49 protein-coding genes (1 of these 49 running past the window's edge) are annotated in these 44,547 nt (G+C 50.1%); 33 read left to right on the forward strand and 16 right to left on the reverse strand.

Translation table 11 applies throughout. From position 1 onward, the window contains the following. On the forward strand, positions 1 to 122 hold the final stretch of the coding sequence (locus QOX44_RS10015) for an FUSC family protein (protein WP_283682981.1). The gene continues 958 nt to the left of window position 1, outside the view; only the last 122 of its 1,080 coding nucleotides appear in the window; its start codon lies beyond the left edge, outside the window; its stop codon occupies positions 120 to 122. Next, positions 100 to 1,737 carry an amidohydrolase gene (locus QOX44_RS10020; protein ID WP_283682982.1) on the forward strand — a complete coding sequence of 546 codons (1,638 nt, stop codon included), beginning with the start codon at positions 100 to 102 and terminating at the stop codon, positions 1,735 to 1,737. The genes QOX44_RS10015 and QOX44_RS10020 overlap by 23 nt, the downstream gene beginning before the upstream one ends. A 75-nt stretch (positions 1,738 to 1,812) precedes the next feature. On the opposite strand, the gene QOX44_RS10025 is transcribed toward QOX44_RS10020, so the two are convergent. Together QOX44_RS10025 and QOX44_RS10030 are read right to left on the reverse strand one after the other, a co-directional pair. After that, positions 1,813 to 2,838 carry a branched-chain amino acid aminotransferase gene (locus QOX44_RS10025; RefSeq protein ID WP_283682984.1) on the reverse strand — a complete coding sequence of 342 codons (1,026 nt, stop codon included), beginning with the start codon at positions 2,836 to 2,838 and terminating at the stop codon, positions 1,813 to 1,815. 85 nt (positions 2,839 to 2,923) lie between these two features. Beyond that, positions 2,924 to 4,186 carry a DNA polymerase Y family protein gene (locus tag QOX44_RS10030; protein ID WP_283682985.1) on the reverse strand — a complete coding sequence of 421 codons (1,263 nt, stop codon included), beginning with the start codon at positions 4,184 to 4,186 and terminating at the stop codon, positions 2,924 to 2,926. A gap of 237 nt (positions 4,187 to 4,423) precedes the next feature. On the opposite strand from QOX44_RS10030, the gene QOX44_RS10035 reads away from it, so the two are divergent. After that, positions 4,424 to 4,744 carry an MGMT family protein gene (locus tag QOX44_RS10035; RefSeq protein WP_283682986.1) on the forward strand — a complete coding sequence of 107 codons (321 nt, stop codon included), beginning with the start codon at positions 4,424 to 4,426 and terminating at the stop codon, positions 4,742 to 4,744. Between the two features lie 27 nt (positions 4,745 to 4,771). Beyond that, a complete protein-coding gene (locus QOX44_RS10040; RefSeq protein ID WP_283682987.1) occupies positions 4,772 to 6,130 on the forward strand; it encodes an MATE family efflux transporter in 1,359 nt (452 codons plus the stop codon). Here the strand turns inward: QOX44_RS10040 and QOX44_RS10045 are convergent. Both QOX44_RS10045 and QOX44_RS10050 read right to left on the reverse strand, forming a co-directional pair. Next, entirely contained in the window at positions 6,087 to 6,608 is a 522-nt protein-coding gene (locus tag QOX44_RS10045) for a shikimate kinase (protein ID WP_283682988.1), read from the reverse strand. The two genes, QOX44_RS10040 and QOX44_RS10045, sit on opposite strands and share 44 nt — an antisense overlap. A 13-nt stretch (positions 6,609 to 6,621) precedes the next feature. Then, complete coding sequence (locus QOX44_RS10050; RefSeq protein WP_283682989.1) at positions 6,622 to 7,098, reverse strand: COG2426 family protein; 477 nt, start codon at positions 7,096 to 7,098, stop codon at positions 6,622 to 6,624. 259 nt (positions 7,099 to 7,357) lie between these two features. On the opposite strand from QOX44_RS10050, the gene QOX44_RS10055 reads away from it, so the two are divergent. The 5 genes from QOX44_RS10055 (at position 7,358) to QOX44_RS10075 (ending at position 11,496) form a co-directional block, all read left to right on the forward strand. Then, positions 7,358 to 8,218, forward strand: coding sequence for a YitT family protein (locus QOX44_RS10055; RefSeq protein WP_283682990.1), 861 nt, complete (start codon positions 7,358 to 7,360; stop codon positions 8,216 to 8,218). Positions 8,219 to 8,631: 413 nt separating this feature from the next. Beyond that, a complete protein-coding gene (gene spo0A / locus QOX44_RS10060; protein ID WP_283682991.1) occupies positions 8,632 to 9,432 on the forward strand; it encodes a sporulation transcription factor Spo0A in 801 nt (266 codons plus the stop codon). Between the two features lie 101 nt (positions 9,433 to 9,533). Then, positions 9,534 to 10,970 carry a glycogen synthase GlgA gene (gene glgA, locus QOX44_RS10065; protein WP_283682992.1) on the forward strand — a complete coding sequence of 479 codons (1,437 nt, stop codon included), beginning with the start codon at positions 9,534 to 9,536 and terminating at the stop codon, positions 10,968 to 10,970. Between the two features lie 79 nt (positions 10,971 to 11,049). Continuing rightward, entirely contained in the window at positions 11,050 to 11,235 is a 186-nt protein-coding gene (locus QOX44_RS10070) for a hypothetical protein (protein WP_283682993.1), read from the forward strand. 12 nt (positions 11,236 to 11,247) lie between these two features. After that, positions 11,248 to 11,496, forward strand: a complete 249-nt coding sequence (locus QOX44_RS10075; RefSeq protein WP_283682994.1) for a spore coat protein — start codon at positions 11,248 to 11,250, stop codon at positions 11,494 to 11,496. Positions 11,497 to 11,537: 41 nt separating this feature from the next. On the opposite strand, the gene QOX44_RS10080 is transcribed toward QOX44_RS10075, so the two are convergent. Then, positions 11,538 to 13,103 (reverse strand): polysaccharide biosynthesis protein, encoded by a 1,566-nt coding sequence (locus QOX44_RS10080; RefSeq protein ID WP_283682996.1) that lies wholly within the window; start codon positions 13,101 to 13,103, stop codon positions 11,538 to 11,540. 159 nt (positions 13,104 to 13,262) lie between these two features. On the opposite strand from QOX44_RS10080, the gene QOX44_RS10085 reads away from it, so the two are divergent. The 5 genes from QOX44_RS10085 to QOX44_RS10105 all read left to right on the forward strand — a co-directional run bounded on the left by QOX44_RS10085 (position 13,263) and on the right by QOX44_RS10105 (position 18,134). Beyond that, entirely contained in the window at positions 13,263 to 13,724 is a 462-nt protein-coding gene (locus QOX44_RS10085) for an RrF2 family transcriptional regulator (protein ID WP_283682997.1), read from the forward strand. Positions 13,725 to 13,727: 3 nt separating this feature from the next. Next, positions 13,728 to 14,912: a cysteine desulfurase NifS gene (nifS, locus tag QOX44_RS10090; RefSeq protein ID WP_283682998.1), complete on the forward strand. Its 1,185-nt coding sequence runs from the start codon at positions 13,728 to 13,730 to the stop codon at positions 14,910 to 14,912. Positions 14,913 to 15,047: 135 nt separating this feature from the next. Then, the gene (nifU, locus tag QOX44_RS10095) at positions 15,048 to 15,491 is read left to right on the forward strand and encodes a Fe-S cluster assembly scaffold protein NifU (protein WP_283682999.1); all 444 of its coding nucleotides are present in this window, start codon (positions 15,048 to 15,050) and stop codon (positions 15,489 to 15,491) included. Between the two features lie 5 nt (positions 15,492 to 15,496). Beyond that, the gene (gene mnmA, locus QOX44_RS10100) at positions 15,497 to 16,582 is read left to right on the forward strand and encodes a tRNA 2-thiouridine(34) synthase MnmA (RefSeq protein ID WP_283683000.1); all 1,086 of its coding nucleotides are present in this window, start codon (positions 15,497 to 15,499) and stop codon (positions 16,580 to 16,582) included. 127 nt (positions 16,583 to 16,709) lie between these two features. Further along, a complete protein-coding gene (locus tag QOX44_RS10105) occupies positions 16,710 to 18,134 on the forward strand; it encodes a hypothetical protein (protein ID WP_283683001.1) in 1,425 nt (474 codons plus the stop codon). Positions 18,135 to 18,156: 22 nt separating this feature from the next. Here QOX44_RS10105 and QOX44_RS10110 read toward each other — a convergent pair whose 3' ends face one another. Then, positions 18,157 to 18,969, reverse strand: a complete 813-nt coding sequence (locus tag QOX44_RS10110) for a histidinol-phosphatase HisJ family protein (RefSeq protein ID WP_283683003.1) — start codon at positions 18,967 to 18,969, stop codon at positions 18,157 to 18,159. Between the two features lie 238 nt (positions 18,970 to 19,207). Between QOX44_RS10110 and gap the strand changes: the two genes are divergently transcribed. Next, a complete protein-coding gene (gap, locus tag QOX44_RS10115) occupies positions 19,208 to 20,221 on the forward strand; it encodes a type I glyceraldehyde-3-phosphate dehydrogenase (RefSeq protein WP_283683004.1) in 1,014 nt (337 codons plus the stop codon). Between the two features lie 127 nt (positions 20,222 to 20,348). On the opposite strand, the gene QOX44_RS10120 is transcribed toward gap, so the two are convergent. After that, the gene (locus tag QOX44_RS10120) at positions 20,349 to 21,179 is read right to left on the reverse strand and encodes a pyridoxamine kinase (RefSeq protein WP_283683005.1); all 831 of its coding nucleotides are present in this window, start codon (positions 21,177 to 21,179) and stop codon (positions 20,349 to 20,351) included. A gap of 298 nt (positions 21,180 to 21,477) precedes the next feature. On the opposite strand from QOX44_RS10120, the gene QOX44_RS10125 reads away from it, so the two are divergent. From QOX44_RS10125 to QOX44_RS10150, 6 genes are all read left to right on the forward strand, one after another. Next, complete coding sequence (locus tag QOX44_RS10125) at positions 21,478 to 22,701, forward strand: phosphoglycerate kinase (protein ID WP_283683006.1); 1,224 nt, start codon at positions 21,478 to 21,480, stop codon at positions 22,699 to 22,701. A gap of 86 nt (positions 22,702 to 22,787) precedes the next feature. Continuing rightward, positions 22,788 to 23,537 (forward strand): triose-phosphate isomerase, encoded by a 750-nt coding sequence (tpiA, locus tag QOX44_RS10130; protein WP_283683007.1) that lies wholly within the window; start codon positions 22,788 to 22,790, stop codon positions 23,535 to 23,537. 244 nt (positions 23,538 to 23,781) lie between these two features. Beyond that, positions 23,782 to 24,252: an LURP-one-related/scramblase family protein gene (locus tag QOX44_RS10135; protein WP_283683008.1), complete on the forward strand. Its 471-nt coding sequence runs from the start codon at positions 23,782 to 23,784 to the stop codon at positions 24,250 to 24,252. Between the two features lie 24 nt (positions 24,253 to 24,276). After that, positions 24,277 to 25,134 (forward strand): YitT family protein, encoded by an 858-nt coding sequence (locus tag QOX44_RS10140; protein WP_283683010.1) that lies wholly within the window; start codon positions 24,277 to 24,279, stop codon positions 25,132 to 25,134. A 66-nt stretch (positions 25,135 to 25,200) separates the two neighbouring features. After that, positions 25,201 to 25,647, forward strand: a complete 447-nt coding sequence (gene dtd, locus QOX44_RS10145; protein ID WP_283683011.1) for a D-aminoacyl-tRNA deacylase — start codon at positions 25,201 to 25,203, stop codon at positions 25,645 to 25,647. A 77-nt stretch (positions 25,648 to 25,724) separates the two neighbouring features. Then, positions 25,725 to 27,113, forward strand: a complete 1,389-nt coding sequence (locus tag QOX44_RS10150) for an MATE family efflux transporter (protein ID WP_283683038.1) — start codon at positions 25,725 to 25,727, stop codon at positions 27,111 to 27,113. 47 nt (positions 27,114 to 27,160) lie between these two features. Here QOX44_RS10150 and QOX44_RS10155 read toward each other — a convergent pair whose 3' ends face one another. Further along, a complete protein-coding gene (locus QOX44_RS10155; protein WP_283683013.1) occupies positions 27,161 to 28,903 on the reverse strand; it encodes an Rqc2 family fibronectin-binding protein in 1,743 nt (580 codons plus the stop codon). 185 nt (positions 28,904 to 29,088) lie between these two features. Between QOX44_RS10155 and QOX44_RS10160 the strand changes: the two genes are divergently transcribed. From QOX44_RS10160 to QOX44_RS10195, 8 genes are read left to right on the forward strand one after another with little or no spacing between them, the layout of a single operon-like run. After that, the gene (locus tag QOX44_RS10160) at positions 29,089 to 29,967 is read left to right on the forward strand and encodes a YicC/YloC family endoribonuclease (protein WP_283683014.1); all 879 of its coding nucleotides are present in this window, start codon (positions 29,089 to 29,091) and stop codon (positions 29,965 to 29,967) included. Between the two features lie 27 nt (positions 29,968 to 29,994). Beyond that, the gene (locus QOX44_RS10165) at positions 29,995 to 30,270 is read left to right on the forward strand and encodes a DUF370 domain-containing protein (protein WP_283683015.1); all 276 of its coding nucleotides are present in this window, start codon (positions 29,995 to 29,997) and stop codon (positions 30,268 to 30,270) included. Next, positions 30,267 to 30,899, forward strand: a complete 633-nt coding sequence (gmk, locus tag QOX44_RS10170; protein WP_283683016.1) for a guanylate kinase — start codon at positions 30,267 to 30,269, stop codon at positions 30,897 to 30,899. Before QOX44_RS10165 ends, gmk begins: the two co-directional genes overlap by 4 nt. A gap of 4 nt (positions 30,900 to 30,903) precedes the next feature. Further along, positions 30,904 to 31,233 (forward strand): DNA-directed RNA polymerase subunit omega, encoded by a 330-nt coding sequence (gene rpoZ / locus QOX44_RS10175; RefSeq protein ID WP_283683017.1) that lies wholly within the window; start codon positions 30,904 to 30,906, stop codon positions 31,231 to 31,233. Between the two features lie 22 nt (positions 31,234 to 31,255). Then, positions 31,256 to 31,930: an HdeD family acid-resistance protein gene (locus QOX44_RS10180; protein WP_283683018.1), complete on the forward strand. Its 675-nt coding sequence runs from the start codon at positions 31,256 to 31,258 to the stop codon at positions 31,928 to 31,930. Between the two features lie 3 nt (positions 31,931 to 31,933). Beyond that, the gene (gene rimO / locus QOX44_RS10185) at positions 31,934 to 33,271 is read left to right on the forward strand and encodes a 30S ribosomal protein S12 methylthiotransferase RimO (protein ID WP_283683019.1); all 1,338 of its coding nucleotides are present in this window, start codon (positions 31,934 to 31,936) and stop codon (positions 33,269 to 33,271) included. Further along, positions 33,255 to 33,794 (forward strand): CDP-diacylglycerol--glycerol-3-phosphate 3-phosphatidyltransferase, encoded by a 540-nt coding sequence (pgsA, locus tag QOX44_RS10190; protein WP_283683020.1) that lies wholly within the window; start codon positions 33,255 to 33,257, stop codon positions 33,792 to 33,794. Before rimO ends, pgsA begins: the two co-directional genes overlap by 17 nt. A 25-nt stretch (positions 33,795 to 33,819) precedes the next feature. Next, positions 33,820 to 34,362 carry a CinA family protein gene (locus QOX44_RS10195; RefSeq protein ID WP_283683021.1) on the forward strand — a complete coding sequence of 181 codons (543 nt, stop codon included), beginning with the start codon at positions 33,820 to 33,822 and terminating at the stop codon, positions 34,360 to 34,362. A 119-nt stretch (positions 34,363 to 34,481) separates the two neighbouring features. Here the strand turns inward: QOX44_RS10195 and QOX44_RS10200 are convergent, their stop codons facing one another. Then, complete coding sequence (locus QOX44_RS10200) at positions 34,482 to 34,760, reverse strand: hypothetical protein (RefSeq protein ID WP_283683023.1); 279 nt, start codon at positions 34,758 to 34,760, stop codon at positions 34,482 to 34,484. A gap of 20 nt (positions 34,761 to 34,780) precedes the next feature. Next, positions 34,781 to 35,122 (reverse strand): hypothetical protein, encoded by a 342-nt coding sequence (locus QOX44_RS10205; RefSeq protein ID WP_283683024.1) that lies wholly within the window; start codon positions 35,120 to 35,122, stop codon positions 34,781 to 34,783. A 52-nt stretch (positions 35,123 to 35,174) separates the two neighbouring features. Here QOX44_RS10205 and QOX44_RS10210 point away from each other — a divergent pair, with 52 nt between their 5' ends. Then, positions 35,175 to 35,417, forward strand: a complete 243-nt coding sequence (locus QOX44_RS10210; RefSeq protein WP_283683025.1) for a hypothetical protein — start codon at positions 35,175 to 35,177, stop codon at positions 35,415 to 35,417. Between the two features lie 39 nt (positions 35,418 to 35,456). Here the strand turns inward: QOX44_RS10210 and QOX44_RS10215 are convergent, their stop codons facing one another. The 3 genes from QOX44_RS10215 to QOX44_RS10225 form a co-directional block, all read right to left on the reverse strand. Further along, on the reverse strand, positions 35,457 to 35,690 hold the full coding sequence (locus tag QOX44_RS10215; RefSeq protein ID WP_283683026.1) for a chorion class high-cysteine HCB protein 13: 234 nt from the start codon (positions 35,688 to 35,690) through the stop codon (positions 35,457 to 35,459). Between the two features lie 71 nt (positions 35,691 to 35,761). Beyond that, positions 35,762 to 37,486 (reverse strand): S8 family peptidase, encoded by a 1,725-nt coding sequence (locus QOX44_RS10220; RefSeq protein ID WP_283683027.1) that lies wholly within the window; start codon positions 37,484 to 37,486, stop codon positions 35,762 to 35,764. Between the two features lie 94 nt (positions 37,487 to 37,580). Continuing rightward, a complete protein-coding gene (locus tag QOX44_RS10225; RefSeq protein WP_283683028.1) occupies positions 37,581 to 37,949 on the reverse strand; it encodes a metal-dependent transcriptional regulator in 369 nt (122 codons plus the stop codon). Between the two features lie 229 nt (positions 37,950 to 38,178). Here QOX44_RS10225 and QOX44_RS10230 point away from each other — a divergent pair, with 229 nt between their 5' ends. The 3 genes from QOX44_RS10230 to feoB are packed head-to-tail and all read left to right on the forward strand — an operon-like array spanning position 38,179 to position 40,954. Continuing rightward, a complete protein-coding gene (locus tag QOX44_RS10230) occupies positions 38,179 to 38,391 on the forward strand; it encodes a FeoA family protein (protein ID WP_283683029.1) in 213 nt (70 codons plus the stop codon). Between the two features lie 11 nt (positions 38,392 to 38,402). Continuing rightward, positions 38,403 to 38,624 carry a FeoA family protein gene (locus QOX44_RS10235; protein WP_283683030.1) on the forward strand — a complete coding sequence of 74 codons (222 nt, stop codon included), beginning with the start codon at positions 38,403 to 38,405 and terminating at the stop codon, positions 38,622 to 38,624. Positions 38,625 to 38,677: 53 nt separating this feature from the next. Further along, entirely contained in the window at positions 38,678 to 40,954 is a 2,277-nt protein-coding gene (feoB, locus tag QOX44_RS10240; RefSeq protein ID WP_283683031.1) for a ferrous iron transport protein B, read from the forward strand. A gap of 372 nt (positions 40,955 to 41,326) precedes the next feature. Here the strand turns inward: feoB and QOX44_RS10245 are convergent, their stop codons facing one another. From QOX44_RS10245 to QOX44_RS10255, 3 genes are all read right to left on the reverse strand, one after another. After that, a complete protein-coding gene (locus tag QOX44_RS10245; RefSeq protein ID WP_283683032.1) occupies positions 41,327 to 42,634 on the reverse strand; it encodes a sensor histidine kinase in 1,308 nt (435 codons plus the stop codon). 68 nt (positions 42,635 to 42,702) lie between these two features. Beyond that, positions 42,703 to 43,374 carry a response regulator transcription factor gene (locus QOX44_RS10250; protein ID WP_283683033.1) on the reverse strand — a complete coding sequence of 224 codons (672 nt, stop codon included), beginning with the start codon at positions 43,372 to 43,374 and terminating at the stop codon, positions 42,703 to 42,705. A gap of 15 nt (positions 43,375 to 43,389) precedes the next feature. After that, positions 43,390 to 44,280 carry a TraX family protein gene (locus QOX44_RS10255; RefSeq protein ID WP_283683034.1) on the reverse strand — a complete coding sequence of 297 codons (891 nt, stop codon included), beginning with the start codon at positions 44,278 to 44,280 and terminating at the stop codon, positions 43,390 to 43,392. Positions 44,281 to 44,547: the final 267 nt, after the last annotated feature.

Raw genomic sequence — 44,547 nt, forward strand, 5'->3', positions numbered from 1 at the left:
TCATACAGAATGTGTTCGGAGTGCTGTTTGCGCTGGCGTTTTGTGTGATATGCAACTGGATCATTTCGAAGAGAGCAGAAATGGTAAAGGAGAAATCAGATGGAGAAGCAATCTGTATGTAGCAAAATAGCGGGTGGTCCTTCCACCCTGTATTACAATGGAACGATCCTGACTATGGATGATGAATGTCCCGCAGTGCAGGCGGTTTTGGTAAGCGGCGGGAGGATCCGGGCAAGGGGCTCCGAAGAGGAGCTGATGGCGCAAAAGGATGAGGATACGATCTGCATTGACCTTGCCGGAAGGACGATGCTGCCGGGATTTATCGACGGGCACAGCCACTTTTCGGGACTTGCCACCTCGCTGTCTCAGTGCGATCTGTCGGGAGCTTCTGATTTTGAGGATATTGTGGCGCTGCTTCGCGCATTTATCCGGGAAAACAGCGTCCCCAAGGGTCAGTGGGTGGTCGGAGTGAATTATGACCACAATTTTCTTTCCGAGAAGCGTCATCCAGATAAGACGGTGCTTGACCGGGTATCGGGTGTACATCCTGTCGTGATCGTCCATGCCTCCTCGCATATGGGCGTGGCGAATTCTGCCGGGCTGGCTGTACAGGGGATCGCGCAGGAGACGGCAGATCCGCAGGGAGGCCGGTATGGGCGAACAGAAAGCGGAGAGCCGGACGGCTATATGGAAGAAAATGCGTTTGTACAGTTTCGCAGCCGTATGCCGATGCCCGATATCGACGAGATCATGAAGCTGTTTCTCCGGGCACAGGAGGTCTATGCGTCATATGGCATCACAACGGTGCAGGAAGGAATGGTGACGCCTCCTCTGTATCAGCTGCTGCAGTATGCCAGACAGAAGGACCTTTTCTATCTGGATCTGGCAGGCTATGCAGATCTGGAGCACTGCGATCAGATGCCGGGGCTGCAGCAGGAAAACCCTGCGTGCTACCGCGGGCATTTAAAAATCGGAGGCTATAAGATCTTTCTGGACGGCTCGCCGCAGGGGCGGACCGCGTGGATGCTGGAGCCGTATAAAGGAGCACAGGACGGCTACCGCGGTTATCCGGTCAAGACGGATGAGCAGGTGTATGCACTGATCCTGCGGGCGCTGGAGGACAACAGACAGATTCTGGCACACTGCAATGGAGATGCAGCCGCGCAGCAGTATATCACACAGTTTGAGAAGGTATGCCGTGAGCATCCGGAATATGCGCCAAACCGTCCGGTTATGGTCCATGCGCAGCTCGTAAGGGAAGAGCAGCTGGAGCGGATGAAAGCGCTTTTTATGATGCCAAGCTTCTTTGTTGCCCACACCTATTACTGGGGCGATATCCACATACAGAACTTTGGCATGGAGCGTGCCGGGCGGATCTCACCGGCGGGCACGACACTTCGGCTCGGTATTCCGTTTACCTTCCATCAGGACAGTCCGGTCCTGCCGCCGGATGTGTTCCAGACAATCTGGTGCGCCGCAAAGCGCGTGACAAAAAATGGAGTGCAGCTGGCAGAGGGTGAGCAGATCAGTGTGTACGATGCGCTCAGGGCAATGACCGTCTATGGCGCTTATCAGTATGGAGAAGAATGTGATAAGGGAATGATCCGGGAAGGAAAGCTGGCAGACCTGATCATCACAGACCGCAATCCGCTTGAGGTGCCTGCAGATGAGGTGAAGCAGATCAGGGTGCTGGAGACGATCAAGGAAGGATGCAGCATATATAAAAGAGAGGCATAAAAAGAGAAGCATGAAAAGAGAGGCATAGGGGAGAGACTGCATAAGGAAGCAGCTTCTCCCTTATGCTTTTTCTCTTTATCTGATCACCCGCAGCCATCCTTCCGGCGCTTCGATGCGTCCCATCTGGATGCCGGTCAGTGTATCATACAGCTTCTTTGTGACAGGTCCCATCTCGTTCATGCCGCTTGGCAGGCAGATCTCCTTTCCGTGGTCAACGATCTTGCCGACCGGGGAAATGACAGCGGCGGTACCGCACAGCCCGCATTCTGCAAAGTCTGCGACCTCGGAAAATGCAACGGGACGCTCCTCGACTGGCAGTCCGAGATAATCTCTGGCAACGGTCAGCAGGGAACGGCGTGTGATAGAGGGCAGGATACTGTCAGATTTCGGTGTGACAACCTTGTTGTCTTTCGTTATGAAGAGGAAGTTGGCTCCGCCGGTCTCCTCCACATACGTCCTTGTGGCAGCGTCGAGGTACATATTTTCATCGAAGCCCTGACGGTGCGCATCCATGATGGCGTAAAGGCTCATTGCATAATTCAGTCCGGCCTTGATGTGACCTGTTCCGTGCGGAGCTGCGCGGTCAAAATCGCAGACACGGATCGTCAGTGGTTTTACGCCGCCCTTAAAGTACGGTCCTACAGGAGTGACGAATACACGGAACTGGTATTCATTAGCCGGCTTGACGCCGATGACAGCGTCGCTTCCGAACATATATGGACGGATATAGAGTGTGGCTCCGGAGCCGTATGGCGGTACGTACGCTTCGTTGGCTTCTACCGTCCTGACAACAGCATCTACAAAACGCTCCTGCGGGAATACCGGCATTTCGAGGCGTTTGCAGGATGCTTCCATGCGCGCCGCGTTCAGATCCGGACGGAAGGTCACGATGCGCCCGTCCTGTGTGGTATACGCCTTCATTCCCTCAAAGCATGTCTGTGCATACTGCAGCACGCCTGCGCACTCTGTGATCGTGACAGTTGCGTCGGAGGTGAGCTGACCGTCTTCCCATGCTCCGTTTTTATAATTTGCGACGAAGCGCTTTTCTGTCGGGATATAGCCAAATCCCAGATTCGCCCAGTCGATATGTTTCTTTTCCATAATAGATATTCCTCCCTTTTCTTTTCAGGTCTTTCCGATATCTGAAATTTAATTAGTTGTAGTTTACGCCTGCTTTCTCACTGTGTCAAGTTAAATCATTGCTGTTTTTCTGACCGTCAGACGGATGGGCCGGATGCTCCATCTGTAAAAGAGAGCCGCGCACGACTGCCTGATCGCCGAAGCGCCTGCGGATCTCATCCATTGCCTGCTCCAGCTTTTTCTGCTTTGCAGGGTCTGTATGGCGGGGCGTACCGGATGATGCGGGCAGATCGAACAGGGAAAGCTGGATGGGGGCATCCTCTGAGAGCAGTCTGGAGGTGCGGATCCCAAGCAGACGGATCGGGCTGCCGTTCCACAGTTCATCAAACAGGCGGCAGGCGTATTCGTAGAGGAGGCCGGAGGTCGCACCCGGCGACAGGAGCTGTGTCTGGCGGGAACAGGCCTGAAAGGTGCTGTATTTGATCTCTACGGTGACGGTCTGTGCGATCTGATGGGATCTGCGCAGACGAAGGGCAACCTGCTCGGATAAAGCGAGCAGGACCTTTTTTGCTTCCTCTGCGGTCGTGGCGTCAGAGGCGAGGGTGGTAGAATTGCCGATCCCTTTTAATTCATGGGTGTCAGGGTTTAAGGGTGAGTTATCTATGCCGTTTGCATATTCCCACATCAGTTTTCCGTGGCTTTTAAAATGCTGCTGCAAAAAGGCAGGACTGCATCCGGCAAGCTCACCGATCGTGCGGATGCCAAGCTGTGTGAGGCGGCCGGCGCTGCTGTGCCCGACCATGAACAGCTCACTGACCGGGAGCGGCCACATTTTTTTCGGGATCTCTTCGGGAAAAAGTGTGTGTACCTTATCCGGCTTTTCAAAATCGCTCGCCATTTTGGCGAGCAGCTTGTTCGGGGCGATCCCGATATTTACCGTAAAGCCAAGTGTGTGTCTGATGTGATCCGCTATCGTGCGGGCCCCCTCCACCGGCGAGGAGAAGCGGCGCGCGATAGGAGAGTATGCCATATAGCACTCATCGATCGATACCTGCTCGATATCTGAGGTATAGGTATGGAGCAGATCCATAAGCTCGCCGCTGCGTCTTTTGTACAGTCTGTGGTCAGGCGGCTCGATCAGGAGCGTGGGGCACTTGCGAAGCGCGGCTGCGACCGGCTCACCGGTGCGCACACCGTATTTTTTTGCCGGGATCGATTTCGCCAGCACGACTCCATGGCGGGTGTGCTCGTCTCCTCCGATGATCGCCGGGACCGTGCGCAGATCGAGGGTGGGATCCTTTTTCAGCCGCTCCATTGCACTCCAGCTTAAATATGCAGAATTTACATCAATGTGAAAAATCACGTTCATAGCGCCACCTCAAAATAGTCTCTGTCCCTTTGCAGGACGGTTTCTCTGTCTGTTAGTGTATCATGCGGGGAAAGAATTGTCACGGCAAAGAGAAGAGATCTGCGAGTGTTTTGCCTGTATAGAAGGATTGTTTTTTGTCTGCAGAAGGGGTAAGATAATAGCGTCAGGGCGCAGGTGCGTTTTGTTCCTGCCGCGCGGACGCCAGATCAGAAAAAAGGTCAGGAGGAGGGAGTCTCCATGAAAGAAAAAAATACATTTGAGGTGATATACGATATTGTATGTCAGATCCCGTACGGGCAGGTGGCAACGTACGGACAGATCGCGCAGCTGGCAGGAAATAAGCGGCTGGCGCGGGTGGTAGGGTATGCGCTGCATGTCAATCCGGATCCGCAGAGGATCCCGTGCTACCGTGTGGTCAACCGGTTCGGAGAGGTGTCAGATGCGTTTGCCTTTGGCGGAGGAAACCGGCAGATCGAGCTGCTGGAAGCAGAGGGAGTGCGTTTTTGCGATGGAAAGGTGGATATGGACGGATATCAGTGGAAAAAACAGCGGTTCTAAAGAAAAGCAGAAAAGAGGGCATCATATATGGAGCATGATTTTTCAAAGGGAAGTGTGAGCAGACATATTATGGCGCAGGCGGTACCGCTTATGATCGCGCAGGTGCTGCAGCTTCTCTACAATGTAGTGGATCGGATTTATATCGGCCATCTGCCCGGAGAGAACGGGCTGGCCCTTACCGGGATTGGTCTGGTCTTTCCGATCATATCAGTGATCAGTGCGTTTACGAACCTGTTTGGAATGGGAGGGGCCCCGCTGTGTTCCATTGCAAGAGGAGCGGGACAGACAGAGAAGGCAGAGAAAATAATGGGGCATTCTGCAGTACTGCTGTTTGGGAGTTCCTTTTTTCTGATGGCAGCGTGCTACCTGTTTGGGCGTCCGCCGCTGTATCTGCTGGGGGCGAGCGATGCGACATACGTGTATGCAAATACGTATCTTACGATCTATCTGCTTGGCACAGTGTTTTTCATGCTTGGTAATGGGATGAACTGCTTTATCACCTCTCAGGGCTTCCCAAAGACTGCCATGTGCACAACGATGCTTGGTGCAGTGATCAATCTGATTCTCGATCCGGTACTGATCTTTGGCTTTGATATGGGGATTGAAGGCGCAGCGATCGCGACGGTAGTTTCGCAGGTTATCTCCTGTGTATGGGTGTTAAAATTCCTGACCGGGAAAAAAGCGATCCTGCGCCTGCAAAAACGGTATTTCCGGCTGGAATGGGCACTGGTACGGGAAATCACAGGGCTTGGTATGTCCGGGTTTATCATGCAGGCTACAAACAGTGTAGCGCAGATTGTCTGCAATGCGATGCTTGGCATATATGGAGGGGATCTTTACATAGGGATTATGACAATACTCAATTCTGTGCGAGAGGTGCTCAGCATGCCGGTAAGCGGGATCACGAACGGAGCTCAGCCGGTGCTTGGCTTTAATTACGGGGCAAAGCAATATGGAAGGATAAAAAAGGGAATCTGCTTTATGACAGCAGCGGGGAGTCTGTATACGATTGTAGCGTGGGCAGCACTGGTATTTTTCCCAGAGCCGTTTCTCGCATTGTTTACGGGAAATAGTGAAATGATAGAGAAAGGAGTACGTGCGGTACATCTGTATTTTGCGGGTTTTGTATTTATGCTGTTCCAGTTTTCAGGACAGTCCGTATTTGTTGCGTTGGGAAAATCAAAAAGAGCGGTGTTTTTTTCTCTGTTCCGCAAGGTAGTCATTGTCCTGCCGCTTACGGTTCTGCTGCCGCGTATCATGGAGGATAGCGTGGCGGGGATATTCCTTGCAGAACCGATCTCGAATGTTATCGGCGGACTGGCCTGCTTTTTCACGATGTATTTCACAGTGTACCGGAAGCTTGGGACGAAGCCAGAGCATCCGTGATCGCAGCTACTGCATTCGCTACGGATCTGTGACCGACATTCACTGTGATATGTGCATATTTTTCGTAGAGAGGTATACGCTGCTGATACAGATCAAAAAGGGTCTGCCCCGGCTCAAGGACGACGCCGCGTTTCTGGAGATCTCCAAGACGGCGTTCCAGGACTCTGTGGCTGACCTTCAGATAGACGACGGTGCTGATGCTGCGCAGATGCTTCATTGCCTTTTCACCGTAGATCACGCTGCCTCCGGTGGCGATCACACAGTGATCTGCCGCGATGTGGCTGTTGACGCGCTCCTCAATCTGGTTGAAACCGTCATTTCCGCAGTCGCGCATGATCTCCCAGAGAAGTTTTCCCTCTTCTTTTTGGATCAGCAGATCCGAATCAATAAAATCATATCCGAGTACTTTTGCGAGCACGATTCCAATCGTGCTCTTTCCAGCTCCCGGCATACCGATCAGGGTCACATTGTGTTTCATCTGATACTCCTTTTCAGGCAAAAAGTGCGCCTGCGGCACCAAACACTCCGGCGCTGGCAATGCCCATGATGATTCCTGCGAGGATGACGCCGAGCATGACAGCGATCACGCTTGATTTGAAATCCATATCAAGCAGGCTGGCAGCCAGAGTACCGGTCCACGCTCCTGTGCCCGGGAGCGGGATGCCAACGAACAGAAGAAGTGCAAGGAAGAGTCCTCGGCCTGCTTTTTCCTGGAGCTTCTTTCCTCCCTTTTCTCCTTTCTCAAGGCAGAAGGTGAAAAACTTTCCGATACATGGTTTATCCTTTCCCCAGATGAGTACCTTGCGGGCAAAAAGATAGATGATCGGTACGGGAAGCATATTTCCAATGATCGCAATGATGTAGGATGGGACGATTGGAAGTCCCATGCCGATTGCATATGGGATCGCGCCGCGCAACTCGATCAGCGGCACCATGGAAATAAAAAATACGATAAGATAATTAAGCATTCATATCCTCCTTTTTATACGGGTCTGATAGTTCAGGTATTTCCGGTTTAGTTTATGAAAAGCTGCAGGCTTTTATGAGAAACCGGAAAACGCGCGGCATGAGAGCCCACGCTTTCAACAGTATACATGAAAAACCGGGATACGAACACCCCCAAATTGAAAATAATTCGACAAATCAGAGGCATTGTGCTATATTAAATTCAAAATGAGCTCTTTTTGCGGCTGCAAAAAAATCCGGAAGGACAGTGGAGGAGAGGACATGAGCTTTGACTTGAAAAAAGATGGAAAACGGCTGCTGGTGATCTGCGTGGCGGCGGTGATCATGGCGGGCAACATCAAGACCTTTGTGCGGGCCGGAGATCTCTATCCGGGAGGGGCGACCGGACTGACGATCCTGCTCCAGAGGATCTTTGAAATGTTTCTGCATATAGAGGTTCCGTATTCTCTGATCAATATCGTGCTCAATGCGATTCCGATCTATATCGGCTTTCGCTATATAGGAAAAAAATTTACGCTGTATTCCTGTATCATGATCCTGCTTACGGGCTTTTTGACAGATATTATGCCAAGCTACGTGGTGACGTATGATACGCTGCTGATCAGTATTTTCGGCGGGATGATCAATGGATTTGCGATCAGCGCCTGCCTTCTGGCGAACGCGACGACGGGCGGTACGGATTTTATTGCGATCTATTTCTCAGACAAGAAGGGCGTTGATTCCTTTAATCTGATCCTGGGATTAAATATCGTGATCCTGGCTGTGGCAGGCATCCTTTTTGGCTGGGACAAGGCGCTGTACTCGATCATTTTTCAGTATTCTTCTACGCAGGTGCTGCACATACTTTATAAGAAGTATCAGAAAAAGACGCTGTTTATTGTCACAAACCGTCCGCAGGAGGTCTGTCAGATCATCACAGAGGTGAGCCACCACGGCGCGACGATCCTGGACGGAGAGGGCTATTATGAGGGCAAGGAGCGCAGCATCGTGTATTCTGTTGTATCAAGCGCAGAGTGCAAGGAGGTGATCCGGTCCGTGAAAACGGTGGATGAGGGGGCGTTTATCAATGCTGTGCGCACCGAGGAGCTGACAGGAAGGTTTTATCAGAAACCGGCAGAATAGGAAGAGCAGGACGGCAAAAAAGAGGAAAGAAAATATAAAAGAGCAGACATTATGCTGTGAAGCTGAGGCAGAAGGACAGAAGATCCTGACGTCGGTTTCACAGCATTTTTGTTGCCGGGTGGGAAACTTCGTCTTCTATTGCAAAAAAAGTGTTCGAGTTTCTTCAACAAAATGGCAGAGATTCCGCCACTTTTTTTGCGGTATCAGACGCAATATGCAGGAAAAAGCGGGATTCTGTGCCTTCCTTTGTCGGGAAGTGTCGTCTGGTGCCGCTTTTACGGGAGAAGATATTCTTGCTAATATTTGGGATTATTATATAATACAGATAGTTTGTACGTGACAATTTTTGGTAGGCCTTCAAAAAATGCGTTGTGCAATGACAAAAAATCTACAGGACAAAAGGAGTGCAGAAAATGGAGAAGCTGAATATCGCAATTGCAGATGACAACGCGAGGATGGTGGAGCTGCTCGATCATATCGTAAGCAGCGATAAAGAACTGGAGGTCGTGGGAAAGGCAGGAAATGGTGAGGAGCTCATTGAGATCATCCGGGACAAGAAGCCGGATGTTGTGCTGCTTGACATTATCATGCCAAAGCTTGACGGTCTGACGGTGATGGACCGGATCAACCGCGATCCGGATCTGAAAAAGCCGGCGTTTATTGTCATCTCTGCGGTCAGTCAGGAAAAAATGACAGAGGACGCTTTTGACCTGGGTGCGGATTATTATATCCTGAAGCCGTTTGATAATGAGACAGTCGTAAACCGCATCAAGCGTGTACATTCTCGCAGCCAGCGCAGCTTTGCAAAGACGAAGAAGGTAAGTGCGTACGAGAATACAAATGACTGTATGGAACACAATCTGGAAACAGATGTCACGAATATCATCCATGAGGTAGGCGTGCCTGCCCATATCAAGGGCTATCAGTATTTAAGAGATGCGATCATTATGTCAGTGGGCGATATGGAAATGCTCAATTCGATCACAAAGATCCTGTATCCGACGATCGCAAAGCGCCATCAGACTACGCCAAGCCGTGTGGAGAGGGCGATCCGCCATGCGATCGAGGTGGCGTGGAGCAGAGGCAAGATGGATACGATCGAGGAGCTGTTTGGCTATACGGTGAGCAACGGAAAAGGAAAGCCGACAAACTCAGAGTTTATCGCACTGATCGCAGATAAGATCCGTTTGGAATACAAAAACAGAAGGTCGTGAAATTTTTCAGAAATATTGTAAAACTGTTTGAATAAACACTTTTCATTACGGAGAAAATGCGGTATAATTTTAATAACTTGTATTGAGCGGAGGTTTCGTATATGAAAAGAATATTATATGTTGCATCTGAGGCAGTGCCTTTTATCAAAACAGGAGGGCTTGCAGATGTGGTCGGATCGCTTCCAAAGTATTTCAACAAAGAAGAGTACGACGTTCGCGTGATCCTTCCGAAGTATATGTGCATGAGCGAAGAGTGGAAGAGCAAGATGAATTACGTGACGCACTTCTACATGGATCTTGCGTGGCGCTCTCAGTATGTCGGCGTGCTGGAGATGCAGTATGATGGGGTACAGTTTTATTTTATTGACAATGAATACTATTTTGCAGGGGCAAAACCGTACGGAAATATCTATCAGGATATCGAGAAGTTTGCCTTCTTTTCAAAGGCGGCGCTTTCCGCGCTTCCGCTGATCGGCTTTCGGCCTGATATTGTACACTGCCACGACTGGCAGACAGGTCTTATCCCGGTACTTCTCAAGGATAAGTTCCATGAGGGCGAGTTTTTCCGCGATATGAAGTCGGTGATCACGATCCACAACCTGAAATTCCAGGGCGTGTGGGATGTAAAGACCGTGCGTGATATCACAGGGCTTCCGGCGTATTATTTTACACCGGACAAGCTGGAGGCATACGGAGACGCGAACTACCTGAAGGGCGGTATCGTATACGCGGACGCGATCACAACGGTCAGCGACACGTACGCAGAAGAGATCAAGATGCCATTTTACGGGGAAGGGCTTGACGGTCTGATGCGCGCGCGCTCGAACAGTCTGCGCGGGATCGTAAACGGCATTGACTACGAGGTATTCAACCCAGAGACAGATCCCTGCATCGAGTATCATTACAATGTCCGCAACTTCCGCAAGGAAAAGATCAAAAATAAGAGAGCGCTGCAAAGTGAGCTTGGGCTCAACCAGAATGATTCTACCTTTATGGTCGGTATCGTTTCACGCCTGACAGACCAGAAAGGCTTTGATCTGATCGCGTGCATGATGGATGAAATGTGCCAGAACGATATCCAGTTCGTTGTGCTTGGCACGGGCGAGGAAAAGTATGAAAATATGTTCCGCCATTTTGCATGGAAGTATCAGGGAAAGGTTTCCGCGAACATCTTTTATTCCGAGGCGCTTTCTCATAAGGTATATGCGGCGTGCGACGCCTTTTTGATGCCGTCCCTGTTTGAGCCGTGCGGTTTGTCTCAGCTGATGAGCCTGCGCTATGGAACCGTTCCGATCGTCCGTGAGACGGGAGGACTCAAGGATACCGTCATTCCGTATAATGAATACGAAGGTACAGGTACGGGATTCAGCTTTGCAAATTACAATGCACATGAGATGTACCATACGCTGCAGTATGCGATGCACATTTATTATGATAAGAAACGTGAGTGGAATAAGCTGATCGACCGCGGCATGGCGGCAGACTTTTCCTGGAATAATTCTGCACAAAAGTACAAAGAGCTGTATGACTGGCTGTAAAATTTCAATGAAGTGAATAAGATCCCTCCTTTCAGGCGATACTGGAATCGTAACCAGTACCCGGAAGGAGGGATTTTTAATGAACGAAATTTCAGAACTGGATCTTCAGAACCTCCGCCATCTGATCGGCGGCTTTACCACAACACACTGCAAAATGCAGGCGTATGCACAGCAGGCAGCAGACCCTGGTGTAAAACAGTTTTTCCAGAAGTCCGCGCAGTCCGCAATGGAAAGCAAACAGCAGCTTATGCAGTTCTTGCAGTAGGAGGGAAAAGACATGGATGAGAAAACAATGGTATCCGATACGCTTGCCGGGATCAACGGCGAGCTCGTGCGCTACGGGGAAATGATCCCGCAGACGGAAAATATGCAGCTGAAGCAGGTATTAAAGCAGTTTCGCAATCAGTGTGAGCAGTCTCAGGAGGAGATTTATCAGATCGCGAGAACGAAGCAGTATTACGTGCCGGCAGCTAAGGCGACAAGGGAAGAGATCGCACACGTAAGATCTGTACTGATGCAGGGCTGAGTCTGCACAGACAGATCAGATACAGAAAAGGGAGCATACGATCAGGTCGTATGCTTCCTGGATCTGTGCAGCGCACAGGTTGTGCGTATGTCTGCCGGAACGCATACATACCAGGCCGGGAGTGCAAAGGCAGTAAGGAAGATACATACAGCGGCTCCAAGTCCTGCCGGAGACGTTACGCAGGCTTTTTTGCAAACAGAAAGAAAAAGCAGGGCAGCTCCTGTGCCCGTAAAGCAGGGCAATACAGCCCGAAGAACGGTTTTCATGACGCCAACGGTCAGATACTGATGGCGGTACAGCAGGATCAGAGCGCAGACGCACAGGAAGATCTGGCTGAGGATCATGCCTGCGAAATAAGCGTCCATCCCCATATCCGGGACAAACAGGATGACAGCACAGATGCGGATCGCGAAGCCGATGATGTTCCATATAAAAACAGACGCTGTTTTTCCAAGACCATGCAGGATACCGGTAAAGGCAGTGTTCAGGTAGAGGAATGGGCACAGCAGGGACAGTCGGCGCAAAAAGACGCCGGAGAGCTCGCTGCAAAAGAGGAGTGTCCCGGCCTCCTGCCCGAACAGCAGGAAGCCGGACAGAAAGAAAGCGCCCAGCAGAACGCCCGCCTGAAATCCGGTGTTGACAGTGGTGCGGATCTGGCTGCTGTGGTGCAGGGCATGGGCTTCTGAGACGGCAGGCAGCAGCAGCGTGCTGACCGCTCCTGTGACGGCCGTAGGAAAAAGCAGCAGGGGCATAGTCATCCCGGTCAGTGTGCCGTAGACATGCAGCGCCTCATAGCTGCCAAGCCCAAAATACTGAAGCTGCTGCGGTAAGAGCGCAGCCTCTATGCCCTGGAGTACGCACAGCAGTGTACGGTTCAGGCCAAGCGGAGCAGCGATCGAGAGGATCCTCCGGTATTCCTGCATGATCGCGCCGGCGGATCTTCCGGGATGCCGGGAGCTGTCGTCTGTATCCGGTGAGCGCGACAGAAAGTGGTACAGGCAGAAAAGGGAGGAGGCTGCTTCACCGGCGATCTGGCCAAGAGCCATGACAGAAGCATCCATGGTCCGGCTGCTTTTGCTAAACAGCACAAAAAACAGGAGGACAGAGCCGATGCGTATGAGCTGCTCCAGCACCTGGGACCAGGCAGAGACGGAGACATTTTTACAGCCGATAAAGTAACCGGAAATACATGCGTGAATGGCAGCAAACGGAAGCGACACGGCAATGATACGAAGGATCGGGGCACACAGGGGCTCCAGCAGAAAGCTGCGTGCGATCCAGGGCGCGAAGGAAAAGAGAAAACCGGCGCACAGACAGGAGGAGCACAGACAGAGGATAAGACCCAGTACGAGACAGAAACGGGCGTTCTGCGGCTGCTTTTTCGCACGGTATTCGGCTGTGAACCGGGAAAGAGCAGTCTGGATGCCGCCGATACAGACGGCCATACACAGCGCGCAGACAGGCATGGTGAGCTGAAACAGACCGATCTCGCCCGCACCGATCGTGCGCGACAGGAATATTTTATAAAAGAAGCCTGCTATTCTTGTAAGGAGCCCGGCGCCTGTCAGAAAGAAGGTTCCTTTTAAAAGGTAATGCTGCTGGTTCATATGTGTGCACCTGACGGTATCGTTTGGTTCAGTATATGCAGGAAAAAATAAGGATACCACTTGACAGGAGGAAAAAGCAGTGGTATTCTTTTTTTGAAATCCGAGTAGAATACTCGGAAATAAAAGCCTTTATCATAAAGCTAAAAGATGGAGGTGTGTATGAAGCTGTCAACGAAGGGCAGATACGGACTGCGTGCTCTGATCGATCTGGCGCAGCACAGTGAGAAGGATGCCGTCTCGATCAGCAGCATCGCACTGAGACAGAATATATCAGAAAGCTATCTGGAGCAGCTTGTCGCAAAGCTGAAAAAGGCCGGGCTTGTGGTGAGCATTCGCGGCGCACAGGGCGGATACCGGCTGGCAAAGCCGGCGCAGACGATCTCAGTCGGAGACATCCTGCGGGCGCTGGAGGGAGACCTAAGAGCTGTAGAGTGCCCTGCGCTCACGCCGCAGGGGTGTCAGGAATCGCAGCTGTGCGTGGCAAAGTATGTCTGGCAGAAGATCAATGAAAGCATTGCGATAACTGTAGATGAGATCATGCTGGATCAGCTTGTGGAGGAGAGCAGGAAAGTACAGCAAAAAAGAACAGAACAGTCGGAGGACTGCGGCGAAGGAGAATAGATCATGAAGAAGATTATTTATCTGGATAATGCGGCAACAACACGGACATCACCTGCTGTAGTGGAGGCGATGCTTCCGTACTTTTCAGAAAACTATGGAAATGCTTCCAGCATTTACAGCATCGGTGCAAAGAGTAAAGAAGCGATCACAGAAAGCAGAGAGACGATCGCGTCTGTGCTCGGAGCCAGACCGGAGGAAATCTATTTTACAGCAGGGGGTACGGAGGCGGATAACTGGGCGTTAAAGGCGACAGCAGACGCCTATCGGACAAAGGGAAATCATATCATCACCTCAAAAATCGAGCATCATGCGATCCTGCATACCTGTGAATTTCTGGAGAAGCACGGCTTTGAGGTGACGTATATAGACGTAGACGAGAACGGCATCATCCGGCTGGATCAGCTGGAAAAAGCTATCCGTCCGGAGACAATACTGATCTCTGTGATGTTCGCAAATAATGAGATCGGTACGATCCAGCCGATCCGGGAGATCGGGCAGATCGCAAAAAAACACGGGATCCTGTTCCACACAGATGCGGTGCAGGCATTCGGCCAGCTGCCGATCCAGGTGGATGAGCTGAATATTGACATGTTAAGCTCCAGCGCGCACAAGATCTGCGGACCAAAGGGAATCGGATTTTTATATATCCGAAAGGGAGTTAAGATCCGTTCGTTTGTACATGGCGGAGCGCAGGAGAGGAGACGCCGCGCGGGTACAGAGAATGTGCCGGGGATCGTCGGCTATGCGAAGGCAGCGCAGCAGGCGGCCGATACGATGGAGCAGCGGACACAGAGAGAACGGGAGCTTCGGGATTACCTGATCGACCGCATGCTCTCTGAGATCCCATATACCAGACTGAACGGTCACAGGACCAGAAGGCTTCCCAATAATGCGAATTTTAGTTTCCAGTTTATAGAAGGAGAATCCCTGCTTATTATGCTTGATATGGAAGGGATCTGCGGATCCAGCGGATCTGCCTGTACGTCAGGCTCGCTCGATCCGTCGCATGTGCTTCTGGCGATCGGGCTTCCGCATGAGATCGCACACGGATCCCTGCGCCTGACCCTGGGGGAGGAAACCACAAAGGAAGAGATCGACTTCGTAGTAGAAAAAACGAAGCAGATCGTGGAGCGGCTGCGCAGCATGTCGCCGCTGTATGAGGATTTTACCAAAAAGTCGCAAAGATAGAAAAAGTCAGAAAGAGCGATCGGCGCACAGGAGTGTACGGCAAACGCTCACAGATAAAAAGAGAACGGTCTGCTGCGCCGGGCGGTGACACAGCCGGCGCCGGGCCACAGAACACAGAGTTGGAGGAATGGCAGTATGTATTCAGAAAAAGTAATGGATCATTTTCAGAATCCGAGAAATGTAGGAGAGATCGAAAACGCGAGTGGCGTCGGTACCGTGGGAAATGCGAAATGCGGCGATATTATGCGGATTTATCTGGATGTGGATGACAATGGAGTCATCCGTGACGTCAAATTCAAGACGTTTGGCTGCGGAGCTGCGGTCGCTACGAGCAGTATGGCTACCGAGCTGGTAAAAGGAAAGACGATTCAGGAGGCTTTGCAGGTGACAAACAAGGCGGTCATGGAAGCGCTTGACGGACTTCCGCCGGTGAAGGTACACTGCTCCCTGCTCGCAGAGGAAGCGATCCATGCGGCATTGTGGGATTATGCTCAGAAAAACGGGATCACAATAGAGGGTCTGGAAAAGCCAAAGTCAGATATCCACGAGGGTGAGGAAGAAGAGGAAGAGGATTACTAAGTCTTATGGAAAAGAAAAAAGTAGTGATCGGAATGTCCGGCGGCGTAGATTCCTCTGTCGCAGCGTATCTGCTGAAACAGGCAGGGTATGATGTGATCGGAGTCACGATGCAGATCTGGCAGAAGGAGGAGCCTGATACAGTAAGCGAAAATGGCGGCTGCTGCGGGCTTTCTGCCGTGGATGATGCGCGCCGTGTGGCACAGATGCTTGAGATCCCGTATTACGTCATGAACTTTCGCAGGGAATTTGATGAAAAAGTGATCCAGTATTTTATGCGGGAATATCTGTCCGGCAGGACGCCGAATCCCTGTATTGCCTGCAATCGCTATGTAAAGTGGGAATCTCTGCTTGAACGCAGTATGCAGATCGGAGCAGATTATATTGCGACAGGACATTATGCAAGAGTTGCAAAGCTGCCAAACGGAAGATATGCGATACAGCGCTCTGTCACTGCGGCAAAAGATCAGACGTATGCATTGTACAATCTGACTCAGGAGCAGCTGTCCCGCACGCTTATGCCGGTCGGAGATTATGAAAAGAGCCGGATCCGGGAAATCGCGGATGAGATCGGTCTGACGGTAGCGCAAAAGCCGGACAGTATGGAGATCTGCTTTGTGCCGGATCAGGATTACGCACGGTTTATCCGGGAAAACAGCGGATGTGAGATACCGGAGGGCAATTTTGTGACAACAGACGGTACAGTGATCGGACGCCACCGGGGGATCACGCATTATACAGTCGGACAGCGCAAGGGACTGAATCTGTCTATGGGCAGACCTGTGTTTGTGGTAGAGATACGTCCGGAAACGAATGAGGTGGTCATAGGAGACAGCGCAGATGTGTTTACGGACAGACTGATCTGTTCCGATCTGAACTTTATGAGTGTGCCGGATATAGATCAGGAGCTTTCAGTAGTGGCGAAGATCCGCTATAATCATTCTGGTACAAGAGCACATGTGCGAAGGCTGGATAAGGATCTGGCCGAGGTGATCTTTGAGGAACCGGTGCGTGCGGTGACTCCGGGACAGGCAGTAGTGTTCTATGACGGAGACTATGTGGCAGGCGGAGGCACAATCTTAAGAAATTCATAAGAGAAAATATTGCAAAAACAATTTCTGTTCTTTTATAATAAATGGGAAAGACACCCATACTAAGACGGAGATTGTTTTTTGTTATGCTTGCAGTAATGAAGAGGGAGAGACAGCGGAGAAGGCAGATATGAGAAAAACACAGAAAAATGACAGCGGAAGCTATACAGATCAATCGAGACAATACACCGACAGGCGCGATCAGACAGATCTGCCCGGACGAAATGCAGGGCGAAGCGGCTATGCAGGATATACAGAAAGAGGCGGCTATGCAGACACATCAAGGCGAACCGGAAGAGGCAGCTACACAGATACAGTGAGGCGGGCAGACAGAGGCAGCTATGCAGATACATCGAGGCGAAGCGGGAGAGGCAGCTACACAGATACAGTGAGGCGGGCAGACAGAGGCAGCCATGCAGATACATCCGGGCAAAGCGGAAGAGGAAGCTACACGGGTGCACCCAGGCAAGCAGAAAGAAGCAGTTATGCAGGTGCATCAGGGCGAACCGGAAGAGGCAGCTGCACAGATACAGTGAGGCGGGCAGACAGAGGCAGCTGCACAGAAAACAAAAGAGCAGGCAGGAGGACTGCTGCCCGGGATGGAAGCGGCAGGATGGGAGGCAGGAAAAACAGAAACGGCAAACGGCTGTATATCTGTCTGGTAGCGCTGCTTGCACTGCTGCTGATCTGCGGGAGCGGGATATTTATACTGTACCGGGGACAGGATGATAAAAAGGTGCAGGAGATCACCGTAAGTCTTGAATCGCTTGCCAGTCCGTATGCAGTGCTGATAGATGCAGATACCGGAACAGTGCTGGGAAGTAAAAATCCACAGCAGAAAATATTCCCGGCGTCCATGGCAAAGATTATGACTGTGCTGACGGCGATTGAGCAGATCAGGGATCTGGACCAGACTGTGACGATGTCGTATGATTACTATGATATGCTTTATGAAAGAGACGCTTCACGTGCCGGATTTGAGCCGGGGGAGGAGGCGGTGATCCGGGATCTGCTCTACGGCGCCCTGCTTCCGTCGGGAGCGGAGTGCTGTATGCAGCTTGCTTTGCAGGCGGCAGGGTCAGAGAGCGCCTTTGCAGATCTGATGAACGAGAATGCTTTGAAAATGGGGCTTACACAGACTCAGTTTAAGAACTGTACAGGGCTGCATGACGAGGAGCAGTATTCAACGGTATCTGAGATCGCCACGATATTACAGAATGCGCTGGACAACAAAACCTTTTATCAGGTGTTTACTACAAAGAGCTATACGGTACAGCCGACTCAGGTCCATCCGGAGGGCTTTACCTTTCAAAGCACGATGTTTAAAGGGCTGGAATCACCGGATGTCGTCGGAGGCGAGATCCTGGGAGGAAAGACGGGATATACGGATGACGCCGGACACTGCCTCGCCAGTATGGCGAGGATCGACGGCAGGGAATACATTCTTGTGACAGCGGGATGGGCGCAGGATCCGACCGCAGACCAGTACCATATCAGGGACGCGCTTCTGGCTTACAATACGCTTGGGAGCGCACTCAGTGCAAAAGAGCAGTGAAGCGCATCAGAACAATAACTGATCACAAAAGAATCTGTTCCGGCCGTCTCTGCCGGAATACGGTATAATGGCGGAAACCAAGGAAGGTCAGGATGTCCTGCACCTTTGCAAAGTCAAAGCAGAGATGCTGCGGGGTGTGGGCATCCGATCCGAGTGTGATAAGCTCCCCGCCAAGATCCCGATAGCGGCGCAGGATCCCGATACACGGATTTGGCTCACCCAGTCCGTATTTCAGGCCTCCGGTATTGACTTCCAGACATTTGCCGTTGTCGATCAGGTGATGCAGGATCGGGTCGATCACATCAGCAAATTTTTCATAAGAATAAAAAAGATTCTGATTCGGGCCATAGCGGACCACGTAATCAAGATGGCCGAGGGTATCGTATGAGTCCGGCGGGAGCTGCTTTAAAGCTGTGTACTGTTCGCGGAAAAAATCTGCATAACAGTCATCCTCCCGCTTTTCTTTAAAACAGAGACGGTTGTAGGGGTCCTGTCCGTAGAGCAGATGGCGTGAGGCGATGATAAAGTCAAAGGGATACTGCTTTGCAAGCTGCAGCAGGACAGGCGCGAGATGCGGCTGGATACCAAACTCCATGCCGATACCGATCCAGAGCTTTTTTTCGTATTCCTTCCGGAGCGCTGAAAGCGCCGGGAAATAAGAGTCAGGATCAAGCGTAAAGGACAGCGTATCAGAAGGAAAATCAGGGTCATGATGCTCTGTAAAGCAGATCCCGCAAAGGCCGAGGCAGATGGCGCGCTCGACCATCTGACGGGCGGGGACGTCACTGTCAGCAGAAAAATCAGAATGAAGATGAAAGTCATATCGGATACTCATTTCTTTACCTCCCCGGGCAGATACAGCGATGCTGCAGCGTCGGATCTGCCGTCTTTTAATAAGAACATCATAGTAGATACAAAATAAAAAGTCTATAAAATTTTGGAAGAAAATCATATTACTACTTGAATTTTCGGGACAAATTAGTTAGAATAATAGACAGGTTGGGGATTTTTAAACAAAGGAAGATACCCCGACATTTACCTAATCAAAATTACATTTAGGAGGAATTGTAATTATGGCAGTAAAAGTTGCGATTAATGGATTTGGACGTATCGGTCGTCTGGCATTCAGACAGATGTTTGGTGCAGAGGGATATGAAGTTGTTGCTATCAACGACCTGACAAGCCCGAAGATGCTGGCTCACTTACTGAAATATGATTCATCACAGGGTAAATATGCTCTGGCTGACAAGGTTTCCTGCACAGAGGATTCCATCATTGTTGACGGAAAAGAGATCAAGATCTACGCTAAGGCTAACGCTGCAGAGCTTCCGTGGGGAGAGATCGGTGTTGACGTAGTTCTGGAGTGTACAGGATTCTACACATCCAAAGAGAAGGCTTCTGCTCATATCACAGCAGGCGCTAAGAAGGTTGTTATCTCTGCTCCGGCTGGAAATGACCTTCCGACAATCGTTTACAACGTAAACCATGAGACACTGACAAAAGAGGATACTGTTATTTCTGCAGCTTCCTGTACAACAAACTGCCTGGCTCCGATGGCAAAGGCTCTCAACGACTATATGCCGGTTGAGTCTGGTATCATGTGCACAATCCATGCATACACAGGCGATCAGATGATCCTTGACGGACCGCAGAGAAAAGGCGATCTGAGAAGATCACGTGCAGGTGCTGTAAATATCGTTCCGAACTCCACAGGTGCTGCTAAGGCTATCGGTCTGGTTATTCCGGAGCTGAACGGCAAGCTGATCGGCGCTGCTCAGCGTGTACCGACCCCGACAGGTTCTACAACACTCCTGAACGCAGTAGTTAAGGGTGAGGCTACAGTTGATGGCATCAACGCAGCTATGAAGGCAGCAGCTACAGAGTCCTTCGGATACAACGAGGACGAGATCGTTTCTTCTGATATCGTAGGTATGAGATTCGGTTCTCTGTTCGATGCTACACAGACAATGGTAGTAAACCTTGGAAACGGAACATCTCAGGTACAGGTTGTTTCCTGGTATGACAACGAGAACTCCTACGTAAGCCAGATGGTTCGTACAATCAAATACTTCGCTGAGCTTGCTTAATTATAAAGCCTGAGAACAGCGTCGGATTGATGACGTAAAAAAAGAGCCGCTGCTCTGTAAATGAGTGATCATTTATGGAGCAGCGGCTTTGTGTTGCTTGCCGGAGTTTTTGAAATGTGGCCTGCGTTTAGAGCTTTGGCATGACAAGCGGAAGTGCTTCTTCAAAATTCACACCGTATGTACGGCGGGCAGGATCTGCTATGGTAAGCTTCAGACATTCGCAGATAAAATCAGCGGAGAGCTTCATAGCTTCCTGCAGTCCCTCTCCTCTTATCAGAGCGCCGGTAAAGCAGCTTGCAAAGCAATCTCCGGTACCGTGATAGCTGACAGGCAGTTTTTCATTAAAATAGGTATAAAAAGTATCCTTTTCGGAATCATATGCCATAACGCCCAGCTCGGAGGGATGGAAAGACACACCAGTCAGGACAGCCGTCTTTGCGCCGAGGTCGCAGAGGCGTTTCAGAATATCCCGGATGTACGTTTCATCGTATCCTTCGCTGCGGTAGTCCATGCCGAGCATGAAGGAAGCTTCTGTCATATTGGGGAGGATAATATCAGCGTGCGCGCATACCTGAGCCATCCTCTTTACAAAGGCGAGGTCAAAGCCGGGATACAGCTTGCCGGCATCTCCCATGACCGGGTCTGCGATGCACACAGAGCCGCGTTTGCCGTATGTCTCAAACATGGAAAGAACTATGTCGATCTGACGGACAGAGCCAAGATAGCCAGTGTAGACCGCATCAAAATCAAAATTTTCTTTTTCCCAGTGAGCCAGGATCCCATTTAAGTCATCCGTGAGATCGCGGAAAGTAAAATTCTGAAATTGCGTATGGGTAGATAATACGGCAGTCGGAAGCACTGCAGTTTCCAGTCCCATAGCCGACAGGATCGGAAGGGCAACCGTCAGGGAGCAGCGTCCGATGCAGGATAAATCCTGTACAGTTAATACTCGTTTCATAGATGAATCTCCTTTTCTGTTTGATTTAGCTAGAGTATACGCACAAAATGGCTATATTAAAAGTGCCATTTCTGAACAAAAATATAAGGCCAGTTTTTATTTTTTCTTTTTCGGCCGGGATTTCCAGCGCTGCTTCTGGCAGCCTGAACTGTTACGAAAATGTTAAGATTATTAGTTGCGGGATGGAATTATCAGTGTGTGACTTGCAGAAGTCGAAAATACGTGGTATTATGCTAATAATGATATGAGCCAATACTTTTTTGGCTATTTTAAAATTATCAAACAGGAGGAATTTTCCATGCTGAATAAAAAGACAGTTGATGATATCAACGCAAAAGGCAAACGCGTCCTGGTAAGATGTGACTTTAATGTACCTCTTAAAGATGGTGTGATCACAGACGAAACACGTATTGTGGCAGCACTTCCGACGATCAAAAAGCTGATCGCTGACGGAGGCAAGGTGATCCTGTGCTCCCATCTGGGCAAGGTAAAGAACGGCCCGAACGAGGGTGAATCTCTGGCACCGGTAGCAAAGCGTCTTTCTGAGAAGCTTGGCAAAGAGGTTGTATTCGTATCTGACTACCATGTGACAGGCGAGGCGGCTACGAAGGCAGTAGAGGCGATGAATGAGGGAGATGTAGTACTTCTTCAGAATACACGTTTCCGCGGCGCTGAGGAGACAAAGAACGGCGAGGAGTTCAGCAAAGAGCTGGCTGATCTGGCTGACATCTATGTATGTGACGCATTCGGTTCCTCACACAGAGCGCATGCTTCTGTAGCAGGCGTGACAAAATTCATCCGTGAAAAGGGCGGAGAAAATGCAGTCGGATATCTGATGCAGAAAGAGATCGACTTCCTTGGAAATGCAGTAAACAATCCGGTAAGACCGTTCGTAGCGATCCTCGGAGGAGCAAAGGTAGCGGACAAGTTAAATGTTATCTCCAACCTGCTTGAGAAGTGCGATACACTGATCATCGGCGGAGGTATGGCATATACATTCCTCAAGGCAAAGGGCTGCGAGGTAGGTACTTCTCTGGTAGACGAGACAAAGCTTGACTACTGCAAAGAGATGATGGAAAAGGCAGAGAAGCTTGGCAAAAAGCTTCTGCTTCCGGTTGATACAACGATCGCAAAAGACTTCCCGTCACCGATCGATGCCGAGATCGAGGTATCTGTCGTAAAATCTGACGCGATCCCGGCAGATATGATGGGTCTGGATATCGGAACACAGACAGCAGCTCTGTACGCAGATGCAGTGAAGTCTGCAAAGACAGTTGTATGGAACGGACCGATGGGCGTATTTGAGAACCCGATCCTTGCAAAAGGAACGATCGCAGTGGCAGAATCTCTCGCAGAGACAGACGCGACAACGATCATTGGCGGCGGTGATTCTGCAGCAGCAGTAAACCAGCTCGGCTTTGGCGACAAAATGTCCCATATTTCTACAGGCGGCGGTGCTTCTCTTGAGTTTCTGGAGGGCAAAGAGCTTCCGGGCGTAGTCGCAGCAGACGACAGAAAGTAATTTAATGAATGCAGCGGTTGACAAGCCGCGTCCGTTTTTGAAAACTGGCGAGTTAAAAATACTTCATGATTAAGGAGACGAATACAATGGCAAGAAGAAAGATCGTAGCAGGAAACTGGAAAATGAACATGACTCCGAGCGAGGCTGTAAAGCTTGTTGAGACTCTGAAGCCGCTCGTAGCAAATGATGATGTAGACGTAGTGTTCTGCGTACCGGCAATTGACATTATTCCGGTGATCGAAGTTGCAAAGGGTTCCAACATTCAGGTTGGCGCTGAGAATATGTACTTTGAGGAGAAGGGCGCATATACAGGCGAGATCTCTCCGGCAATGCTGACAGATGTAGGGGTAAAATACGTTGTTCTCGGACATTCTGAGAGAAGAGAGTACTTTGCAGAGACATCTGAGACAGTAAACAAGAAGATGCTCAAAGCATTCGAGCACGGCATCACACCGATCATGTGCTGCGGTGAGTCCCTGGAGCAGAGAGAGCAGGGGATTACGATGGACTGGATCCGTCAGCAGGTTAAGGTTGGATTCCTGAACGTAACAGCAGAGCAGGCTAAGACAGCAGTTATCGCTTACGAGCCGATTTGGGCGATCGGAACAGGAAAGACAGCTACGACAGAGCAGGCACAGGAGGTTTGTGCAGGTATCCGTCAGTGCATCGCTGAGATCTACGATGATGCTACAGCAGCAGCTATCCGTATCCAGTACGGCGGCTCTGTAAACGCAAAGACAGCTCCGGAGCTGTTTGCTCAGGCAGACATCGACGGCGGTCTGGTAGGCGGCGCCTCTCTTAAAGAAGAGTTCGGGCAGATCGTCAATTACAAATAAACAGATTTTTCTGTAAAACATCATTACGGAAGATAAAGAAGCGGTTGCTGCAGGAGGCTTATCCCGGTAGGGGGCGTCCTGCAGCGATCGCTTCTTTTTTCAATACGAATTTCTGATAAAATCTGGCGCTCTACATTGCTACATAGGGGGGAGTATGGTACAATAGGCAAAGCATGGCAGATGGAAGGCAAGCGCCCGGAAGCAGACAGCTGCACAGGGCGGACAAGAGAGGGAGAAGGGCAAAATGAAATTATTATTTAAACAGCGACTTTTTTCATGGTTTGACAGTTATGATATTTATGATGAGGATGGAAATGTAGTCTACGAGGTAAAAGGAGAGCTTTCGTGGGGACACCGTCTGCGTATTTTTGATGCGTGCGGAAGGGAGCTCGGGACCGTTGTTGAGCGTGTTTTGACATTTTTGCCGAAGTTTGATCTGTATCTGGGAGAGACAAAGGCAGGCAGCATCAATAAGGAGCTGACGTTGCTAAAGCCCAGGTATGAGATCGACTGCAATGGGTGGCAGGTAGACGGAGACTGGCTGGAATGGGATTATACGATCGCTGCAGCCGACGGTACGCCGGTAGCGATCGTGACCAAGGAGGTCTGGAAGCTGACGGATACATATGTGATCGAGGTAAATGAGCCGGAAAATGCCCTGTGCGCCCTGATGGTCGTGCTGGCGATCGATGCGGAAAAGTGTTCCAGAAACTGAGTACTCTGGAAAAGGGAGAACAGGATGAAAAAAGAAAAACTGACATACAACGAGTTGTTTAAGGAGACAGCGGTGCTGACAGCGGCAGTCGCTGTGATCGCGGCGGCTGTCTATTTCTTTCTGGTGCCAAGTCAGACCTCAGTCAGCAGTATTTCTGGTCTTGGGATTGTGCTGTCCCATTTTGTGCCGCTTCCGCTGTCTGCGATTACGATGATTTTGAACCTTGTGCTTCTGGTGATCGGGTTTTTGACCTGCGGCAGAGAATTCGGCATAAAGACTGTGTATACCAGTATTATGCTGCCGTTGTTTCTGGCATTGTTTGAGAAGCTCCTGCCGGATTACACCTCCATGACCGGAAGCGCAGAGCTCGATGTGATCTGCTATGTTCTGGTCGTGAGTGTGGGACTTAGCATTTTGTTCAACAGGAATGCGTCATCCGGCGGACTTGATATTGTGGCAAAGATCATGAATAAGTATCTCCATATAGAGCTGGGCAGGGCGATGTCTCTTTCCGGTATGTGTGTGGCGCTTTCTTCTGCGCTTATTTACGATAAGAAGGCGGTCGTACTGAGTATCCTGGGCACCTACTTTAACGGTATCGTGCTGGATCATTTTATTTTTGGCCAGAATATTAAGCGCAGAGTCTGCATTATTACGAAAAAAGAAAAAGAGCTTCGCGAATTTATTCTCTATGATCTGCACAGCGGCGCTACGATCTATGAGGCGATCGGCGCGTATAATATGCAAAAGCGTAATGAGATCATTACGATCGTAGATAAGGGAGAGTATCAGAAGCTGATGAATTATATCAACAGGGAAGACCCGGAGGCATTTATCACTGTGTACACGGTTTCGGATATGCGTTACCGGCCAAAGGTATAAGGAAAACACGGATACAGTGACAAAACAGAAGAAAAAACGGGATATCGAATAACAGGAGGAGACAGAATGAGATTTGTGATACAGCGGGTGACATCGGCATCCGTTCAGGTAGACGGTCAGGTGATGGGAGCGATCGATAAGGGATTTCTGGTGCTGATCGGTGTGAGCAATTCCGACACAGAGGAGATTGCAGATAAGATGGTCAGGAAGATGACGGGGCTTCGGATATTTGAGGATGAGCATGGAAAGACGAATCTTGCGCTGTCAGATGTGGGCGGGGCACTTTTGCTGATCTCACAGTTTACCCTGTATGCAAACTGCAAAAGAGGGAATCGGCCGAGCTTTATCGAGGCAGGAGCGCCGGAGCATGCCGAGGCTCTCTACGAATATATCATTGCAGCCTGCAGGAAAAATGTTCCGGTGGTCGAGAAGGGAGTGTTTGGGGCAGATATGAAGGTCAGCCTCACAAATGACGGTCCATTTACGATCGTACTGGATTCGGAACAGCTGTAGAGCAGAGCAAAGAGAATCACAGGATTTCAAAAAGCGGATGTTTGAGGTACAGAGGACAGGAGAATATGAAAAACAGAATCAGAAGAGAAAATAATCTCGGCACGGACGATATCAGGTCGCTCGTGCCGCGTATTGCGCTGCCAGCTATGCTGGCACAGTTTGTCAGCGTATTTTACAGCATTGTGGATCGTATGTATATCGGAAATATCCCGGAGATCGGGGAGACGGCGCTTGCCGGGGTAGGGATCTGCGGTCCGATCGTCACGATGATCTCTGCCTTTGCGGCGTGGATTGGGGTCGGCGGCGCACCGCTTATGAGCATTAAAATGGGTGAAAAGAACCGGCAGGGAGCAGAGCGTATATTAGCAAACTGTTTCCTGCTTTTACTTGGCGTCTCAGTCGTGATCACAGGACTGGCGTATTTATCTGCGGACACGCTGCTTTGGTGGTTTGGGGCGACAGAGACGATCTTTCCTTATGCAAAAGCGTATATGAGCGTTTATATTTCAGGAACCGTGTTTGCGATCCTTTCTCTCGGTCTTAATCAGTTTATCACGTGCCAGGGATTTGCCGGACTGGGGATGTGCTCCGTCATATTGGGAGCTGTCTGCAATATCATTCTTGATCCGGTATTCATTTTCGGACTGGATATGGGCGTGGTCGGCGGTGCGGCGGCAACGGTTGTTTCACAGGCAGCTTCCTGCATATTTGCGCTGTGCGTACTGTTTGGAAAGCGGGTGCCAGTGCGCATCACGAGAGTCCGTTCTCTGGATGGGCGTATCTGCCGCAGAGTATTTTTGCTTGGGCTGACTCCGTTTCTGATTATTTTATTCGACAATATCCTGATCGTGATCCAGAATATTATGATCAAGCAGTTCGGCGGCAGTCAGAGCGACCTGCTGCTGACGTGCAATACGATCGTACAGAGCTTTATGCTGATGGTGACAATGCCGCTCTCCGGGATTTCTGCGGGGACGCAGTCGATCCTGGGATATAATTACGGCGCTGGAAATGGCCGCAGGATCATAGATGCAGAAAAACAGATCCTGAAGGTCGCAGTGATCTTTACGACAGTGATGTTCCTTATAGCGCAGTGCGGTGCAGGGATTTTTGCAAGGATTTTTACAGGGGAGGCGCAGTACATTGAGATGACAGAGCATTTTATTCATATTTATACGCTGGGCATTATACCGCTTGCGGTCCAGTACGTCTTTGTAGACGGACTGACAGGGATGGGGATCGCCAGGCTGGCTTTGCCGCTGTCATTTTTCAGAAAGGCTGTTTATATTACCATGGTCGTGTATCTGTCTGTGCGGTTTGGAGCTGCTGTGATGTTCTGGGCAGAGCCTGTCTCAGACGTTGTCTCTCCGATCGTCTCTACGATTGTTTTTCTGACCGCGCTTCCGAAGCTGCTGCGAAAGCGCGGGATGCAGCTTGCACAAAAAGAGGGCGCTGCAACATTCTGATCCGGCGGATCTTTGGCGTATTTTGCAGCGCCCGTTTTGTATGACAGTCAGTCTCCCACAAGCTGTATTCCAGAAATATCGGATTCAATCATCATAGAATAGTTTGTATAATAGACAACGAACCCCGGTTTGGCGCCATTTGGTTTTTTGACATGTTTTTTTTCAACATAGTCGATTTCGACCTTTTCGGCGCCTCTGTTTTTTGAGTAATGCGCTGCGAGGCGCGCCGCTTCCTCGAAGGTGCGGTCCGGAAGCTCCTCTCCTCTGGCTTTTACGATCACGTGGGAGCCGGGAGCGCCTTTTGCGTGGAACCACCAGTCGCTTCCGGAAGCGATCTTGAAGGTCAGCTCATCGTTCTGATAGTTGTTTTTTCCGACATACATATCATACCCGTCTGAGGAGAGATAGTGGAACGGGCGGGAAGTGATCTTTACCTTTTTTCCGGTATATTTGCGGCGGATATACCCGGCATCAGTCAGCTCTTCCTTTACCTGTACGAGATCCTCTTCCGAAAGGGCCATATCCATAAAGGTACAGATGGACTCGAGCTGTGCGATCTCCGCCTCAGTTTCCTGGATATGCTCTGAGAGCGCTTCAAAGGTACGCTTTAGCTTGTTATATTTATCAAAATATTTCTGCGCGTTTTCCTGAGGTGTGATCGTCTCATCGAGCGGGATAGTTAGCATTTCATTTGTGTAATAATTCAGTGCGTCCAGTTTTTTGCTGCCTGGTGCGACATTGTAGCCGTAGGTATTGATCAGCTCGCCGTAGACTCTGTATTTATCGCGTTTTTCCGTATCCTTTAGCTGTCTTTTCTGCAGATCATATTTTTTGCGGCAGCGGTCGAGCGCAGTCGTGGCGATCCGCCGCAGATCCGAAGACTTCTGACGGATGCGGGTGACCGTATTTTTCATTGTATAATACTGCTCGAGCATGGCAGAAGCGGAGTCAAAAGGAACGCATTCCATATCCTGATACATGGTAAGCGGCACAGAAGAAAACTCTACCGGAACATGCTGGCCGTCATAGATGATCGATGGTGCAAAATGCGCCCCGGCCACATCCTCCATGAGAAGTCCGAACTGGCGGTACAGATGGATCTGCGCCAGCCCCTCGATCGAGTTCGCGCTCTGAGAGGATTCAAGCGATGCGCGGTGGCAGATCTCTTCTGCGATCACGGGACTGATGCCCGTATAGGAGGAATAGAGCGCCTTTGCCAGAGGCATCGGTTTTGAAAAAACGGTGGTACAAAATTCCTCCTCGCAGGTGTGACGCGGATCGCATTTTTCCTGTGTGACGGCGATAAAGTATGGACGGCCGGGAAGCACCTCGCGCACGGAGCTCGTCTGGGCAGAGACATGCTTGATACTGTCAATGATCATCCCCTTTTCATCGCAGAAGATGAGGTTGCTGTGCTTGCCCATCAGCTCGAGAACCAGATCTTTGCGGCAGACATCGCCCATTTCATTGAAGTGCTCGATCTCAAAATGGATGATCCGTTCCAGACCGGGCTGCCAGATGCGCAGCAGCTTTCCGTTTCCGATGTGCTTGCGCAAAAGCATGCAGAAATTTGGCGCAGTCAAAGGAGACGGCTTGTTGGTCTGTGTCAGATAGATGAGCGGCAGACTTGCACCGGCAGAGAGCAGCAGACGGTGCTGCCCCTTCGGCCCTTTTAGTGTCAGGATGAGTTCGTCTGCTTCCGGCTGCGCGATCTTGCTGATGCGCGCACCGCAGATCCGTTCATTTAATTCAGAAACTATATTTGCAATGACAATTCCATCGAGTGCCATGATCATTCCTCCTAGTATAATAGCTGCCCCTATGATAGCAGATGCGAAAAGAAAAAACAATTGTCATTGACGGCTTTTCTGCAATCGTTTATAATAAATAAGATATAGACTGTGTCTGCGCAGCGGGACATATGGCCGCCGGCACACAGATGCCAAGTATGCTTTAGAGCAGGAGAGGATATAACATGATCAGTAGCATGACAGGCTTCGGACGGTGTGAAAGCCTCCGGGGCGAAAGAAAATTTACGGTTGAGATGAAGGCGGTGAACCACCGCTATTTTGACGTAAATATTAAAATGCCGAAGAAATTCAGCTTTTTCGAACCAGCGATCCGCAACGTGCTGAAATCATACATTCAGCGGGGCAAGGTAGATGTGTTCATTACATATGAGGATTTTTCTGAGGGGAATACGGCGCTCAAATATAATGAAAGCATAGCTTCAGAGTATTTAAAGTATTACCGTCAGATGGCGGAGCAGTTTGGCCTTGAGAATGACATCCGCGTATCAGCGCTGGGGCGCTGTCCGGAGGTATTTACGATGGAAGAGCAGGAGGTCGACGAAGAAGAGCTCTGGGTGATGCTGGAGGAGGCAGTCGAGGGTGCATGCCGCCAGTTTGTGCAGGAGAGGCACAGAGAGGGGGAAGCCCTCAAGGCAGATCTTCTTGACAAACTGGAAGGAATGGAAGAAAATGTAGTCCTCATAGAAAAACGCTATCCGCAGATCATAGCAGAGTATCGCAGGAAGCTGGGCGACAAGGTAAAGGAGCTTCTGGCAGATGCGCAGATAGACGAGAGCCGGCTGGCGTCCGAGGTGGTGCTCTTTGCGGACAAGATCTGTACAGACGAGGAGACTGTCCGGCTGCACAGCCATATCAGCGCGATGCGGGAAGGACTCCTTGCAGGAGGAGCAGTAGGGCGCAAGTTTGACTTTATCGCTCAGGAGATGAACCGTGAAGCGAATACGATCCTGTCAAAGGCGAATGATCTGGAGACGTCAAATATTGCGATCGAGCTGAAAACCGATATTGAGAAGGTGCGCGAACAGATCCAGAATGTGGAATAGCAGCAGGAAGCTGAGAGTGAGGAGATTATGGCAGGACTGGTAAACATTGGTTTTGGAAATTATATCAATGCCCTGAAAATGGCCGCGGTCGTAAACCCCGACGCAGCTCCGATCAAGCGCATGGTCCAAAGCGCAAGGGAAGAGCAGCGGGTGATCGATGCGACACAGGGAAGACGGACAAAGTCAGTGCTGGTGATGGAGACGGGGCAGATCGTATTATCTGCGATGCAGCCGGACACGATCGCGCGGCGTTTTGCGGCGAATGCGGCAGCGGAACAGGAATGGAAGGGAGAGGAAGTATGAACAGAAGAGGAATCCTTGTAGTGGTTTCCGGATTTTCCGGAGTCGGAAAGGGAACACTGATGAAGCGCCTGACTGAGAAATACGGACATTATGCGCTTTCTGTTTCTGCGACGACACGTGCGCCGCGTGAAAATGAGGAGGACGGGAGAGAGTATTTCTTTCGTACCAGAGAACAGTTTGAACAGCTGATCGCAGAGGGCAGACTGATCGAGTATGCCAGCTACTGCGGAAATTATTACGGTACTCCGTGTGATTATGTGGAGGATCAGATGGCACAGGGGCGTGATGTGATCCTGGAGATCGAGCTGCAGGGAGCGCTCAAGGTAAAGGAAAAATACCCGGATGCGTTACTCCTGTTCGTCATGCCGCCGGATGCGCAGACACTTGAGACGCGGCTGCGCGGAAGAGGGACGGAGCCGGAGGATGTGATCCGTGCAAGGCTTTCAAGAGCAGCGGAGGAATCACAGGGCGTAGAGCAGTATGACTACATGATCATTAATGATGACCTGGAGACAAGTGTGGAGGAGCTTTACCACCTGATCGAAAGTCAGCATTATAAAATGAGCCGGAATCTGGAATTTGTACAGCAGATCCGGGAAGAAATCAAAACGTTTGCGAAAGGAGAATAATATTATGTTACATCCATCTTATTCAGATTTAATGCAGGTAGTAAACAGCGGGGTAGAGGAAGGCGAAGAACCGGTAGTAAGCAGCCGTTACTCTATTGTTTTAGCGACAGCAAAGCGGGCGCGCCAGATCATTGCCCGTCAGTCCGGTGACAATTTAGACGTCCCGATCGTATCAAAGCCGCTCTCACAGGCGATTTCCGAGCTTAATCAGGGCAAGATCAGGATTTTGCCGGAGGAAGAGGCAGCTCAGCTGCAGGAAGCTGCAGCCGGAGAAGCTGTGCAGGAGCAGGAGCTGGCAGTACAGGAAGAGGAGACGCAGGCACAGCCGGAATGATCGGACGGCAGCAGGAAGCGGGGTGGAATCGGTGAACGAAGTAAAGCAGTTCAGCAAGAGCTACATTTTAATTTCTGCATTGTATGTTGTGCTGGGAGTGGTATTGTGTGTCTGGCCGGACACATCATTAAAGATGATCTGCTATGGCCTGGGATTTGTCATGGTAGTTCTGGGCATCACATATGGGATCATCTATTTTACGAAAGATACGCTGGCAGGCTTTTTGCAGATGGATCTTGTGATCGGTATCGTCTGTCTGGCATTCGGCGTATTTATTCTGCTTAATCCCACCTTTCTCTCAACAGTGCTCCCCTTTGCAATGGGGATCATCCTTCTGCTGGGGGCAGTGGTAAAGATCCAGAGCGCATGGAATATGCGCCGTCTGAGGTTTGAGCGATGGTACGCAGTACTGATCTGTGCGCTTGTGATCATTGTGCTGGGGATCATCCTGCTGTGCAATCCGTTTCAGAAAGAGCACGATATGGTCCTGTATATCGGCGTCTGCCTGAGCATCGACGGCGTCACCAACCTGGTGAGTCTGATCTTTATCCAGCTGCGGGTGAGAAAGCTGGCACGGATCCAGAAGGAATATCCGGGAGCGGATATGGACGAGCTGCTGGAGCAGCAGGGACAACGAAAAACGGCAGCAAAGGCAGAGGTAGTCGTGCAGGAGCCGGATAAAGAGAACAAGGAGTAATACATGAAGATACTGTTTATTTCGCTTGGGTGCGATAAGAACCTTGTGGATTCTGAGGAAATGCTCGGTCTGCTTGGCAGCCGGGGCTATACATTTACAGATGATGAGACGCAGGCGGATGTGATCGTGATCAATACGTGCTGCTTTATCAACGATGCGAAGGAGGAGAGTGTGCAGACGATCCTCGAGATGGCAGAATATAAAAAAGCGGGAAGCTGCAAAGCGCTTATCGTAACAGGCTGTATGGCACAGCGGTACCGGCAGGAGATCCTTGATGAGATAGAAGAGGTCGATATGGTGCTCGGCACAACTGCATACGATGAGATCGTATCAGCTGTAGAGGAAGCGCTCCAGGGAAAGCGGGAGGTAGAAGAAAAGCCGCTGACGTATCTGCCGGACACAGGCACCGGGCGTATGGTGACGACAGGAGGGCATTTTGCATATCTGAAGATCGCAGAGGGATGCGACAAGCACTGCACGTACTGTATCATTCCGAAGCTGCGCGGAGCATATCGCAGCGTGCCGATGGAGCGTCTCGTGGCGCAGGCAGAGGAGCTTGCCCGTCAGGGTGTAAAGGAGCTCATTTTAGTGGCGCAGGAGACAACTGTATACGGAGTCGATCTGTATGGCAGAAAGTCGTTACATCTGCTGCTAAAGAAGCTGTGCGCGATCGCAGGACTGCGGTGGATCCGTATCCTCTACTGCTATCCGGAGGAGATTTACGATGAGCTGATCGAGACGATGAAGACGGAGCCAAAGATCTGCCATTATCTGGATCTGCCGATCCAGCATGCGTCTGATCCGGTATTAAAGAGAATGGGGAGACGTACGACGCGGGAGGATCTGATACGGATCATTGGAAAGCTGCGGGAGGCAATGCCGGATATCATGCTCAGAACGACTCTGATCGCCGGTTTTCCGGGGGAAACACAGCAGCAGCATGAGGAACTGATGGACTTTATTGATGAGATAGAGTTCGACCGGCTTGGCGTGTTTCCATATTCGCAGGAGGAAGATACGCCTGCGGCGTCTATGCCGGATCAGATTGACGAGGAGACGAAGCTTACCTGGCAGGAAGAGCTGATGGAGCTGCAGCAGGAGATTGCTTTTGACCGTGCGCAGGATATGGTCGGACGCACAGTCACTGCAATGGTAGAGGGAAAAGTCGCAGACGAGAACGCATACGTCGCGCGGACGTATGGGGACGCTCCGAATGTGGACGGTCTGCTGTTTATCCATACCGATGAGACGTTGATGTCAGGCGACTTTGTGCGGGCGAAGATCACAGGAGCCGCAGAATACGATTTGATAGGAGAGATTTCAGATGAATTTACCAAATAAGCTTACCGTACTGAGAGTATGTATGGTCCCTGTATTTGTATTTCTGATGCTGTGGGACGGGCTGGGAGATAACGGCCGGTATGCAGCAGCAGTCATTTTTATCCTGGCAAGTGCAACAGACTGGTTTGACGGATATCTGGCGCGCAAGAATAATCTGGTCACGGATTTCGGAAAGTTTATGGATCCGATCGCAGATAAGCTTCTTGTCTGCTCTGCACTGATCTGTCTGGTAGAGCTGGAGGCGCTGCCGGCCTGGGTAGTGATCATTATTATCGGAAGAGAATTTATCATCAGCGGATTTCGTCTGGTGGCATCTGACAAGGGTACGGTGATCGCAGCCAGTTATTGGGGAAAGTTCAAGACGGTATCTCAGATGATCATGGTTATTTTACTGATCTTTGATTTTGGCGGGGTATTCGATACGATCAGCCAGATCATGATCTGGATCTCTTTGATCCTTACGGTGATCTCACTTGTCGATTATCTGCGTAAAAACTGGAGCGTGCTGGACGGACAGATGTAAAGCGATTGATTGGTGGTGATCAGTGATGGGAACACAAACGGCAGAAAAGAAAACGCAGGGCGGCAGCACAGCGCAGGAGCCCTCGAAGCTGCAGGAAAAGCTGGTCCGGCGGCTGCGCAGACTCGGTATGACAGTGACAGCAGTCGAGTCGTGTACCGGAGGCATGGTTGCTGCGGCGCTTACCAGTGTACCGGGCAGCTCAGGGGTTTTGGCGTGCAGCCTTGTCACGTACTGTGATGCAGCGAAGCATAAAATAGTCGGAGTAAAGAAAAAGACGCTGAAGAAATATACTGCTGTGAGCGCTCAGACTGCGAAGGAAATGGCACAGGGAGGCGCAAGATGGGCGGGAGCAGACTGCTGTGTTTCCGTGACGGGGTATGCAGGGCCGGACAGCGGGAGTGGAGAGCCCGTAGGTCTTGTGTATATCGGCTGCTGCGTAAAGGGCAGGACAAAGGTCAGGGAGTTTCATTTTGAAGGGGACCGCGCTGCGGTTCGGGAGCAGGCAGTCCGACAGGCGCTGCTTTTGCTGAAAAAGGGACTGGATCGGTACGATAAAAAAAGACAATAGAATACGGTGTATCAGGAGACAGCGTGGGTGCTGCAGCATAGCGATACCGGAAATCTGCCGGGATCTGTATGCTGCAGCATCCATTTTATGTTGCAGACAGTTCCTGCTGTTCTCCTGTCTTAATGCCGGAACTGCCTGATCAGACCGATGAGACGGTCAATGCGCTGTATTTCTTCCGGAGATTTTCCTTCCTTCATCACGCGGATAACGGCGTCTATTTCCGACTGATCAAAGCTCATATGATTTTCCTTTGTCTGTGCAGAGGCAGACATCAAAAAAGAAAGCAGCTCCTTTTGATTTTTGCCCTTTGCCTGGTCTGCCAGAGAGGTAAGCATCTGGAGCTTGGCGGGATCGATCGCTGTGAGCGCCGGATTCTTTGTCCATGAATGGTCATTCATATGTCCTCCTTGCTGGAGCATCAAAATAATGCAGAGGGATCAGCGCCGGATTGTGCAAAGATCGAGTAGAGCTCCAGTGTAGAGAGAAGCTGAATACACTGATCGATCATTTCTCCCTCGCTTTCATCACAGTAGCTGCGCATGTCGGTCAGCATATCAATCATACCGGGAGAGTCGGCGCCGGTATTGCAGGCCTGCACACAGTTTCCGGTATGCTCGTAAAAACGGAGGATATTCTGCATCTCCAGCACTTTGATAAACAGGGAAACCATTTTTTGGCTGGAAGAGTCAATGTATGGGATTGCGGCCTTTAAAAGCTGCAGATGATTCTGATTGGCAATCTGATCCAATGCAGTTAACATGGTTGCTCCGAATCTTTTTTGTTTCTATATCTATGAGGTGCAGGACAGAAATATGACTTTTGAATATGCTAGTAATATAGTGTGTAAGCGGCAGGGATGCAGCGGCAGCTCTGTCGATTGTCCAAACGGAAAGGAGCGTATCATGGCGACAAGGACGGTAAGGGAAGGAAATGCGTTTTATGAGATAGATGAGGACTGCAGGAGGCGGCAGGAGGGACGCCTGAAAGAGAGAAAAGAGAGAACGGAGGATACAGAGAAAAAAGAGTGGAAGAAGGAGAGGGAACAGGAGACATAAAAGAGGCGGTGCTTTTCGCACCGCCCTTTTTTGGGAACATTAGCAGCCGCAGTTATTGTTGCCAAGGAAGCAGCTGTTTCCGCTGCCGCCGCAGCAGAACAGCAGGATGAGGAGGAGCAGACAGCAGTCATTTCCACCGCCGTTGCCGCACATAAAGCCGTTGTTTCCATTGCCGCAGATTGCGAAGAGAATCAGGAGCGTGCAAAGAGAGATTCCTCCGTTTCCTTCATTCTGACATCCACATCCGCAGTTAGTAGCTGTTAAATCACTCATTTCGTTTTCCTCCGAAATTATCATTTACAGTGTATCATATGCATCGCCGGCGCATGTGTGACAAAAGAAAATTAAGATCGGAGAAAAGATTCATATATCCCATATACGTTCAGGATGCCGTAGCCGGATTCGCGGTTCGGGTACTGGTAGTTGGCGCTGCGCACCGCGCCTCTGTGAAAGAGGCTCTTGATCTCTCGGGGAGTAAAGTAGCGGGGGACGTCGCGGTCCAGTCCGCTTTGGGTGACGAGCGCCGTAGCGCCGGCTGCCAGAGCAGAAGCGGCACAGGAGCCGGTGACCGGAGCATAGCCTCCGCCCGGAGAGGGGGCAGTAAGGTTTACACCCGGTGAGACAAAATCAGGCTTGATCAGATTGTTACGCGTATATCCTCTTCCGGAGCTTCGGAACATGCTGCCGGAGAAGGCATCGTACGTTCCCGTAGTGATGATCGCGTCTGCCGATGACGGTATGACGAGAGTAGTATCTGTGTTGGGGGAGAAAAAGCGCACGCCCGGATCGACGAGCTCGGTGACCGGAAGCCACAGGTGGAACTGTCCGTTTACATGCGTGATATTTGTGATGCGCACACGCCAGACACCAGGAGTAGGGGTTACAAAGCGCATCAGCGCCAGCTCTGATCCGCTTAACATTTCTACAATAGAATAGATCAGATGGATCTGACTGTTCTCAAGAAGAAAATTAAATTCGTGCGCAACATTACTGCGCGGCTGTACCTGCTGGATCGTCTCGCCAAGCGGAGACGTAAAACCGATGCTGTAAAGCTCCGGCGCATCCGCCCAAAATTCCAGAGAAAATCCGGCAGTCTCTTTCTCAACGAGTATTTCGACATCGGTGTATTCACCTGCCCGGCTGATGGTCCCAAAATAGTGATGTCCCTGCCCGACCTCATTACCGGTCCCGGCGACTGCGAAGATACCGGCATTAAACTGGGCAGAGATAAGGACTTCCTCAAGCGGTGTCGTTCCGGTATGGCCGCCCTGATTTGTGCCGACCGACATGCAGATAACGAGAGGGAGACGAAGCGCGCGGGAAATACGGACCATATACCGGACACCGAGCATCAGGTCTGTTTCCTGATACGCGACGGCATCCTCCGGGATGACAAAGTAGTCGCGCAGATAGCGCTTGGCAGGTTTGAGCTTGACTGCGATGATTCGGCTGTCGGGCGCTGCACCGATAAAATCAGACCCGGGGTCCGGGCTTCCGCAGGCGATCCCTGCGATGGACGTTCCGTGTCCGTCCTCATCGCGGTGAGGTACGGTATTGAGGGGAGCGCCGGAAAACAGAGCTGCATTTAGCTGTTCCTGCGTAAATTCTGTCCCATACGTAAGATCAGACGGGGCGGGACCGTCTGGCAGGGTCTGATCCCAGATACGCAGGATCCTTGTCGTACCGTCAGGATTGCGGAAGGCGGGATGCGTATAATCAATCCCGGAGTCGAGAAAACCGATCAGAACGCCTTTTCCGGTCAGATTCAGAAAGGGCTGGTTTTGTACGGCCAGGATTCCGGCAGTTTCGAGGCTGACTGTGTCGATCGGAGTGAAAAGCTTTGGGACAGCGGGATAACCGATCTGCTCTACTGTCGCGAGCTGAAGAGAGAGGGGAGCGTGCAGGATACTGTACTGCGTATCAACGATCTGCGGGGCATACTGATTTAACTCGGCAAGAAGTATCTCGGGAGTCTGTTGATACCGGATAATAATATCCGAATACTCCTGCGAGACTGCGGGAGGGACGGAAGGGGACTGACTGGAGCGGATCTCCTTTTTTTGCTGCATAGGTAGTGCTCCTGTAAGATTTTTAAACAGAATATGATGTGAAAAGGCAGAACATGTGTCAAACAGGCATCTGAAAGAAGTCCGGGCGCGCACATCAGCTTTGCTGATGTACGTGCTTTTTGAGTGCTTCAAAGCTTTCACGGCTCAGTACATGCTCGATTTTACAGGCGTCCTCAGATGCGATCGCCGGATCTACGCCAAGCTGTGTCAGCCACTGGCTCAGAAACTGGTGACGCTCATAAATATCCTCCGCGATCGCGCGGCCGGAGGGGGTCAGTGTGATGAAGCCGGAATCAGAAACCGTGATATGCTTCTTCTCACGCAGATTTTTCATGGCGATACTGACACTTGGTTTTTTAAAGCCGAGCTCTGTGGCGATGTCGACCGAACGCACGACAGGAAGCCGACGGCTGAGGACCAGTATGGTTTCAAGATAATTTTCAGCAGATTCATTCATATGCATAGCAGATACCTCGTATGTTGATTCATGTGTGGATGAAAAATGCGACATTCACCGTTTGCTGTGCTTTGGCGCATGCCCTGCCATCATTATAGCATAAAAAATGGGGAATTGGGGAAATAGTGGTTCACATTATGATAAATTATTTCGAAAAAAGTTATTGACTTCTAATTAAAGTTAGTTTATACTAACGAAAGAAAAGAAAAACAATCATACCGAAAAGGAGGATATGATGATGCCGCTGGTAATGGCAACCCCGGGTGAAACATTTACGATACGAAAAATATCAGGGAAGGATGAGGTGCGTCAGCATCTGGCAGGTCTGGGATTTGTAGTGGACAGTGAAGTGACAGTGATCAGCCGGATCGCCGGAAACATGATCGTGCAGGTCAGGGACAGCCGGATCGCTCTGGATCAGAGCATGGCAGGACGCATTATGGTGTAAGGAGGAGCTAAATGAAAACATTAAAGGACGCAGCAGTAGGCAGCAATGTGACAGTGGCGAAGCTTCACGGCGAGGGTCCGACAAGACGCAGGATCATGGACATGGGGATCACAAAAGGGACGCAGATATATGTCAGGAAGGTAGCTCCGCTGGGAGATCCGATGGAGCTTAATGTCCGCGGCTATGAGCTGTCTGTGCGCAAAAGTGACGCGCAGATGATCGAGGTGTTGTAGGAGCGCGCAGGGAAAGAGAAGAACCTGGGCAGACGAAAGAGGAGAAATGTATCATGAGTATCAGAATTGCTTTAGCAGGAAACCCCAACTGTGGAAAGACGACTTTATTTAATGCGCTGACAGGAGCGAACCAGTATGTGGGCAACTGGCCGGGAGTCACGGTTGAGAAAAAAGAAGGAAAATTAAAAGGAGACAGAGATATTATCATACAGGATCTTCCCGGTATTTATTCGCTGTCTCCGTATACGCTGGAAGAAGTGGTCGCGCGCGATTATCTGGTAAAGGAGCAGCCGGATGTGATCCTGAACATTGTGGACGGGACCAATATCGAGAGAAATCTTTATCTGACAACGCAGCTGATCGAGCTGGGGCTTCCGGTAGTGGTTGCTGTCAATATGATTGATCTTGTAAGAAAAAACGGTGATACGATAGACCTGAAAAAGCTTGGCGCTGCGCTTGGCTGCGAGGTCGTGGAGATGAGCGCGTTAAAGGGCGAGGGCGGCATGGAGGCGGCGCGAAAAGCAGTTGCGCTTGCCGGTGATCACAGACAGACGGAGCCTTTGCACGTATTTACGGGCAGTGTCGAGCATGCGCTGGCACATATTGAGGAATCAATCGCGCAGATGGTCAAGCCGGAGTACCTGCGCTGGTATGCGATCAAAATCTTTGAACGCGATACAAGGATCTTAGAGGAGCTGGCGCTTGATGCGAAGCTGTCGGAGCATCTGGAGGAACATATTGCGGACTGTGAGCGGGAGCTTGACGATGATGCGGAGAGTATCATCACAAATCAGCGCTATGCCTATATTAGTGATGTCGTCTCCAGGGCAGTAAGAAAAAAAGCGCCCCGGGGGAGTCTTACGGTATCAGACAGGATTGACCGGATCGTAACGAACCGTATTCTGGCACTTCCGGTGTTTGCAGCGGTTATGCTTTTTATTTATTCCGTAGCAATGGGGAGCCTGCCGTTTTCGCTGGGAACAATAGGAACGGACTGGGCAAATGATGTACTGTTTGGAGAACTGGTTCCGGGGGCAGTAGATACAGCGCTGGCTGCGGTTGGCGCAGGGCAGGATGCCTGGGTATATGGTCTGATACAGGACGGGATCGTGGCAGGTGTTGGCGCAGTCCTTGGCTTTGTTCCGCAGATTCTGGTGCTTTGCTTTTTACTGGCGCTTTTGGAGGATGTGGGGTACATGGCGCGTATTGCGTTTGTTATGGACCGTCTGTTCCGCCGGTTCGGACTTTCCGGAAAGAGCTTTATTCCGCTGCTCGTAGCGACTGGCTGTGGTGTTCCGGGTATCATGGCGTCACGTACGATCGAACAGGACCGTGACCGCAAGATGACGATCATGACAACAGGATTTATCCCGTGCGGCGCCAAGCTTCCGATCATCGGACTGTTTGCCGGGGCAGTGTTTGGAGGCTCACCGTGGGTTGCGGCTTCTGCATTTTTTATCGGTATTGCGGCAGTGATCCTCTCTGGCATCATGCTCAAAAAATGTAAGGCGTTTGCAGGAGAGCCCGCCCCATTTGTTATGGAGCTTCCGGCATATCATGCACCATCTATCGGCAACGCGCTGCGTTCGACCTGGGAGAGGGGCTGGTCCTTCATCCGGCGCGCAGGTACGGTAGTTTTGATCTCCTCTGTTATTTTATGGTTTTTGCAGAGCTACGGCTTTGTGGACGGGGTATTTCAGGCAGTGGAGGATAATAATCACTCGTTGCTGGCTGCGATCGGAAATGCGGTGGCATGGATCTTCTATCCGCTTGGATGGATGGGAAATATGGCATGGAAGGCAACGGTCGCTACGTTTACCGGTCTGATTGCGAAGGAAGAGGTCGTCAACACGTTTGGCGTACTGTATAATTATGCCGGAGACATTGATCTGATGGAGGACTCCAGTCCGATCTGGGCGATGGTAGCAGCTGATTTTAATCCGTTTACCACGTATTCATTTATGATCTTTAATCTGCTGTGCGCTCCCTGCTTTGCTGCGATGGGCGCCATAAAAAGAGAAATGAACAATCCAAAGTGGACAATTGGAGCGATCGGGTATATGTGCGGATTTGCGTATGCGGTCTCCATGATCGTGTATCAGATCGGCGGTCTGATCGCAGGTGTGGCGCCATTTACGATCTGGACGGTAGTGGCAGCAGTGCTGCTGGCTGTGTTTTTATACCTGCTTTTGCGAAAGGGAGCAAAGCCGGATCCGCAGCTCCATTCGCTTACCTCAGTGGCGGCAGCTCAGACTCCGGCAGTATCGTGCGCTTCTGCCATGGGCTGTGCGGGTTGTGCAGGCTGCGGCAGACACAAAAAACAGAAATAATTTTGAAAACAAAATGGCGGGAGTTTACTGCGTAACAGCAGATGCCTGGATTCAGGGATGTAAGCGGACATTTTATGCATTGAGTAATGAAAATGTTTCTGAATAGTGGTAAAAAGGCAATATAAACTGAATTTTTATAAAAAATTAAGGGTGAAAAGCAGATTAGAGATAAGGCTTTTCACCCTTTTGCATGTGTTTGAGTTGCGAAAAAATACATAGAAATGATTTCGAAAAGAAATCGGAACTATTTTGGCAATCTGAAAAAAAGTCTGTCCAAGAAAGCTATTTGTATGGTATCATAGATGCCAGAATAACTCCTTTCTAGGATGTATGGTTTATAAAATGATCTCGATTCGTATGAAGTATCATCTGTCACTGTCTTTTATTTAGCCACAGCCAGACTTTTCCGCCAATGGAAGTATTTTCAATGAAAAGGTAACCACCGTGTTTTTGTGCTATCTGGGATGCAAAATAAAGTCCCATACCCATATGCCCATTTTGGGGACGGCTGCTGTCTTCTGTGTAGAAGGTTTTTCCGGCTTTTATCAGTGCCTCCCGGGAAAATCCGGGGCCGCTGTCCTGAATCCAAAAACCTATCTGTTTTTCCTGTAATTCCACGCCTAATTCTATTGGTTTGTCAGCTGGTGTAAAGCGCACCGCATTGCTGAGCAGATTCTCCATTGCACGCAGCACGTCACTTTTTCCAATCTCCAGGATTTCATCCGGGAGGGAAGCAGGCAGAGGTGCAATAAATTTGTGCCCTTTTATTGCCGACAGATCACGCCCTTTCTGGATAAAGGCATCTAAGAGTTCACAGACGGAAATTTGCTCTTTATTTGATTCCAATACATCCTCTGCTGTGACCTCACGCAGACGTTTCACATAATCTTTTGCATGACCTGCATTGCGCAGAATAGTCTGAGCCAATGCTTTTTGCGGCGGTGTCAGATCGTCCTCTGTAAGCAGCTCCGCGTTTCCGCCAATTACAGTAAGGGGTGTTTTGAGATCATGAGCAAGAGAGGCAAGCGTCTCATTCTTGCGCTGTTCTGCAGCCCACTGTTCCTTTAAAGAGTGAGATAATTCCTGACGAAGCGTATCAATGGCTGTAAGGGCTGCCTGAAGCTCTTTTACACGGATCTCATCCTGCAAAGGCATGTCTAATTTCTGATTCCGCACCATTTCACAGGCATTTGTAATCACATCGGTATCTTTGCGCAGGATTTTTGTATAGTGTCCGGTGCGCAAGACTGCCAGCAACAAAAGCAGAATAAACAACAGCCCGATATAAGCAGTTTGAAAATCGGGCAGGATGTCCTGCAAATCCGGATCGGCATAGCAGACAGAGTAATCATATTCCAGCATAACCGTCTGTCCGTTTTTCAGGGGGACCAGATGAAAGTACTGAGAATAAAACCATCCATGAGGGGAAGAGTCTCCGGATAGCTCTGCGTAAGCATATTTAAGCTGTTTCTGATTCATGCTGCTTTCTATGATTTTTTCATCTTCTGCCAATGCCCATTCATAGTAATGAGGAATTTCTTCTGGATCAAATGCTGTCTGTGCCTGCAGCGCCTGTTCTGTCTGGGGCAGATTTCTGACTGCAGTATAGGCTGACAGGACAAATCCCATATTCGCAAGGATATTGAACAGGATGAGCCATATCAGGCAAAGGGCTGCCATGAGGCCCCCTGTAGTAAGAAAATATCGCCAGAAAAGTGTGTTTAACCGAATTCCTTTTCGTTTTCTTTTTAAGTTTGTTCTCGTCTCCATTTATATCCAACTCCCCATACAGTTTCAATGGGCTCGCTGCCGACCGCACGCAATTTTGCACGGATATTTTTGATGTGCTCGGTAATCGCAGAGTCATCGGCTGTGCCGTCGAAGCCAAATACTGTCTCATAAATCTGTTCTTTGGAAAAGGTTTGACCGGCGTGGGTTGCTAAATGTTCACAAATCGCATATTCACTGCGAGTCAATTTAATCGGTGTGCCAGCATGATAAATGAGCTTTTCACCCAGATCAAAATCCAGCTGGCCTCTCCGGATCTTGCTGTGAGGCGTGCGGCCTTCCCGTCTGAGATGGGCATTTACGCGGGCCCGGAGCTCTGTGATACGAAAAGGCTTCATCAGATAATCGTCTCCGCCCAGTCCAAGACCGCGGATAATATCGGCTTCTTCGTTTTTTGCAGTAAGAAATAAAATCGGGCAGTCGACGATGGAGCGGATACGCCGGCAGGTGGAAAAACCGTCCTCACCGGGCATCATGACATCCAGTAAAATGCAGTCTGCCCACTTACAATGCGCATCTGTTATCTGACTTCCAGATGCGGCAGTATGGACTATATGACCGTCGCGTTCCAGCGCAGTAGTTAAAAGATGACGCACATCGGCATCATCATCAACTGCTAAAATATTTGCCATAAAAGAACCTCCCTGTTATCCGGAAACCGCCATAAGGAACCAGGATAACGCATACAAAATGTAAATATGGGCCGGATAGAAGGCATAAAAGAATTTTCCGTATCCGGCACCGCGCTTCCCATTATAGCACAGGAGAAGAGGCGCTGCAAAGATGGCTCCCAGCCATTCGCAGTACGTAGTAAACATCTGAGAAAATGTAAAGTCCGGAAAAGTTCTTACCTGAAGGTATACAAGTACAAAATGCCATGCGAAATTAAGGATGACCATAGCTGCTATCTGGATTTTGCGATTCTTATGGGTCAGATACAGAAGAATTCCGGTCAATAAAACAGGAAGCGTTATATCTCCGGAAATATTGATCATCGGAAGAATTGTATAACCAAGGACGCCGATCACCGTAGCACATGTGGCATTTATACTGCTTAATGTTACTGCCAGGAACGGCCATGCCAGAAGCGCAAGTAAGATGCTGCAGCCGGCCGCGATTTTTTTCAGTTTTCTGCTTGCGATCCATTCAAACGATTGGAAACACAGGATTAAAAGAACAAACGAGGACATCATGGCATTTTGCGGATAAAATCCATCCGGGCGTACAAAAAAACCTCCAAATCGCATGAAAAACAGAAGCAATCCCATGGGAACGGATATGCAAAGCATTTTGCCAAGATATTTTTTACGGCTTTTGGTATGTATAAAGCCTTCCACCAGACAAAAAAGAAACAGAGGAGCTGCCAGACGTCCGACCAGTCCAAACCACCATGGAATGGTATTTGTATATCCGAAGAAATAGTAGATATGATCCATCAGCATGGAAATCAGGGCAATGAATTTAATTCCTGTTCCTGTGATCCCGCGATGTGCAGCGGGCAATGGTGTTTTTGCTGTAGAAATACGGTTGCTATTCATAAAAACCTCCTTAATATGCGGCATTTTAATGAGCCGCTCTTGCTTATAGGCTCATGATAAAACATGATTCTAAGGATTTTATAAGGGAAATTATGAATATGGGTAATCATTGAAGCTGATCCTACAATACAGGGGAAACCCTTAGAGTATAATTATCATTGGCAAAAAGTAAAAAAATAAAGGAAGAGGCCGAAACCTCTTCCCAATCATACAGATTTGTCTTATTGTTTAATTGTCCAGAAAAAACATAAGGAGTCTGTATGATGA

This window comes from Parablautia sp. Marseille-Q6255, from assembly GCF_951230155.1.
In the GTDB taxonomy this organism is placed as follows: Bacteria; Bacillota; Clostridia; order Lachnospirales; family Lachnospiraceae; genus Choladousia.

What these genes read in the sequence shown, in the direction of transcription:
- QOX44_RS10215 (WP_283683026.1), bottom strand. Translation starts at nt 35,690, where the DNA reads ATGAGTGATTTAACAGCTACTAACTGCGGATGTGGATGTCAGAATGAA.
- QOX44_RS10245 (WP_283683032.1), bottom strand. Translation starts at nt 42,634, where the DNA reads ATGGCAGCCCTTTGCCTGATATGGCTCATCCTGTTCAATATCCTTGCG.
- QOX44_RS10120 (WP_283683005.1), bottom strand. Translation starts at nt 21,179, where the DNA reads ATGAAACGAGTATTAACTGTACAGGATTTATCCTGCATCGGACGCTGC.
- QOX44_RS10225 (WP_283683028.1), bottom strand. Translation starts at nt 37,949, where the DNA reads ATGCATATGAATGAATCTGCTGAAAATTATCTTGAAACCATACTGGTC.
- QOX44_RS10200 (WP_283683023.1), bottom strand. Translation starts at nt 34,760, where the DNA reads ATGAATGACCATTCATGGACAAAGAATCCGGCGCTCACAGCGATCGAT.
- QOX44_RS10055 (WP_283682990.1), top strand. Translation starts at nt 7,358, where the DNA reads ATGAGCTTTGACTTGAAAAAAGATGGAAAACGGCTGCTGGTGATCTGC.
- QOX44_RS10165 (WP_283683015.1), top strand. Translation starts at nt 29,995, where the DNA reads ATGGCAGGACTGGTAAACATTGGTTTTGGAAATTATATCAATGCCCTG.
- QOX44_RS10220 (WP_283683027.1), bottom strand. Translation starts at nt 37,486, where the DNA reads ATGCAGCAAAAAAAGGAGATCCGCTCCAGTCAGTCCCCTTCCGTCCCT.
- QOX44_RS10140 (WP_283683010.1), top strand. Translation starts at nt 24,277, where the DNA reads ATGAAAAAAGAAAAACTGACATACAACGAGTTGTTTAAGGAGACAGCG.
- QOX44_RS10035 (WP_283682986.1), top strand. Translation starts at nt 4,424, where the DNA reads ATGAAAGAAAAAAATACATTTGAGGTGATATACGATATTGTATGTCAG.
- mnmA (WP_283683000.1), top strand. Translation starts at nt 15,497, where the DNA reads ATGGAAAAGAAAAAAGTAGTGATCGGAATGTCCGGCGGCGTAGATTCC.
- QOX44_RS10135 (WP_283683008.1), top strand. Translation starts at nt 23,782, where the DNA reads ATGAAATTATTATTTAAACAGCGACTTTTTTCATGGTTTGACAGTTAT.
- QOX44_RS10080 (WP_283682996.1), bottom strand. Translation starts at nt 13,103, where the DNA reads ATGAACCAGCAGCATTACCTTTTAAAAGGAACCTTCTTTCTGACAGGC.
- rpoZ (WP_283683017.1), top strand. Translation starts at nt 30,904, where the DNA reads ATGTTACATCCATCTTATTCAGATTTAATGCAGGTAGTAAACAGCGGG.
- QOX44_RS10105 (WP_283683001.1), top strand. Translation starts at nt 16,710, where the DNA reads ATGAGAAAAACACAGAAAAATGACAGCGGAAGCTATACAGATCAATCG.
- QOX44_RS10110 (WP_283683003.1), bottom strand. Translation starts at nt 18,969, where the DNA reads ATGAGTATCCGATATGACTTTCATCTTCATTCTGATTTTTCTGCTGAC.
- QOX44_RS10250 (WP_283683033.1), bottom strand. Translation starts at nt 43,374, where the DNA reads ATGGCAAATATTTTAGCAGTTGATGATGATGCCGATGTGCGTCATCTT.
- QOX44_RS10085 (WP_283682997.1), top strand. Translation starts at nt 13,263, where the DNA reads ATGAAGCTGTCAACGAAGGGCAGATACGGACTGCGTGCTCTGATCGAT.
- QOX44_RS10045 (WP_283682988.1), bottom strand. Translation starts at nt 6,608, where the DNA reads ATGAAACACAATGTGACCCTGATCGGTATGCCGGGAGCTGGAAAGAGC.
- QOX44_RS10235 (WP_283683030.1), top strand. Translation starts at nt 38,403, where the DNA reads ATGAAAACATTAAAGGACGCAGCAGTAGGCAGCAATGTGACAGTGGCG.
- QOX44_RS10155 (WP_283683013.1), bottom strand. Translation starts at nt 28,903, where the DNA reads ATGGCACTCGATGGAATTGTCATTGCAAATATAGTTTCTGAATTAAAT.
- feoB (WP_283683031.1), top strand. Translation starts at nt 38,678, where the DNA reads ATGAGTATCAGAATTGCTTTAGCAGGAAACCCCAACTGTGGAAAGACG.
- QOX44_RS10030 (WP_283682985.1), bottom strand. Translation starts at nt 4,186, where the DNA reads ATGAACGTGATTTTTCACATTGATGTAAATTCTGCATATTTAAGCTGG.
- gap (WP_283683004.1), top strand. Translation starts at nt 19,208, where the DNA reads ATGGCAGTAAAAGTTGCGATTAATGGATTTGGACGTATCGGTCGTCTG.
- nifS (WP_283682998.1), top strand. Translation starts at nt 13,728, where the DNA reads ATGAAGAAGATTATTTATCTGGATAATGCGGCAACAACACGGACATCA.
- QOX44_RS10255 (WP_283683034.1), bottom strand. Translation starts at nt 44,280, where the DNA reads ATGAATAGCAACCGTATTTCTACAGCAAAAACACCATTGCCCGCTGCA.
- spo0A (WP_283682991.1), top strand. Translation starts at nt 8,632, where the DNA reads ATGGAGAAGCTGAATATCGCAATTGCAGATGACAACGCGAGGATGGTG.
- QOX44_RS10070 (WP_283682993.1), top strand. Translation starts at nt 11,050, where the DNA reads ATGAACGAAATTTCAGAACTGGATCTTCAGAACCTCCGCCATCTGATC.
- nifU (WP_283682999.1), top strand. Translation starts at nt 15,048, where the DNA reads ATGTATTCAGAAAAAGTAATGGATCATTTTCAGAATCCGAGAAATGTA.
- rimO (WP_283683019.1), top strand. Translation starts at nt 31,934, where the DNA reads ATGAAGATACTGTTTATTTCGCTTGGGTGCGATAAGAACCTTGTGGAT.
- QOX44_RS10025 (WP_283682984.1), bottom strand. Translation starts at nt 2,838, where the DNA reads ATGGAAAAGAAACATATCGACTGGGCGAATCTGGGATTTGGCTATATC.
- QOX44_RS10230 (WP_283683029.1), top strand. Translation starts at nt 38,179, where the DNA reads ATGATGCCGCTGGTAATGGCAACCCCGGGTGAAACATTTACGATACGA.
- QOX44_RS10205 (WP_283683024.1), bottom strand. Translation starts at nt 35,122, where the DNA reads ATGTTAACTGCATTGGATCAGATTGCCAATCAGAATCATCTGCAGCTT.
- pgsA (WP_283683020.1), top strand. Translation starts at nt 33,255, where the DNA reads ATGAATTTACCAAATAAGCTTACCGTACTGAGAGTATGTATGGTCCCT.
- gmk (WP_283683016.1), top strand. Translation starts at nt 30,267, where the DNA reads ATGAACAGAAGAGGAATCCTTGTAGTGGTTTCCGGATTTTCCGGAGTC.
- QOX44_RS10160 (WP_283683014.1), top strand. Translation starts at nt 29,089, where the DNA reads ATGATCAGTAGCATGACAGGCTTCGGACGGTGTGAAAGCCTCCGGGGC.
- QOX44_RS10210 (WP_283683025.1), top strand. Translation starts at nt 35,175, where the DNA reads ATGACTTTTGAATATGCTAGTAATATAGTGTGTAAGCGGCAGGGATGC.
- QOX44_RS10040 (WP_283682987.1), top strand. Translation starts at nt 4,772, where the DNA reads ATGGAGCATGATTTTTCAAAGGGAAGTGTGAGCAGACATATTATGGCG.
- dtd (WP_283683011.1), top strand. Translation starts at nt 25,201, where the DNA reads ATGAGATTTGTGATACAGCGGGTGACATCGGCATCCGTTCAGGTAGAC.
- QOX44_RS10195 (WP_283683021.1), top strand. Translation starts at nt 33,820, where the DNA reads ATGGGAACACAAACGGCAGAAAAGAAAACGCAGGGCGGCAGCACAGCG.
- QOX44_RS10075 (WP_283682994.1), top strand. Translation starts at nt 11,248, where the DNA reads ATGGATGAGAAAACAATGGTATCCGATACGCTTGCCGGGATCAACGGC.
- QOX44_RS10125 (WP_283683006.1), top strand. Translation starts at nt 21,478, where the DNA reads ATGCTGAATAAAAAGACAGTTGATGATATCAACGCAAAAGGCAAACGC.
- tpiA (WP_283683007.1), top strand. Translation starts at nt 22,788, where the DNA reads ATGGCAAGAAGAAAGATCGTAGCAGGAAACTGGAAAATGAACATGACT.
- glgA (WP_283682992.1), top strand. Translation starts at nt 9,534, where the DNA reads ATGAAAAGAATATTATATGTTGCATCTGAGGCAGTGCCTTTTATCAAA.
- QOX44_RS10050 (WP_283682989.1), bottom strand. Translation starts at nt 7,098, where the DNA reads ATGCTTAATTATCTTATCGTATTTTTTATTTCCATGGTGCCGCTGATC.
- QOX44_RS10020 (WP_283682982.1), top strand. Translation starts at nt 100, where the DNA reads ATGGAGAAGCAATCTGTATGTAGCAAAATAGCGGGTGGTCCTTCCACC.